The following is a 57,079-nucleotide window of genomic DNA, read 5'->3' as shown; positions in this document are numbered from 1 at the left end:
GGGGCGATCCTGCTCGGCGCCGGCGCGCTCGCCTACGTGGTCTACGACGTGTCGTCAAAGACCGGCACCCACAAGGTGGTCATGCCGGAGACCTTCAAGGGCATGAAGCGCAACACCACCAACCCGCTGGCCGAGCAGATGCAGAGCAGCCTCCAGCAGGAGTTCGGCAAGGGCAAGGACGCCTGGACGCCGACCGCGGTCAGCGCGCTCTACACCGACGAGGCCTCGGACCAGGGCAAGGTCATCATCACCTTCGGTGGTTACGGCAACGTGCTCGCTCCGAACACCCAGGTCAGCGAGTTCTTCGACAGCTTCGAGAAGGGCGCGTCCGGCCAGGGCACCACCTTCAACGGCCGCAGCGACTTCGACCCGGGCCCGCTCGGCGGCAAGCTCACCTGCGAGGTGATGGCGGCCGAGTCGGAGACCGACAGCCTCTGCGTCTGGGCCGACGGCAGCTCGGTGGTCGGCATTCTGACCGGCCAGGCCGACTCCACCGCCAAGCCCGACCTGGCGGCGGCCGCCGCGGACGCCCGTGAGCTGCGCCAGGTGGCCGAGGTCCCGAAGTAGCACCCGGCCCAACGGCGAAGCGGCCCCGCACCGTCCGGTGCGGGGCCGCTGTCGTGCCGGGGCGGGAGGTCAGGCGCTCTTCTCGCGCCGCTCCCGCTTGATCATGTCGCGCGGGACCAGGGTCGGGATGGCGTGCTTGGAGACCACGTCCCCGGTCACGACCACGCGGGCGACGTCCTGACGCGAGGGCACCTCGTACATCACGGACATCAGCACCTCCTCCATGATCGCGCGCAGACCGCGGGCGCCGGTGCCCCGCAGGATCGCCTGGTCGGCGATGGCCTCCAGCGCGTCCCGGGTGAACTCCAGCTCCACGCCGTCGAGTTCGAAGAGCTTGCGGTACTGCTTGACCAGCGCGTTCTTCGGCTCGGTGAGGATCTGCAGCAGCGCCTCACGGTCCAGGTTGTGCACGCTGGTGATGACCGGGAGGCGGCCGATGAACTCGGGGATCATGCCGAACTTGACCAGGTCCTCCGGCATCACCTGACGGAAGTGGTCGCTCGCGTCCTGCTCGCGCTTGGAGCGGATGTTGGCGCCGAAGCCGATGCCCTTGGCGCCCGCGCGGCCCTCGATGATCCGCTCCAGGCCCGCGAAGGCACCGCCCACGATGAACAGCACGTTGGTGGTGTCGATCTGGATGAACTCCTGGTGCGGGTGCTTGCGCCCGCCCTGCGGCGGCACCGAGGCGGTGGTGCCCTCCAGGATCTTCAGCAGCGCCTGCTGCACGCCCTCGCCCGAGACGTCACGGGTGATCGACGGGTTCTCGCTCTTGCGGGCGACCTTGTCGATCTCGTCGATGTAGATGATCCCGGTCTCGGCCTTCTTGACGTCGTAGTCCGCCGCCTGGATCAGCTTGAGCAGGATGTTCTCGACGTCCTCGCCGACGTAGCCGGCCTCGGTCAGCGCCGTGGCGTCCGCGATCGCGAACGGCACGTTCAGCATCCGGGCCAGGGTCTGCGCCAGCAGCGTCTTGCCCGAACCGGTCGGGCCCAGCAGCAGGATGTTGGACTTGGCCAGCTCGATCGCGTCCTCACGACCGGTGCCGCCGCTGCGGCCGCTCTCGCCGGCCTGGACGCGCTTGTAGTGGTTGTAGACCGCGACCGACAGGGCCTTCTTCGCCAGCTCCTGGCCGACCACGTACTGGTCCAGGAACTCGTAGATCTCGCGGGGCTTCGGCAGCTCCTCGAAGCGCACCTCGGAGCTCTCGGCGAGCTCCTCCTCGATGATCTCGTTGCACAGGTCGATGCACTCGTCGCAGATGTACACACCTGGCCCGGCGATCAGCTTCTTCACCTGCTTCTGCGATTTGCCGCAGAACGAGCACTTGAGCAGGTCGCCGCCGTCTCCGATGCGTGCCACGAGGTGCTTCCCCTTCGCCAGGGGCCCCGCGGGGGTTCCGGGGCCTGGTGCTGTGGACCGGCTGCGCCGAACGGCGGCCGGTCTCGCTATCCGACGGTACTCTGCCGCGCCGGAAATTCCGTCGTCTTCGGCAGCTCTGCCCTACGCCCTGGGCGAATTGATACCGAACAGATGCCGTCCTGCGGGCATGGACCCGCACGGCAATTGTGCCGGGTCCGCGGCCCGACCGGAACGGCTCGGGGCGGGGCGCAAGGTCACATCCCGTACGAAGGGATGCGCCCGCGACCCGCCCCGGAGCCGCCGGTGCGTCCGTCAGTCGGTCAGCGAGGTCTTGCGGGTCGAGATGATCTGGTCGATCAGCCCGTACTCCAGCGCCTCCTCGGCGGTGAGGATCTTGTCCCGCTCGATGTCGTCGCGGACCTGCTCGACCGGCTTCTTGGAGTGCTTGGCCAGCATCTCCTCCAGCTGCTCGCGCATCCGGAAGATCTCCTTGGCCTGGATCTCCAGGTCCGACACCTGGCCGCGGCCGGTCTCGGTGTAGGGCTGGTGGATCAGGATCCGGGCGTTCGGCAGCGCCATCCGCTTGCCCGGGGTGCCGGCCGCCAGCAGCACGGCGGCGGCCGAGGCGGCCTGGCCCATGCAGACGGTGGTGATGTCGGGCTTCACGTACTGCATCGTGTCGTAGATGGCCGTCAGGGCCGTGAACGAGCCGCCGGGCGAGTTGATGTACATCTGGATCTCGCGATCCGGGTCCATCGACTCCAGGCACAGCAGCTGGGCCATGATGTCGTTGGCCGAGACGTCGTCCACCTGGGAGCCGAGGAAGATGATGCGCTCCTCGAACAGCTTGGCGTACGGGTCGTACTCGCGGATGCCCTGCGAGGTGCGCTCGACGAAGCGCGGGACGATGTAACGGCCCTCGGCGCGGGCACCGTAGTACTCACCGCGCGGCATGTTGGGGGTGGTGTTCATGGGTTGGTCTGTCCTCCGACGAAGCGTGCGGTCTGGGTGTCCGATGACGGGCGGCGCTCAGGCGCCCGTGCCGCCGCCGCCGGGAACGTCCGCGGCGCTGTGCATGATCTGGTCGATCAGGCCGTACTCCTTGGCCTCCTCCGGCGTGAACCAGCGGTCCCGGTCGGAGTCCGCGGTGACCCGGTCGAAGGACTGGCCGCTGTGGTGCGCGATCAGCTCGGACATCCGCTTCTTGGTGCGCAGCAGCTGCTCCGCCTGGATCCGGATGTCGGTGGCGGAGCCGCCGAGGCCGGCCGAGGGCTGGTGCATCAGGATGTTGGCGTTGGGCAGCGAGAAGCGCTTGCCCTTGGCGCCGGCCGTCAGCAGGAACTGGCCCATCGAGGCCGCCATGCCCATCGCGATCGTGACCACGTCGTTCTTGATGTACTGCATGGTGTCGTAGATCGCCATGCCGGCCGTGATCGAGCCGCCCGGGGAGTTGATGTAGAGGTAGATGTCCTTCTCGGGGTCGGCCGCCAGCAGCAGAAGCTGGGCCGTGATCTTGTTGGCGATGTCGTCGTCGACCTGCTGGCCGAGGAAGATGATCCGCTCGTTGAGCAGCCGGTTGTAGACCTGGTCGCCCAGGCCGCCGAGCACGTCACCAGCGGCGGCGTGCGGCGCCATCAGGCCAGGCATCTGCATCTGCGGGAACGTCACTTAGCCACCTGCTCAGTCGATCTGCTTGTGTGTCGCTGTCTATGGACCCTAACGCCCGGGCGGGGCCGCAGAATCCCCCACGCAGAACTGTTCGCTGTGAGCGCAGGGTCCGGTGGTGCCAACGGACAGCGAACGGAAGCGGACGGCCCGGGGGCGCCGGCGGCCGGACGGCGGGCAGGCCGAGGTGCCGGACGGCAGTGGGCCCGGACACCGTGCGGTGTCCGGGCCCACTACCACCTGTCAATCAGGCGTCACGCTGAGGTCGGTCGGGGCTCAGGCCTCGGTCGACTCGGCGGCAGCCTCGGTCTCGGTGCCGGCCTCGGCCTGCTCCGCGGACTCCTCGGTCTCGTCGTCCTCGAAGGAGACGACCTCGCCGTTGGTGTCCTTGACCGCGGCGCCCTCGACCACCAGGGCCAGCGCCTTGCCGCGGGCGACCTCGCCGACCAGCAGCGGGACCTGGTTGCCCTGGACGACCTGCTGGGCGAACTGGTCCGGGGTGAGGCCCGAACCGGCGGCGCGGCGGATCAGGTGCTCGGTGAGCTCCTCCTGGTTGACCCCGAGCTCCTCCTTCGCCACGATCTCGTCCAGCACGAACTGGGTCTTGATGCCCTTCTTGGCCTGCTCCTCGGTCTCCGCCAGGAAGTCCTCGAGGGACTTGTCCTGGGTGGCGAGGTAGGTCTCCAGGTTCAGACCCATGGGCTCCAGCTGGTGGTGCTCCAGGTTGTGGCGACGGGTCTCGATCTCGTCCTTGAGGAGCTTCTCCGGGTAGTCCATCTCGACGAGCCCGAGCAGCTCGTCCAGGACCTTCTCCTGGGCCTGGGTGGCCTGGTCGAACTCCTTCATGCGCTCAAGGCGCTTGCGGGAGTCCGCACGCAGCTCCTCCAGGGTGTCGAACTCGCTCGCCAGCTGGGCGAACTCGTCGTCCAGCTCCGGGAGCTCCTTCTCCTGGACGGCGGTCACGGTGACGGTGACCTCCGAGTCCTTACCGGCCTGGGTGCCACCCTTGAGGGTGGTGGTGAAGGTCTTGGTCTCACCGGCGGACAGGCCGATGACGGCCTCGTCGATGCCGTCCAGCAGGCGGCCGGAGCCGATCTCGTAGCTCACGCCGGTCGCGGTGCCGTCCTCCGGCACCTCGCCGTCGACCTTGGCCTCGAGGTCCACGACCACGACGTCCTCGGCGCCCGCGGCGCGCTCGACGTCCTTGACCGAGGAGAAGCGCTCACGCAGCTGCTCCAGCGACTTCTCGATGTCCTCGTCGGAGACGACGACCGGGTCGACGACCACGCTGATCGAGGAGAAGTCCGGGAGAGCGATCTCCGGGCGGACGTCGACCTCGGCGGTGAACTTGAGGCCACCCCCGTCGGCGAGCTTCTCGACACCCTCGATGTCGGTGATGTCGGGCTGACCGAGAACCTCGATCTTGCCCTCGTCCACGGCCTGCGTGTAGAAGCGCGGCAGCGCGTCGTTCACGGCCTCCTCGAGCACCGCGGCACGGCCGAAGCGCTGGTCGATCACCTTGTTCGGGATCTTGCCCTTACGGAAGCCCGGGACGGTGACCTGCTGGTTGATCTTCTTGTACGCCGCGTCGAGGCTGGGCTTGAGCTCCTCGAAGGGCACCTCGACGGTGAGTCGAACCCGGGTCGGGTTCAGAGTCTCGACGGCGCTCTTCACGGTTAGGTCTCCTAGGGGCTTGCGGTCTGGTTGTCTCCGCCGACCCGGTACGGCCGGGAACGGCCGAGCGAGCTGGCGAGACGGGCGATGGGCGGTTGGAGCTGCATCTCCCGTATTGGGGTGGACGGTGAGCGTGACTCCTCGCCCTCGGGCGGCTGACCTGCGAGCATGCCACAGGTACTACCGCCAGCAGCCCATCCTACCGGTACCGCGAAAGCCCGACGCCAGGGCGCTGCCGCGGGCCCCCGCCGGAGCACCGGGCGGGCCGGTCCGCGCACGGCCGGCCGGACGACGAAACAGGGCCCCGTCCACCGGACGAGACCCTGCCGCACACGATGTCGGGGTGACCGGATTCGAACCGACGGCCTTCCGCTCCCAAAGCGGACGCGCTACCAAACTGCGCCACACCCCGTAGTGCCGAGAGGAAGAGTACACGGCGGCCTCCCTCGGCCCGGCGCATTATCAACCCCCCGCCGGAGCGAAAGCGACGTGCGCTCCACCGCCCCGACCAGGTACGCTAGCCCCGTCCTCCCGGCCGCACCCCGGCCGAGGGGTCGCGTACAGTCGGACGTACCGTCAACTGCACGCAGGCGGGTGTAGCTCAATGGTAGAGCCCCAGTCTTCCAAACTGGTCACGCGAGTTCGATTCTCGTCACCCGCTCCACCACCTCGGCCCCTGGTCGGCGATCAACTCGCCGGGCAGGGGCCGCAGTCGTTTTCGGGGGCCGGTGGGCCGGCCTCGGCCGGGGGCCCGTGCGGGCGTCTTGAGGTGACAGCCGGTGTCTGCGGGCATGCCGCAGGCCCGGCCCGGGACTTGGGGTCCTGGGTCGGGCCTGCGGCAGGTGTGGCGGTGGGCGTCGATCCCGAGGATCAGACCTTGACGCCGTGGGCGGCCAGGTAGGCCACCGGGTCGATGTCGGAGCCGTACGCCGGGCCGGTGCGGACCTCGAAGTGCAGGTGCGGGCCGGTGACGTTGCCGGTGGCACCGGAGAGGCCGATCTGCTGGCCGGCGGTGACGGTCTGGCCGACCGACACGCCGATCGAGGACAGGTGGGCGTACTCCGAGTACTTGCCGTCGGCGTGCTTGATGACGACCTCGTTGCCGTAGGCGCCGCCGTTGCCGGCCGAGACCACGGTGCCGGCCGCGATGGACTTCACCGAGGTGCCGGTGCCCACCACGAAGTCGACACCGGTGTGGTAGCCGGAGGACCAGTTGGAGCCGGCCTGGTGGTACGGGGTACCGAGCGGGCCGTTGACCGGGGCGACGTAACCCGAGGTGGCGGGGGCCACGGCCGGGGCGGACGCGGCGGGCGCCTCGGTCTTGGGGGCGGCCGGCTTCGGGGCAGCCGGCTTGGGGGCGGCCGGCTTCGGGGTCTCGGCCTTGGGGGCCTGGGTGACCGGGGCACGGTGCTCGGAGCGCGAGGCCTTCGCGGCCGGGGCCTCGGACTTCGGGGCGGCGGCCGGGGCGGCCTGCTGGCCACCGACGGTCAGCTTCTGGCCCGGGAAGATCAGGTTCGGGTTGCCCCCGACGACCTGGCGGTTGTCCTGGTACAGCTTCTGCCAGCCACCGTCGACGTGCTCGGCGGCGGCGATCTTGGACAGGGTGTCGCCGTGGACCACCTGGTAGGTGTGGTCGGCAGGAGCCTGCGCGGCAGCCGGGGCGGCCGGGGCGGCGGCCTGCTCGGCCGAGGCGGAGACGGTGCCCTGGGCGTCGGCGGAGGTGCCGTGGGCCGAGGCGGCGGTGGCCGGAAGCGCGACGGCAGCGGTGACCACACCGGTGGCGACGGCAATTCGGGTCAGACGGGACAGACGGGGACGACGGTGCTTGCCCTTACCGGACATTGAGCGGTTCCTCTCCGACGCCTACGAGGTGAGCTGTCGGGTTCGGACGGGAGATCGCCCGGCCGTGAAAAAGACACGGCTTCACCCCAAGCCGCACCGGAATTCCGGAAACGGCACTTACCTTGGGTCCCCCGCTCCTGCCGTGCACGGATGGTGTGCGTCGACCCCGGGCAGCGGCAGGACTCGGCGTTCCACCCGGTGGCCCCACCCGGCGTTTGCCGGGCAGGTCACGAAGCAAAACCCATGAGGCGTGTACGGAGCAAGTGACGGTGCGTAAGGAACTAAAGGGACATAAGATCAACAGGGACGAAGGTCACGCTCCGCTGTGGCCACAGGGCCCACCGCAGCCGAATTCCTCACCCCTGGTGAATGCACGGCCGCAGGTCGTCACCGATATCGCATTCCGTGGCCGAGAATTCACCCACGGGCACGAAAACCCCCGCCTTCCGTGACTCCGGTCACCCCCGCGGGGGCCGCGCCGACCGCCGAGGCCGGCCGGAACGCCCCACCGGACGGGTGCGAGACCCGGCGCCGACGGCCGCGCGCGGGTTTCCCGGGAGCGGGCGGCGGCCGATAGCCTCAGCCCTGTTCGATTCCACCCCACCGCTTCGAGCTAGGAGCCGGCCTGTGGGCCCGCAGCACCGACTGGACGTCATACAGCGCAGCGTGATCCGCGAAATGGCGCGTTTCGGGCAGGGGTTCACCGTCGACGGCGAGCTGCTGCGGGGGCCGGGCAGCACCGCCGTCGCGGTCCGCGAGCACCCGGGTGACGGCGGTGCCGGCCATGTCGACCTCGGCTATGTGCTGCAACTGGGCCGCGCCGACGGGCCGGTGGTCTGGGACTGCGCGGCCGGGCTCGGGCGGACCGAGGAGGAGCAGCTCGACAACGCCGTCCGGATGTGGGCGACCACCACTGCCACCGCCGTGGTCGAACTGCTCGACCGCCGGGGCGAGCACGGCGACCACTACCGGTCGGTGGAGCTGCCTGGCTGGCACGCGGTGCAGGGGCCGGCCGCCGTGTTCGGCTTCGGTTCAGGGGAGTTGGCCAACTGGCTGGCAGCCCATCAGCCGCTCGCGGCGCTCGCCGAGCCACTGCGCCCGGAGCTGACCGGGCCGCAGGTGAACGGGGTCAAGCTGTTCCTGGGCGGCCGGGCGGGCGAGGACGTCGCGGAGGTCCGGGTGAACGGTGTGGTCTGCGACCGCGCCTCGGCCGCGCTCCGCGCGCTGGACTGGCCCCGCGGCGAACGGCTGTGCTGGGCAAGGCTGTTCATCCTGCTGGTGGCCGAGGTCGCCGAGCAGCCGGCCGAGCCGCCGAAGCCCGCCGGGGTGCCCGCGCCGACCGTCACGGCCCGGCGGCCGGGGCTGCTGGCCCGGCTGCGCCGGCCGAAGCCGCAGCGCCGCTAGCCCCCGCGGCATCGCCGGCTCCCGCAACACCACCGGCCCCACGAGCATCCGCAGTACCGATACCACAGGCAATACCGCCACCACCCGCAGCACCAGCAGCACCCGCTGCCCGCCCGAGGACGGGCCGCGGTCGGCCGCACGCGGGCAGGGCGAAGCGCCGGGCGGCACCGGCGCCGACCGGCTCGACAGCGGACCCGGGAGGACTCAGCCCGCGACGGAGGAGATCGTCGAGGCCAGCTGGGTGAGGAAGTCCTGGATCGGTTTGGCCGCCGTGGACTGGCTCACCATGAAGCCGAACAGCGCCGCGATGATCGCGTGGCTGGTCTTCAGCTGCTTGTTACGGATGAAGATGACGACGATGATGCCGAACAGCACCAGCGCGGACACGGAGAAGGCCACCCGGACTCACTTCCTCATTTCATGGCGGGTTCAAGACGGAACCGGACGGTCCCTGGCGGACAGGCCGTCCCGCCGCGACCGGAGCGCCACAGGGGCACCCGAGGTCGCCAGACGACAGCCGCGTGGCGCACGATTCGCCCCCCATCCCCCGAGTCTCGACCAGCCCACCCGGACTCAGTGTGGTCGCTCGTGCGGACTCCGTAAAGGACTTGTCGGAAGCCTAGGAGCAAGATCCCGCGATGTGGGACGAATTTCCGCCGTCCGAGACCATAGCGGAGGCCTTCTGACGGTGCGTCGACGGGCTCCCCGCCACCCGCGCGGGGCAGGGCCCCGGGGCGGCAAACCGGCAGGCCGCCCGCACTGTGATCCACTGCGGCGGCGCGGATGCCGGGAATGGCCGAAGATCACCACTCGCGGTTGACAGCGCGGGGCCGCCGCCCACCGGGCGGACGGGCGTCAGCGCCGCCAGAGCAGCAGCACGGCCCGGTCGTCGTTGACGTCCTTGGCGACCGACTCGATCAGCCGGCCGGCCACTCCCCGGCTGCCGCTGCCGAACTGGGCACCGGCCACCAGCCGGTCGGCCTCGCCCATCAGCCGGTCCATCCCCTCGGTCAGGTCGCGGCCCGGCACCTCGACCATGCCATCGGTGCACAGCAGCAGCACGTCGCCGTGGGCGAGCCGGCCCCGCACGCCGTCGAACTTGGCCCCGTCGTAGACGCCGAGCAGCGGACCCTCCGCCTCCTGGACCTCCCAGCGGCCGGCGCCCGCCAGCCGCTGCATGCCCGGCAGGTGGCCGGCCGAGAGCAGCTCGTACTCGCCGGTGTCCAGGTCCAGCACCAGGTGGACGGCGGTGGCGAAGCCCTCCTCCCAGTCCTGGCGGAGCAGGTAGCCGTTGGCGGCGGGCAGGAACTCGTGTGCCGGCAGCGAGCCCAGCAGGCCGCCGAAGGCGCCGGAGAGCAGCAGGGCCCGCGAGCCGGCGTCCATCCCCTTGCCGGAGACGTCGGCCAGGACGGCCTCCAGGACCCGGCGCCCGGGGCCGGTGCGGGCCGCCACCACGAAGTCCCCGGAGAAGGACTGGCCGCCGGCCGGGCGCAGCGCCATGTCGGCGTGCCAGCCCTCGGGCAGGGCCGGGATCCGGCCCTGGACCCGGATCCGCTCGCGCAGGTCGAAGAGCATCGAGCCGCCGCCGCGCCAGGGCACCCCGACCCGGCTGCGGAACTGGGCGACCAGCAGCCCGGCCACCCCGACCGCGCCGACCACCAGGGCCGCACCGGGGGTGACCCCGTAGACGTACTCCTCGGGGTGGTCGCTGGCGACCCGCTCGCCGGTGTGGATCAGTGACTCGGTGGAGAGGCCGAGGGCGGCGGCGCCGTACAGCAGGACCAGGGTGCCGGGCCGCAGCAGCATGGCACCGGCCAGGATCGGCAGCACCAGTGCGGTCGGCGGGACCCAGGCGGGGATCCAGACGTTGAGCAGCACCAGCAGGGGGATGGCGAGCAGGAAGGCGGTGAAGGCGAGCCAGTCGGCGCCGTCCCCGCGGAAGTAGTCGACACCGGCCCGGCGGATGCGGCGGCGGGTGCGGTAGAGCTTGGCGCGCAGCAGCGCCGCGGCGGGCTCCGCGGCCGTAGCGGCCGGGCCCGTCGCAGTCGTCTGGGGCGGTGCGCCCGGCTCTCTGCCAGCCATGGGGTCCGACCTTATCCACCGGTCGTGCCCGGCGTCGACGGGGTGGGGCGGCTCGGCCGTCGTGTTCCGCCGCGGGCCGGGTGGGTTTCGGCCGCACGGCGGGGCCGGTCCGCGGGCCTGGGCGCCGTTTCCGGGAGCGTGCGGGAGGCCGGTACGCGCCGCCCGCCGCGCGAGCGGTTTCGACCGGACATGTCGCAAAAGTCGGTCGCGCTCGCACGGACGAGCTGATAGCTGTGGCGTATGACTGCCGACCCGTCCGCACCGCGGACCCCGGATTCACCGCAGCCCCTGACCGTCCGGCCGCTGGCCGCCGCGGAGTGGGACACCTGGTACCGCGGGCTGGAGATCGCCTTCGGCGGGGAACAGGAGCAGCCGGAGGAGCGCGCGCTCTGGCACGAACTGACCGAGATCGACCGTTCACTGGCGATCTGCGACGGCGAACAGATCGTCGGCGGCGGCAGTGCGTTCAGTTTCCGGATGGCGGTCCCAGGTGGGGCGGTGCTGCCGGCCGCGGGCGTCACCATGGTCGGCGTGCTGCCGACGCACCGCCGGCGCGGGGCACTGACCGCGCTGATGCGCCGCCAGCTCCACGAGGTCCGGGCCCGGGGCGAGGCGTTGGCCGTGCTCACCGCCTCGGAGCCGGCCATCTACGGGCGGTTCGGCTACGGGCTGGGCAGCTGGCGGATGGCGGTCACGGTGCCGAGCGCCAGGATCAGCCTCCCCGCGCTGCCCGGCCCGGCGCTCCGGCTGCGGCTCGCCGACCCGGCGGCGGCCGGGCCGGACTGCGAGCGGCTGTACGCGGCCCTGGTGCCGGGGCGGCCCGGGATGCTGGAGCGCCGGCCGGGCTGGGAGAAGCTCCCGCTGCTCGACGCCCTCGGTGCCCGCGAGGGCGCGTCACCGCTGCAGTGCGTGCTGGCCGAGGAGCGCGACAGCGGCCGGCTGGTGGGCTACGCGCGCTACGCGGTCAAGGGCGAGTGGGTCCGCGACATCGCGGCCGGTACCGTCCGGGTGCGCGACATCGAGGCGCTCTCCCCTCAGGCGTACGCGGCGCTCTGGTCGTACCTGCTGGAGCTGGACCTCACGGAGCAGGTCCACGCGGGCAACCGGCCGGTCGACGACCCGCTGCTGTTCCTGGTCTCGGATCCGCGCCGGCTGGAGCCGCGGGTGGGTGACTCGCTCTTCGTCCGGCTGGTCGACGTGGCCGCGGCGCTCGCCGGGCGCGGCTACCCGGGCCCGGTGGACCTGGTGCTGGAGCTGACCGACGGCTTCTGCCCGTGGAACGCGGGGCGCTGGCGGCTGCGCAGCGACGGCCCGGGCAAGGGGGCGAGCTGTGATCGGACCGAGCGGCCGGCCGAACTGGCGCTGGACGTCCGGGCGCTGGGCTCGGCCTATCTCGGTGGGGTGACGCTGGCCGCGCTCGGGGCGGCCGGGCAGGTCCGCGAGGTGCGCGACGGCGCGCTGGCCGAGGCTTCGCGGGCGTTCGCCTCGGACCTGGCCCCCTGGCTGCCGCACGGGTTCTGACGGCCCGTGCGGCAGGGGTCGAGGGTGGGGTGGTGCCGGGGGTGGAGCGGATCAGCCCTGGGGGTGGTGGGCCGGGATCGGCGGGAGCTCGCCGGTGGTCTCGTACTCGCTCAGCATCTCGATCCGGCGGGTGTGCCGGGCCTCGCCGCTGTACGGGGTGTTGAGGAAGATCTCGACGAACTTGGTGGCCTCGTCGACGGTGTGCATCCGGCCGCCGACGCTGATCACGTTGGCGTTGTTGTGCTCCCGGCCCAGGGCGGCGGTCTGCTCGCTCCAGGCCAGCGCCGCACGGACGCCCTTGACCTTGTTGGCCGCGATCGCCTCGCCGTTGCCGGAGCCGCCGATCACGACGCCCAGGGCCTCGGGGTCGGCGGCGGTGCGCTCGGCGGCGCGCAGGCAGAACGGCGGGTAGTCGTCCTCCGCGTCGTAGATGTGCGGCCCGCAGTCGACCGGCTCATGGCCGGCCTCCTTGAGCCACTCGACAAGGTGGTTCTTGAGTTCGTATCCGGCATGGTCGGAGCCCAGGTACACGCGCATGGGTATGAGTGTGGCATGCAGGTGCGGCTGGTCCCGGCAGCGGGCCCGGCAGCGGGCCCGAAGCCTGCGGCCTGGCGACCGGTGCCGGGTGCCGGAGATCAGCGCCGGCCGAGCAGCTTCCAGGTGAGCGGGAGCGCGCCCATCGCCAGCGCGGCCTTCAGCGCGTCGCCCACCAGGTAGGGGTAGAGGCCGAGTTCGGCGGCGCGGGAGAGCGGCAGGTGCAGCGCGGCGGCGAGGTAGGGGACGCCGACGGCGTAGATCGCCAGGTTGCCCAGGACCATCGCGGCGGCGGTGCGCAGCGGGCTGCGGTCGGCGCCCCGGCGGGCGAGCGCGCCGGTCAGGCCGGCCGCGAGCACGAAGCCGAGCACGTAGCCCAGGCTGGGCATGGCCCAGCCGGAGGTGCCGTCGGCGAACCAGGGCAGGCCGGCCAGGCCGGCGAGCAGGTAGAGGCCGAGCGAGGCGATCCCGCGGCGGGCACCGAGCGCGGTGCCGACCAGCAGGGCGGCGAAGGTCTGGCCGGTGACCGGGACCGGCGAGCCGGGCACGTTGACCGAGAGCTGCGCGGCCAGGCCGGTGAACGCGGCGCCGCCGGCCACCAGGGCGAGTTCGCGGGCCTGGGCTCCCAGGCGGGTGGCCGCGCGCGGCAGCAGGTCGGCGAGGACGACGGCGGACGGGGCGGAGGTGGCGGTGGCGGTGGCCATGGGCTGGTTCTTCCGTTCGGACACGTCGGGGCGGGTGAACAGTTGTGAACCTATGCTCCGGACGGCCGGTGCGGGGGCGTCGGCATCCGACAAACCGTCAGGGCCGCACTTGTCGGATCCGACCTGATTCGGACACATCTGCGCAGTCGGGCGCGCACTTTCGGTCACAACACCGTCCGGATGGCGACCGTTTCGCCGCGCTCCTTGGCCGGTCCGCCGGTCATACCGAATAGTGGCCCGAAGTCTCCGCTATCCGAACAGTCTGGATCCGACCCGATGTCGACCCCCTCCCGACCGCCCGTCCTGGACCGGTCCGACCATCCCGTCGCCTCCCCCGCCGAGGGCCGGCTCTCGCACGGCCTCAAGCAGCGGCACCTGTCGATGATCGCGCTCGGCGGCGTGATCGGCGCCGGCCTCTTCGTCGGCTCGGGCGCGGGCATCGCCGCCGCCGGGCCGTCCATCGTGCTGGCCTTCGCGCTCTCCGGCCTGCTGGTGATGCTGGTGATGCGGATGCTCGGCGAGATGTCGGCGGCCCACCCGGCCAGCGGCTCGTTCTCGGTGCACGCGGAGCGGGAGATCGGCCCCTGGGCCGGGCTCACCGTGGGCTGGCTGTTCTGGACCCTGCTGTGCGTGGGCGTCGGCGCGGAGGCGATCGGCGCGGCCGGGATCATGGGCAGCTGGCTGCCCGGGGTGCCGTCCTGGGTCTGGGTCGCGATCTTCATGAGCTTCTTCTGCGCGACCAACCTGGCCGCGGTGAAGAACTTCGGCGAGTTCGAGTTCTGGTTCGCCGCCGTGAAGGTGACCGCGATCGCGGCCTTCCTGGTGGTCGGGGTGCTGGCCGTCACCGGTGTGCTGCCCGGCACCTCCTCGCCCGGCACGGCCAACCTGACCGGCTCCGGCGGCTTCTTCCCGCACGGCACCACCGGGCTGATCACCGGGCTGCTCGCCTCGGTCTTCGCCTACGGCGGCCTGGAGACCGTGACCATCGCCGCGGCCGAGTCCGAGGACCCCCGGCGCAGCGTGGCCTCCGCCGTGCGCACCGCGATGTGGCGGATCGCCCTGTTCTACGTCGGCTCGATGGCCGTGATCGTCACTCTGGTGCCGTGGAACGACCCGTCGGTGATCAAGCCCGGCCCGTACGTCGCGGTGCTGGACCGGATCGGGATCTCCGGCGCCGGGCAGCTGATGAACGTGGTGGTGCTGATCGCGCTGCTCTCCGCGATGAACGCCAATATCTACGGCTCCTCGCGGATGGCGTACTCGCTGGTCAGCCGGGGCCAGGGGCCGAAGGCGCTGGGCCGGGTGTCCGGCGGGGTGCCGCGGCCGGCGGTGCTGGCCTCCTCGGCGTTCGGCTTCCTCGCCGTGCTGCTCAGCTACTGGTGGCCGACCACCGTGTTCAGCTGGCTGCTCAACATGGTCGGCGCGGCCGTCCTGGTGGTCTGGGCCTTCATCGCCGTCGCCCAGCTGCGGATGCGCCGGCGGCTGGAGCGCGAGGCCCCCGAGCAGCTGACCGTGCGGATGTGGGCCTTCCCGTACCTGACCTGGATCGCGCTGGCCGGCATCGTGACCGTGCTGGCCCTGATGACCCTGGACGCCGGCAACCGGGTCCAGCTCTGGTTCACCCTCGGCCTGACCGCCGCGCTGGCCCTGGCCGGCCGGCTGCGGAGCAGGCGCTCCGCCTGACGATGACGAAGCGGACGGGCCCGGTACGCAGCGCGCGTACCGGGCCCGTCCGTCTGCCGTCGGGCACCGTCACTCGAAGGACGGGCCGGCGGTGCGGGTGCGCTTGATCTCGTAGAAGCCGGGGGTGGAGGCGACCAGCACGGTGCCGTCCCACAGCCGGGCGGCGTGCTCGCCGCGCGGGGTGGGGGTGACCACCGGGCCGAAGAAGGCGACCCGGTCGCCGTCCGGGCCGTCGACCGCGATCACCGGGGTGCCGACGTCCTCGCCGACCAGCGAGATGCCCTCCTGGTGGGAGGCGCGCAGCGCCTCGTCGTAGGCGTCGGTGTCGGCGGCGTCGGCCAGCTCGACCGGCAGCCCGGCGGCGGTCAGCGCGGCCTCGATGGTCTCCCGGTCGTTCGGCAGGCCCTGGTTGTGGAACCGGGTGCCGAGCTCGGTGTACAGGCGCCCGAGCACCTTGTCACCGTGCTGCTGGGCGGCGGCGATCAGGACCCGGACCGGGCCCCAGCCCTTGCCCAGCAGCTCCTTGTACCTGTCCGGCAGGTCGTCGCGGTTCTCGTTCAGCACGGACAGGCTCATCACGTGCCAGCGGGTGTCCACCGGGCGCAGCTGCTCGACCTCCAGCATCCAGCGGGAGGTCATCCAGGCCCAGGGGCAGATCGGGTCGAACCAGAAGTCGGCGATCTTGCGGGAGTCGGCAGTCGTCACGGACAGTGCCCTTCGGTCAACGGGTGCGAGTGGGTCTGACGTAGGGCCTCAACACCGGGAATCAGCGGCTGATTCCGCCAGGGCTGTGCAATGGTACGTGGCGCCGAGCATGAAAGGATGCGCCCGGCACCCCAGCCCCACAAGGCTTGATACGGACAGGAGTACCACCGTGCCGGGCAAGAACCTGAGCCGCGAGGAAGCCCAGCAGCGGGCCGGTCTGATCGAGGTGGAGAGCTACCGCGTCCACCTGGATCTGACCTCCGCTCCGGACCCCGCAGCCCCCACCTTCCTCTCCACCACCACCATCACCTTCCGTGCCGCCACCCCGGGCGCCGCCAGCTTCGCCGACCTGCTCGCTCCCGGCGTCCGCTCGGTCACCCTGAACGGCCGTGAGCTGGACCCGGCCCAGGTCTTCGACGGCACCAGGGTGGCGCTCGACCGGCTGGAGGGCCACAACGTCCTCGTGGTGGCGGCGGACTGCGCGTACAGCCGCACCGGCGAGGGCCTGCACCGCTTCGTCGACCCGGTGGACGGCGAGACCTACCTCTACACGCACTTCGAGCCGGCCGACGCCCGCCGGGTGTTCGCCAACTTCGAGCAGCCCGACCTCAAGGCCCCGTTCACCGTCTCGGTGACCGCGCCGGCCGGCTGGGACGTGTACGCCAACGCGGTGCACGAGTCGGTCGAGGAGCAGGGCGACGCGCGGACCTGGCGGTTCGCCCCGACCCGGCCGATCTCCACCTACCTGACCGCCGTGGTGGCCGGCCCGTACCACGTGGTGCGCGACCACTACAGCCGCGAGCTGCCGGACGGCACCCGGCTGGAGATCCCGCTCGCCGCGACCTGCCGGAAGTCGCTCGCCGAGCACTTCGACGCGGCGGAGATCCTCACCGTCACCAAGCAGGGGCTGGACTTCTTCCACCAGGAGTTCGACTACCCCTACCCGTTCGGCAAGTACGACCAGTGCTTCGTCCCCGAGTACAACATCGGCGCGATGGAGAACCCGGGCTGCGTGACCTTCCGCGAGGAGTTCGTCTTCCGCTCCAAGGTCACCGAGGCCGCCTACGAGGGCCGGGCCAACGTGGTGCTGCACGAGATGGCGCACATGTGGTTCGGCGACCTGGTCACCATGAAGTGGTGGGACGACCTGTGGCTCAAGGAGTCCTTCGCGGACTTCATGGGCTCCTACGGCCTGATCGGGGCCGGCACCCGCTACCGGAGCGCGTGGATCACCTTCGCCAACCGCCGCAAGGCCTGGGCGTACCAGCAGGACCAGTACCCGACCACGCACCCGATCACCGCCGACATCCGGGACCTCGAGGACGCCAAGCTCAACTTCGACGGCATCACCTACGCCAAGGGCGCCTCGGTGCTCAAGCAGCTGGTGGCCTACGTCGGCCGGGAGGCCTTCTTCGAGGGCGCCCGCCGCTACTTCCGGCGGCACGCCTTCGGCAACACCGTGCTGGGCGACCTGCTGAGCGTGCTGGAGGAGACCAGCGGGCGCGACCTGAAGGCCTGGAGCTCCGCCTGGCTGCAGACCTCGGGGGTCAACTCGCTGACCCCACAGGTGACCTGCGACGCCGAGGGCCGGATCACCGAGCTGGCGGTGCTCCAGGACGGCGGGACGCCGCGCCCGCACCGGGTGGCGATCGGCCTCTACGACCGCGACGAGACCGGCGCGCTGGTGCGCACCGAGCTGGTCGAGCTGGACGTGGCCGGAGCCCGGACCGCCGCACCGGAGCTGGCCGGACGGCCGCGGCCCGCGCTGGTGCTGGTCAACGACGAGGACCTGACCTACTGCAAGATCCGCTTCGACGAGGTCTCGCTGGAGACCCTGCGCACCGGCCTCGGGGACCTCAGCTCGCCGCTGACCCGCGCGCTGGCCTGGTCGGCGGTGTGGAACCTGACCAGGGACGCCCTGATGCCGGCCCGGGACTACCTCGACCTGGTGCTGCGCTTCGCCGGGCAGGAGTCGGACATCGGCGTGCTGCAGTCGCTGCACCAGCAGGCCAGGACCGCCCTGGACCTGTACGCCGACCCGACCTGGCGCGCCGAGGGCGCCCGGCTGCTGGCCGAGTGCGCGCTGCGCGAGCTGCGGGCCGCCGCCCCCGGCAGTGACCACCAGTTGGCCTGGGCCCGCTTCCTGGCCTCGGCCGCCGACGGCGCCGAGCACCTGCAGCTGGTGGCCGGGCTGCTGGACGGCACCGCCCGGATCGACGGCCTGGCCGTCGACCAGGAGCTGCGCTGGGAGTTCTGGCTCACCCTGGCCGCGGCCGGCCGGGCCACCACCGAGGCGATCGAGGGCGAGCTGCGGCGGGACAACACCGCCAGCGGCAAGCAGCGGGCGGTCAAGTGCCTGGCGGCGCTGCCGACCCCGGGCGCCAAGGCGGCGGCCTGGTCGGCGGTGGTGGACTCGGACGAGCTGCCCAACGCGCTGGTCGAGGCGCAGATCGCCGGCTTCGCCCAGCCCGACCAGCGGGAGCTGACGGCCGGCTACACCGACGCCTACTTCGAGCTGCTGGAGCCGGTCTGGGCCCAGCGCAGCATCGAGATCGCGATGCGGATCGTCGGCGGCTTCTTCCCCCGGCTGCAGACCGAGCAGTCGACCCTGGACGCCACCGACGCCTGGCTGGCCGCGCACCCGCAGGCCGCGCCGGCGCTGCGCCGGCTGGTGCTGGAGTGCCGGGACAACCTGGCCCGGGCGCTGCGCGCGCAGGTCTGCGACCGCGGCTGACCCGGGCGCACGGCAGCGGCCGCCCGGGGCTTCCCGGGCGGCCGCTGCCGTGTCTGTCGCTGTCGTGCCTGCTGCGGCCGTGGCGGTCGCTGCCGTGGCTACGGGGCCGGCTACTTGAGGGTGGCCGAGGTCAGGCCGGACTGCACCTGGCGCTGGAAGGAGAGGTACACCACCAGCACCGGGAGCATGGCGATGGTCATACCGGCGAACAGCGCCGGGGCGTCGCTCTTGTACCCGGACTGCAGGGCCAGGTTGACCAGGCCCTGGGCGAGCATCGAGTGGTCCGCCTCGCCGGCCGTGGTCGGCTGCATCAGGGTGACCGGCAGGATGTACTGGTTCCACTGGCCGAGCACGTTGAAGATGCCCACGCTGATCAGGCCCGGCTTGGCCATCGGCACCATGATCTGGAAGAACGCCCGGGAGTGCGAGCAGCCGTCCAGCATCGCCGCCTCGTGCACGGCGGTCGGCAGGGTGCGGAAGAACGAGTACAGGAAGAACACGGTGAACGGCAGCGAGTACGCCACGTACACCAGGATCAGGCCGAGGTAGCTGTTCAGGCCGAGGAACGGCGAGATCTCACCGAGGTTGCGGACCATGAAGAACAGCGGGACCAGGGCGAGGTAGACCGGGAACATCGAGCCGGCCACGAACAGGTAGTAGATCGCCTTGCTGCCCTTGAACTCGTACCGGGCCAGCACGTACGCCGCCATGCCGCCGAGCAGCATGGTCAGCGTGAGCGAGCCGGCCAGCACGATCAGGGTGTTGAGGAAGAAGCCGCCGATGCCCTTGGACCAGGCGCGGGTGAAGGCGTCGAAGGCGAAGGTGGCCGGCCAGCTCCAGGCGCTGCCGTTGATCTGCGCGTCGGTCTTGAACGAACCGAGGACCACCCAGACCAGCGGGAAGACGATCAGCAGCGCCCACACGGCCAGGAAGCCGTGGGAGAAGACGTTGAGGACTCCCCCGCCCTCGGCGAAGCGCGTGGTCCGGTCGGCCTTCGGGCGCTTGGCCGCGCGCGGGGCCGCAAGGGTCGAGGTCTCGTCGATGCTAGTGCTCATGTCCATGGCCCCGCTCAGTACTCGATCCGGTCGCGCTTGGTGGCCCAGAGCGAGACGACGGACAGGATCAGCGTGAAGAAGAAGATCACCACACCCATGGCGCAGGCGTAGCCGGCCTCGCCGTTGCGCAGGAAGCTGCGCATCAGGTACGTGGAGATCAACTCGCTGTGGTGGTCAGGACCGCCGCCGAAGTAGGCACCGGGGGTGATGCTGGAGACCAGGGCGAAGGCGTCCATCGCGACGATCGCCAGGTACACCCAGGCGGTCTGGACGGTCTCCCAGAGCAGCGGCAGGGTGATCCGCAGGAAGGTCTGGCCGCGCTTGGCGCCGTCCAGCAGGGCGGCCTCGTAGATGTCCTTCGGGATGCCCTGCATGGCCGCCGAGAACAGCACCAGGTAGAAGCCCACGCCGGACCAGATCAGCACCGCCAGCACGCACCACATGACCATGTCCGGGTCGGACAGCCACTGGACCGGGTGGGCGGCGTCGGCCAGCCCGAGCTTGATCAGCACCCCGTTGGCCAGGCCCGCGCCGTCGGTGCGGTAGACCGCGCCCCACAGCACCGCGAGGATCGCGATCGACAGGACCTGCGGGAAGAAGAAGACCACCTTGTAGAAGGAGGCCCCGCGCACGCCCTGGACCCCGCCGGTGCCGCTGCGGCCGCCGACGTTGAGCATGAAGGCGAAGAACAGCGCGATCAGTATGGTGAACACCGGCAGCAGGATGAGCAGCAGCAGGTTGTGCCAGATCGCGCCGAGGAAGACCTCGTCATCGAGGAGTTTCGCGTAGTTGTCCAGGCCGACGAAGTTCATCTCCTGGCTCTGCCCCGACCAGTCGGTCAGGGAGTATCCGAAGGTCTGCGCGTACGGCCAGAGCACCAGGCTCACGTACAGCAGGATCGGAAGAAAGAGGAACCCCACGATGAAGGGGTACTTGCCGTGACGCATCGCCACTTCTCCTGTCCTCAGGCAAGAGGCACCGGGGGCGGTTCGGGGCCCCCGGTGCGCTCTCCTACTCCGCTGGTCAGGCGGTCTTGTTCTTGGCGGCCGATTCCTTGGCGCGCTTGATCCACTCGGCGGGATCGATGCGCGCGGCCATCAGCTCGCCGGAGGCGTTCTGCAGGTCCTCGTCGAACTTGCTCGCGGTGTTCGGGTACTGGAAGTTGAAGGTGTTGGCACCGGCGGCCTTGAGCGCCACCACGGTGGACGCGGTGCCCGGCTTCAGCTTGACCTCGGGGCCGACGCCGTCCTTGAGACAGGTGAGGCTGTTGGCGGTCTGGGCGAACTTGCCCGAGGCTTCCTTGGTCAGCATCATCCGCAGGAACTCGATGCCGCCGGCCACGTTCTTGGCCTTGGCCGGAACGATGAAGGGCTCACCGGCGCCGGCGCGGATCGCCTCGAAGGGCAGCTTGTCACCGGTCAGCGACGGCATCGGCAGGAACGCCATGTCGAAGTCGGCCGGGGTGGTGGCGAGCTGCTCGTTCTCCAGCCAGGAGCCGGAGGGGATGAAGGCGGCCTTGTACTGGTTCCACGCGGTCTGCGACTCGGTGTGGGTCATGCCGTTGGTGCCGGGGAGCAGGAAGTCCTTGGAGACGATCTGGTAGAACGCCTCGACCGCGGTCTTCACGGCCGGGTCGTCCCAGGCGGTGGCGTCCAGGCTGTCGATCCGCTTCATGAGGTCCAGGCCGCCCTGCTTGGCGATCATGTCCATCATGACGACGTTGATGTAGTACGGGTACTTGCCCTGGTGGGCGACCGGCGCGATGCCCGCGGCCTTGATCTTGCCGCAGAGGTCGATGAACTCGGCCCAGGTCTTGGGGGCGGTCCAGCCGTGGTCCTTGAACAGCTTGTTGGAGTACCAGAAGCCGAACACGGTGTAGACGTAGGACAGGTTGTAGACCTTGCCCTTGATGGTGCCGGACTCGACCGTGCCGGGCATCAGCACGTCGCGGACCTTCTTCGACGGGTCGTCGAGGTAGGGCGCGTCCAGCAGCGGGGTCAGCTCGGTCAGCTGGTTGGAGTCGGCCAGCACGTCCAGCTTGATCTGCTTGGCGCCGGAGTCGTCGATGACATCCGGCGGGCTGCCGGCGTTGAAGCGCGGCTGAAGCTTGCCGGTGACGTCCTTGTCGGCCTGGTGGTTGATCTTGGCGCCCGGGTAGCTCTTCGCGTAGATCGCCTCGAAGGCCTTGGCGTACTCGTTGCCGTAGCCGCCGTCGAAGATGAAGACCTCCAGGCCCTCACCGTCCTTCACCCCGAACGGGTTCTTGGCGTCGCTCAGGTTGAAGCCGCCCGCCCCCTTGGAGCCCTTGTCACTGCTGCCGGTGCCACCGGCGCAGGCGGCGAGCAGCGAGCCGCCGCCGGCGGCGAGCACGGCGATGCCGGCGGCCCGCTTGAAGATGTCACGACGGTTGTACTCGGTTGCAGAGCCCATGAGTGCCCTAACCCCTCGGTGTCCAGAGAAGATGCAAGACAGGTCTGACGGACGGTCAATTCCTGTTGGATCAGGCGCGCCTAGCGGCAAAGGTGCCGGTCAGAGGCGGTTTTCTTCGATGCGCAAAGGTATAGTCCACTGTTCATCTGGCGGCAATAGCCCGACCGTCGGATGCACGTTGTGACGGTCAAAGCGTTGTCGGCGGTGCAGCATGTGCAATGTGCAGGGAGCCTGCATATTGCGCTTGCGGCCCGGCGATGACCGAAAATGTAGCGCGATCATGCGCGTTTGAACATAGAAACGCGCAGCTTCGCGCATCACGAGCCAGAAACGTGATGTGCGAAGCCGCGCGCGAGGTACTGCCGGAGGATCAGCCTCCGGTCCGGCCGAGCCCCTTGTCCAGGGCCGTGACCAGGGATCCCTGGGCGTCGTCGTTGTCCAGCGACCAGGCCATCACACCACCCAGCCCGTTCCAGCGGGAGTACCGGGCCTTGCGGGTCAGCAGCTCCGGCGTGTCGTACGACCAGAACTCGGTGCCGTCGTACTTCCAGGTGGCACCGTGCAGCCGGTCCTGATGGACGGTACCGGGCAGGTCCTTGATCCGGTTGTACGGCAGGCTCCCGCCCTGCGCCGGGCCGGTGGCCGGCTGGTACAGGCCCGCCCGGCCGCCTGCCGGGACGCCCGTCCAGCCGTAGCCGTAGAACGGCACCCCGAGGACGGTCTTGGCGGCCGGCAGCCCGGCGTCCAGGTAGTGCCGCACCACCCGGTCCGCGCTGTAGCCACGGTTGTCGGTGGCCGGGTCGTCGCGGTCGGAGTAGAGGTTGGCGTTGTGGTCGGTCGGCCCCTGGGCCTCCCAGGTGCCGTGCAGGTCGTAGGTCATCAGGTTCAGCCAGTCGACCGAGCGGGCGACCTTGCGGACCTCCAGCTGGTCCGCCCGGGCCTCGTTGGCCGGCACCGCGGCGGTGAGCAGGTAGTGGGTGCGCGACCTGGCGCCCAGCGCGTCCAGCTGGCGGCGGAACTCCTGCATCAGCAGGGTGTAGTTGCGGCCGTCCTCGGGGCGCACCACGTTGCCCGGGTCCCCGCCGCCGCCCGGGTACTCCCAGTCGATGTCGATGCCGTCGAAGACCCCGGTGGCCGCGCCCGCGCCGCCCTCCACCGAGCCGAGCTGCGGCAGGTTGCCCCGCAGGTAGAGGTCCAGGCAGGAGGAGACGAACTTCCGGCGCGAGGCGTCGGTGAGGGCGGCGTCGGAGAAGTTCTTCGACCAGGACCAGCCGCCGAGCGAGATCACGGCCTTCAGCTGCGGATTGGCGGCCTTGAGCTTGCGCAGCTGGTTGAAGTTGCCCTTCAGCGACTGCTCGGCGGTGTCGGCCACGCCGTCCACCGACTCCTCGGCCCCGACCGGCCGCTGGTAGTCGGCCCAGGCGTCGCCGAGGCCGGCGCCGGTGGCCTCGAAGCAGGTGCCCTCGGCGGAGACGTTGCCGAAAGCGTAGTTGATCACGGTGAGCTTGCCGGCCTGCCCCGAGGTCTGCACCTTCTTGGCGGAGAACCCGCCGTAGATGCCCCACTGGGTGAAGTAGCCGACCCGCTGCCCCTCCAGGCGCGGGGTGCGGTCGTGGGCCTGGGCGGCGGGGGCCGAGAGGGCTGCGGCCACCGTGACGGCGGCGAGAGCGGCTGCGGTACGACTGAGCATGCGCATACGAGAAGACCCGTGGCTTTCTCTGAATCAGCGTCAAATGGTCTGGACCAAGCTGAGAAAGAGGTTTAGTCCACCCGGGGCACCGCGCACAAGGGGGTGCGCGCGACACGGACCGGGCCGCACCCCTGGGGAGGGGTGCGGCCCGGTCGCCGTGCGGGGTGCGGGTCAGCCGTTGATCAGGCTGCGCAGCACGTACTGCAGGATGCCGCCGTTGCGGTAGTAGTCCGCCTCGCCGGGGGTGTCGATGCGCACCACGGCGTCGAACTCGACCTCGCCGGCCTTGACCTTGACGGTCTTCGGGGTGCGGCCCTCGTTCAGCTCGGTGACACCGGTGAAGGAGAAGGTCTCCTCGCCGGTCAGGCCGAGGGTCTCGGCGGTCTGGCCGGCCGGGAACTGCAGCGGCAGCACGCCCATGCCGATCAGGTTGGAGCGGTGGATGCGCTCGTAGGACTCGGCGATGACGGCCTTGACGCCGAGCAGCGCGGTGCCCTTGGCCGCCCAGTCGCGGGACGAGCCGGAGCCGTACTCCTTGCCGGCCAGGACGACCAGCGGGACGCCGGCGGCCTGGTAGTTCTGCGAGGCGTCGTAGATGAACGACACCGGCGCGTCGGCCTGGGTGAAGTCGCGGGTGTAGCCGCCCTCGGTGCCCGGCGCGATCTGGTTGCGCAGGCGGATGTTGGCGAAGGTGCCGCGGATCATCACCTCGTGGTTGCCACGGCGCGAGCCGTACGAGTTGAAGTCGCGCTTCTCCACGCCGTGCTCGGTGAGGTACTGCGCCGCCGGGGTGCCCGGCTTGATGTTGCCGGCCGGGGAGATGTGGTCGGTGGTGACCGAGTCGCCCAGCTTGGCGAGCACGCGGGCGCCGGCGATGTCGCTGACCGGGCTCGGGGTCGGCGCCATGCCCTCGAAGTACGGGGGCTTGCGGACGTAGGTGGACTCGGCGTCCCACTCGAAGGTGTTGCCGGTCGGGATCGGGAGCGACTGCCAGCGGTGGTCACCGGCGAAGACGTCCTGGTAGCCCTTGTCGAACATGGCCTCGTCGATGGAGCCGGCGACGGTGTCGGCGACCTCCTTCTCGGTGGGCCAGATGTCGGCGAGGAAGACGTCGTTGCCGTCCGCGTCCTGACCGAGCGCGTCCCGGGTGATGTCGACGTTCATGTTGCCGGCGAGGGCGTAGGCGACCACCAGCGGCGGGGAGGCCAGGTAGTTCATCTTGACGTCCGGGTTGATCCGGCCCTCGAAGTTGCGGTTGCCGGAGAGCACCGAGACGACCGCGAGGTCCGCCTCGTTGACGGCGGCCGAGACCTCCTCGGGCAGCGGGCCCGAGTTGCCGATGCAGGTGACGCAGCCGTAGCCGACCAGGTTGAAGCCCAGCTTCTCCATGTACGGGAGCAGGCCGGCCTTCTCGTAGTAGTCCATGACGACCTTGGACCCGGGGGCCAGGGTGGTCTTGACCCAGGGCTTGACGGTCAGGCCCTTCTCCACGGCCTTCTTCGCCAGCAGGGCGGCGCCCAGCATGACGGAGGGGTTGGAGGTGTTGGTGCAGGAGGTGATCGAGGCGATCACGACCGCGCCGTTGTCGATCTCGTAGGACGAGCCGTCAGGCGCGGTGACGGCGGTCGGCTTGGAGGCCTCGGCCGCGTAGGTCGGCAGCGCCTCGGCGAACTTCTGCGCGGCCTCGGCCAGGATCACCCGGTCCTGCGGACGCTTCGGGCCGGAGATCGACGGCACGACGGTGGAGACGTCCAGCTCCAGGTACTCGGAGAAGACCGGCTCGACCGACGGGTCGTGCCACAGGCCCTGCTCCTTGGCGTACGCCTCGACCAGGGCGAGCTGCTGCTCGCTGCGGCCGGTGAGCTTGAGGTAGTTGATGGTCTCGGCGTCGATCGGGAAGATCGCACAGGTCGAGCCGAACTCCGGCGACATGTTGCCGATGGTGGCGCGGTTCGCCAGCGGGATCGCGGTGACGCCCTCGCCGTAGAACTCGACGAACTTGCCGACCACACCGTGCTTGCGCAGCATCTCGGTGATGGTGAGCACCAGGTCGGTGGCGGTGGTGCCGGCCGGGAGCTGGCCGTTCAGCTTGAAGCCGACCACGCGCGGGATCAGCATGGAGACCGGCTGGCCGAGCATCGCGGCCTCGGCCTCGATGCCGCCGACGCCCCAGCCCAGCACGCCCAGGCCGTTGACCATGGTGGTGTGCGAGTCGGTGCCGACACAGGTGTCCGGGTAGGCCTGGCCGCCGCGGACCATGATCGTGCGGGCCAGGTGCTCGATGTTGACCTGGTGCACGATGCCGGTGCCGGGCGGGACGACCTTGAACTCGTCGAACGCGGTCTGGCCCCAGCGCAGGAACTGGTAGCGCTCCTTGTTGCGGCCGTACTCGATCTCGACGTTCTGGACGAAGGAGTCCGGGGTGCCGAACTTGTCGGCGATGACCGAGTGGTCGATGACCAGCTCGGCCGGCGCCAGCGGGTTGATCTTGGAGGGGTCGCCGCCCAGCTCCTTGACCGCCTCGCGCATGGTGGCCAGGTCGACGACGCAGGGCACACCGGTGAAGTCCTGCATGATCACGCGGGCCGGCGTGAACTGGATCTCCTCGCTCGGCTCGGCGGTCGGGTCCCACCCGCCGAGGGCGCGGATGTGGTCGGCGGTGATGTTCGCGCCGTCCTCGGTGCGGAGCAGGTTCTCCAGCAGGACCTTGAGGCTGTACGGCAGCCGCTCGGAACCCTCGACGGCGGAGAGCTTGAAGATCTCGTACGACTCGTCGCCCACCTGCAGCGAGCTGCGGGCGTCGAAGCTGTTCGCGGACACGACTGACTCCTTCTAGGTCCACCCAGTGGTAAGGTAAGCCTTACTTAGACTCCGCCTCGCCACGATGGAAGGCGTGCGCCTCTCGGCAAGTATCTTGATGTCAAGATAAATCATAGCGCGGAGTTATCTCGACGTCGAGATAAACCATAGTGCATGCCCGTTCACCGGACGACGCCAGGCGTGCCCGGGCATCCTCTCCAAACTTCACCTGCTGACCGCCAACCGCAACCGCAACCGCGGCCCCGACCGCGCTACGGTAGCCGCGTCCGCAGAACCCGCAGGCAGGGGGCCCGTCCGGTGATAGTCGTCGATGCGTCAGCGCTGGTCCTGGCACTGGCCGACGAAGGTGGGCGCGGCGCGGCGGCCCGGGCCGAACTGGCCGCCGACGGCGACTGGGCGGCGCCCGAGCACGTGGTGATCGAGGTGATGCAGTCCCTGCGCGGGCTGTACCTGGCCCGGCAGCTCACCGCCGAGCGGGTCGCCGAGCTGGCGGCGGAGCTGCCCGGGCTGGCCATCCGCAAGGTCGAGGTGGCCCCGCTGCTCGGGCGGATCTGGGAGCTCAAGGACAACCTGACGCCGGACGACGCCGCCTACGTGGCCGTCGCCGAGCAGCTGGGCGCGGCCCTGGTCACCGCGGACCTCCGGCTGATGCGGGCCAGCGGGCCGCGCTGCGAGATCCGGGGCATCCCGGCCGCCTAGCGCTCCGCCGGCAGGCTCGGGCCGACGCGCCCGGGTCCGGGCGGGGCGGGGCGGGGCGAGGTCCGGAGCGAGGTCCGGGGCGAGGTCCGGGGCGAGGTCCGGCGCAGGAGCAGGGGCAGGGGCGGCGCGGGCTCCCCGTCCGGGTGACCCGGCGGCACGGCGAGGTGCGGCGGCGCCGGTCGGGCGGCCACGGTGGGCGGTGTCCGACCCCGACCCCCGGAAGGCCCGGCCCCGATGCCCGTCCCGTTCTCCAGCCTGACCACCGCCCTGGTGCCACTGGCGCTCCTGCCCTCGGCCGCGGCGCCGACCGTGGTGGCCGCCGACTTCGACCCGGCCTCCGCCTTCGTGCCGCCGGCCGCGGTCAGCTACGCCCAGGACCTGGTGCCGTACGGCTCGCAGGTGCGGGTCACCGTGGTGCGCAGCGCCGGGCGAACCACGGTGGCCGTGGCCCTGGCCGGGGTGGCGCCCGAGCACCTCTTCCCCGCCCATGTGCACACCGGCCGCTGCGGAGCCGATCCCGCCGCCTCCGGCCCCCACTACCAGCACCTGGCCGATCCGGTGCAGCCCTCCACCGATCCCGCCTTCGCCAACGGGCGCAACGAGCTGCGGACCGAGGTGCGCACCGACTCCACCGGGGCCGGCCGGGCGCGGACCACGGTGGACTGGGAGTTCCGCCCGGGCTCGGCCCACTCGGTGGTGCTGCACGCCGGCGAGGCGGCGGCGGGCCGTGCGGCGGGCGACCGGGTGGCCTGCGTCAACGTCGACTTCTGAGGCGTCGCCCTTGAGGCAGGGGCTCGGCGGCCGGCGTCCGGTGGCCGGGCGCTGCTCAGCCGAGGGTCGCCACCAGGACGGCCTTGATGGTGTGCAGGCGGTTCTCGGCCTGGTCGAACACCAGCGAGTGGTGCGACTCGAAGAGCTCGTCGGTCACCTCCAGCTCGGTCATCCCGGTGGCCTCGTACAGCTGGCGGCCGACCTCGGTGCCCAGGTCGTGGAAGGCCGGCAGGCAGTGCAGGAAGCGCACCGCCGGGTTGCCGGTGGCGCGGACGGTGTCCATCGAGACCTGGTACGGCCGGAGCATCCCGACCCGCTCCGCCCAGACCTCCTTGGGCTCGCCCATCGACACCCAGACGTCGGTGTAGAGGAAGTCGGCGCCGGCCACCCCGGCCGCGACGTCCTCGGTGAGGGTGATCCGGGCACCGGTGCGGCCGGCCAGCTCCTCGGCGGCCTTGCGCACCTCCTCGGCCGGCCAGAGCTGCTGCGGGGCGACGATCCGGATGTCCATGCCCAGCAGCGCACCGGTCACCAGCAGCGAGTTGCCGGTGTTGAAGCGGGCGTCGCCGAGGTAGACCAGGGTGGTGTCCGCCAGCGGCTTGGTGGAGTGCTCCTGGATGGTGAGCACATCGGCCAGCATCTGGGTGGGGTGCCACTCGTCCGTGAGGCCGTTCCACACCGGCACGCCCGCGTGGGCGGCCAGCTCCTCGACGATCTCCTGACCGTAGCCCCGGTACTCGATGCCGTCGAACATCCGGCCCAGCACCCGGGCCGAGTCCTTGATCGACTCCTTGTGGCCGAGCTGCGATCCGGCCGGGTCGAGATAGGTGGTGGCGGCGCCCTGGTCGTGCGCGGCCACCTCGAAGGCGCAGCGGGTGCGGGTGGAGGTCTTCTCGAAGATCAACGCGATGTTCTTGCCGCGCAGCCGGGGCCGCTCGGTGCCCGCGTACTTGGCGGCCTTGAGCTGGGCCGCCAGGGCCACCAGGTGCCGGAACTCCTGGGGCGTGAGGTCTAGCTCCTTGAGCAAGTGCCGGTTCCGGAGGTTGAAGGCCATGCCGGGCTCCTGGGTCGTCTGGCGGATCGGGGCACGTGGACATCGGTCACGTGGTGCTCGGCGAACCGAGAGACGGGAAGTGTATACGACTCGCGGAATTTATATGCAGAGCAGGGGTGACGGCGGCCCCACGGCGCGCGGGACATCCCGGGAACACCGTGGGGCCGCGGGCCACCGGTGGGCCGCCGGTGGATTGCTACGGCTGCCGCCGGCGGTCCGCTACAGCCGCGGGTCCACCGGCTCCGACTCCAGCGCCAGCACCGCGAACACCGGCTCGTGCACCCGCCAGAGCGGCTCGCCGGCCGCCAGCCGGTCCAGTGCCTCCAGGCCCAGGGCGTACTCGCGCAGGGCGAGCGAGCGCTTGTGCCCCAGGAAGCGCTGGCGCAGCTGGTCCAGGTACCGGGTGTAGTCCGGTCCGTAGATGATCCGCAGGTACTCGCGGCCGCGGACCTTCACGCCCGGCTGCACCAGCCGGCCGTCCGCCCCGCCCCGGACCAGCGAGGCCAGTGGCTTGACCACCATGCCCTCGCCGCCCGCCGCGGTGAGCTTCTCCCACCAGGCGACGCCCGCGGCGACCGAGGCCTCGTCCGAGGTGTCGACCACCAGGCGGCCGGTGCGCTGGAGGATCGGCGCGGCCGGCTCGTCGGCCTCGACCAGCCGGTCGATCCAGCCGAGGTGCTGGTCGTGCGGGCGCACCGCGAGGTTGGCGCCCTCGGCGGCCAGCACCTGGAAGGGCGCCAGCCGGATGCCGGACAGGCCCTCGGTCGGCCAGCAGTAGCGGCGGTAGGAGGCGGTGAAGGCCTCCGCGTCCGCCGCCCGCCGGCGCTGCCGGGCGGTCAGCTCCGCCACGTCCAGGCCGCGGCCCGCGGCCTGGGTCAGCGCGGCCAGCACCCGCGGCAGCGCGGCGCCGGCCGCGGCGCCCACCGCCGCGTACTGACGGCGCAGCAGCTCGGCGGCCTTCAGCGACCAGGGCATCAGCTCGGCGTCCAGCAGCAGCCAGCCGGTGCCGAGCTCCTCGAACAGTCCGGCCCGCTCGGCGGCGGCCCGGACCCGGTCGAGGACGGCTCCGGTCAGCTCCTCGTCCCCGAGGAACGCCCGGCCGGTCCTGGTCCAGATCGCCCCCGGGCCGGTCAGGCCGAACCGCTTCTCCAGCGCGGCCTCGTCCCGGGCGACCAGCACCACGGCGCGCGAGCCCATGTGCTTCTCCTCGCACACGACCTGCTGGACACCGTCGTGCGCGTAGCCGGCGAAGGCCTCCTCGGGGTGCTCCAGGTAGCCCTCCCGGCGCGAGGTCGCGCAGGGTGCCACGGTCGGCGGGAGGTAGCTGAGCAGCCGCGGGTCGAGCGCGAACCGGCTCATCACCTCCAGTGCCGCCGCCGCGTTCTCCTCCCGGATCGAGACCCGCCCGTGGTGGCCGGTCTCGACGATCCGACGGCCCGCCACATCGCCGAGGTCGAGCGGACGGCCCTCCCGGGCGCCCGGCGCGTCGGTGTGCATCGGGCGGACCGGGGCGTACCACTCCTGTTCGGCGGGCACGCTCACCAGCTCCCGCTCGGGGTAGCGCAGCGCGGTGAGGCTGCCGCCGAAGACGCAGCCGGTGTCCAGGCAGATGGTGTTGTTGACGAAGCTCGCGGTCGGCACGGGCGTGTGGCCGTATACCACCAGCGCCTTGCCCCGGTACTCCTCGGCCCAGGGGTAGCGGACCGGCAGGCCGTACTCGTCGGTCTCCCCGGTGGTGTCGCCGTACAGCGCGTGCGAGCGCACCCGGCCGGAGGCCCGGCCGTGGTACTTCTCCGGCAGACCGGCGTGGCAGACCACCAGGTCGCCGCCGTCCAGCAGGTAGTGGCTGACCAGGTCGCGCATGAAGGCGCGGACCTGGGCGCGGAACTCCTCCGGCTCGGCGGCCAGCTGGTCCAGCGACTCCTGCAGGCCGTGCGAGACGGTGACCTTGCGGCCGGCCATGTGCCGGCCGAGCTTGTTCTCGTGGTTGCCGGGCACGCAGATCGCGTGGCCGGCCCCGACCATGCCCATCACCAGCCGGAGCACGCCCGGGGTGTCCGGGCCGCGGTCGACCAGGTCACCGACGAAGACCGCGGTACGGCCCTCGGGATGCACGGCGTCGACCGGGCGGCCCCGGTCGTCCCGGGCGAGGGTGTAGCCGAGGCGGGTGAGGAGGGTCTCCAGCTCGGAGCGGCAGCCGTGGATGTCACCGACGATGTCGAACGGGCCGGTGAGGTGGCGGAGGTCGTTGAAGCGCTTCTCGGGCACGATCTCGGCGGCCTGCACCTCGGCCTCGCCGCGCAGGATGTGCACCTTGCGGAAGCCCTCGCGCTCCAGGCCCCGCAGCGAGCGGCGCAGCTCGCGCTGCTGGCGCGGGATCACGTGCGGCGGCAGCTGGCGGTCCGGCCGGTGCCGGTTGCGCTCGGCGCAGACGGCCGGCGGGACGTCCAGCACGATGGCGATCGGCAGCACGTCGTGCTCGCGGGCGAGCGCGACGAGCTGGCGGCGGGCCTCCTGCTGGACGTTGGTCGCGTCGACCACGGTGAGCCGGCCGGCGGCCAGGCGCTTGCCGACGATGTAGTGGAGCACCTCGAAGGCCTGGGTGGAGGCCGACTGGTCGTTCTCGTCGTCGGCCACCAGGCCGCGGCAGAAGTCGGAGGAGACCACCTGGGTGGGCAGGAAGTGCTTGCGGGCGAAGCTGGACTTGCCCGCGCCGGTGGTGCCGATCAGCACCACCAGGGAGACGTCGGTGACGGGCAGCCGACGGGCCGCCGGAGCGGCCTCGGCGGTCGCGGCGGCCTCGGGCTGGGCGGCGGCCTCGGGCTGCGCGGCCTCGGCGGGCTGTGCGTCGGTGGTCATCGGGTCGCGCTCCCTTCCTGAACGGTGGTGTCTGCGGAGTCGGTGGTGCCGGTGGTGTCTGCGGTGGTGTCTGCGGCGGTGTCGGTGGCGGTGGGGCCGCCGATCCGGAACAGGGCGAGCTGGGTCGGCGAGCCGACCTCCTCGTCCGCCGGACCGACCGGGCGGAGGCTGTACGTGTACCCGTACTTCCGGGCCACCTCACCGGCCCACCCGGCGAACTCGGCGCGGGTCCACTCGAAACGGTGGTCCGAGTGCCGGACGTGGCCGGCCGGGAGGCTCTCCCAGCGGACGTTGTACTCGACATTGGGTGTGGTGACGACGACGGCGGCCGGACGGGCCGCGCCGAACACCGCGTACTCCAGGGCGGGCAGCCGGGGCAGGTCGAGGTGCTCGATGACCTCGGAGAGCACGGCCGCGTCATAGCCCTTGAGCCGGGCGTCGGTGTAGGTCAGGGCGCCCTGGACCAGCTTGACCCGCGCCGACTGACGCTCGGTCATCCGGTCCAGGCGCAGCTTACGGGCGGCGGCGGCCAGCGCCCGGGAGGACACGTCCACCCCGAGCACCTCGGTGAAGCGCACGTCCTTGAGCAGCGCGCCGACCAGCTCACCCTGTCCGCAGCCCAGGTCGAGCACGCGCGCGGCGCCGGTCTCGCGCAGCGCGTCGACGATCGCCTCGCGGCGCTGGACGGCGAGCGGGACGCTCTTGCGGGCGGCCTCCTCGTGCGGCTCGGTGCCCTCCTCCTCGGGGGAGTCGTCGACGGCGTTGTCCACCTCCTCGGCCTCCTGGTCGTCGGCCTCGGCCAACCGGGCCAGCGCCAGCCGCTCCAGCGCAAGGCGGGTCAGCGACCAGCGACGGGCCAGGTACCGACGGGTGATCAGCCCCAGTTCGGGGTGGTCGCCCAGCCAGCCCTCGCCGGCCGCGAGCAGCTTGTCGACCTCGTCCGGGGCCACCCAGTAGTGCTTGGCACCGTCCAGCACCGGCAGCAGGACGTACAGCTGCTGGAGGGCGTCGGACAGCCGCAGGGTGCCGGTGAGTTCGACCCGGACGTAGCGGGAGGCGCCCCACTCGGGGAACGTCGCGTCCAACGGGATCTCGGTGGCGTCCACCTGCCAGCCGAGCGGCTCGAACAGCTTGGTCACCATGGCCGCGCCGCCACCGGCCTCGCCGGCCCCGTTGGCGGGCACCGCGGGCAGCTCGATCCGCAGCGCCAGCGGCAGCTCGGCCAACCCGGGCCGCAGCTCGCAGACACCCTTCATCGCGGACCGGAAGACCGTCCGCAGCGCCACCGCGAGGAGCGAGGACGCGGCGTAGGGCCGGTCGTTGACGTACTGGGCGAGCGCGAAGTCGGGCGAGCCGCCTCGGCCCTTGCCCCGGCTCTGGCGGACCAGCGCGATGGGGTCGATGTCGAGCAGCAGCACCGCGGTGCAGAGCGCCTCGGTGGCTTCCGGGTAGAGGACATGGGCCACACCGTGGGAGGTCGAGAACCGCTGCACCTTGTCGGGGTGCTTGTGGAGCAGAAATCCCAGGTCGGTGGCGGGCCGCTCGGCCGTGCCTGTGGTGGAGATCGAGATGAACACCTGTCCGAGTATCGTCCACCGCCGACCCGGCGGTCACCGGGTTTTGCCTGGCCGGGGCCGTCCGCGCCCCGGCGCGCCGTCCGGACGGTGGGCGTGTTCGGCAAGCCGGACGGGGATTGGCTAACGTGCACATGTGACTGCTGATACCTCCTCCCTCGCACGCGGTGCCGTCGCCGCCGGTCTGGCCACCATCACCGCAGACGGCACCATCCTCGACACCTGGTACCCCGCGCCGGAGCTGGCCGATGCGCCCGGCCCGGCCGGCACCGTCCGGCTGACCGCCGAGCAGGCCGAGGCCGCGCTGGGCCTCGGCGCCTCCGAGGCGCTGCGCGCCGACGCGCGCCGGGGCGTCGAGGTCGTCGCGGTGCGCACCACGATCTCCTCGCTGGACGAGAAGCCGCTCGACGCGCACGACGCCTACCTCCGCCTGCACCTGCTCAGCCACCGCCTGGTGAAGCCGCACGGCCAGAACCTGGACGGCATCTTCGGGCTGCTGGCCAACGTCGCCTGGACCAGCATCGGCCCGGTGCCGGTGGACCTGGTCGAGCAGGCCCGGCTCGCCGTCCGCGCGCAGGGCGGCCAGCTCGCCGTGTACGGCATCGACAAGTTCCCTCGGCTGACGGACTACGTCGCGCCGAGCGGCGTGCGGATCGCCCACGCGGACCGGGTGCGCCTGGGCGCCCACCTGGCCGAGGGCACCACCGTGATGCACGAGGGCTTCGTCAACTTCAACGCCGGCACCCTCGGCACCTCGATGGTGGAGGGCCGGATCAGCGCGGGTGTCGTGGTCGGCGACCACAGCGACATCGGCGGCGGCGCCTCGATCATGGGCACCCTCTCCGGCGGCGGCAAGCAGGTCGTCTCGGTGGGCGAGCGCTGCCTGCTCGGGGCCAACGCCGGGATCGGGATCTCGCTCGGCAGCGACTGCGTGGTCGAGGCCGGTCTGTACGTCACCGCCGGGACCCGGGTCACCACCCCCGACGGCACGATCGCCAAGGCGGTCGAGCTGTCCGGCCAGGACAACCTGCTGTTCCGCCGCAACTCGCAGAGCGGCGCGGTCGAGGTCATCGCCCGGTCCGGCTCCTGGGGCGGGCTCAACGCGGAGCTGCACGCGCACAACTGATCTCCTCTCTCCTCGCCGGGCCCCCGGCGCCGCCGTCCTCGCGACGGCGGCGCCGGGGGCCCGTTGCCGTCCGGCCCGGCGGCCTCCCGCCGGCCCCCTGACGCCGGCGGCCTAGCCGAGCGGGGCGGCGGGCCGCAACCCCGGCTCACCCCTGGGGCTGACCCACCGGGCGGCATTGGACCTCAACGAGTGGTCTGCGGTGACCGGCCGAGCCCGGGACTCGTTGGACCGGCGGCCGACATCCGTCGCATCACACCGCACTACCGAGCTGGAGGGGCCCCCTCATGTCCGAGCCCTGGTCCGAGGCGCCCGCCGCGCCGCAGCCGCCTTCCGCCCCCGCCGTACCCGCAGCGCCGAAGAGCCTGCTGGAGCAGATGCAGGAGCTGCTCGCATCCATCAGCACCGATCTGGCCGGGCTCGACGCCGACCTGCAGTCCTCCGGGGCGCGGGCGGCCAGCGAGGCCCGGGCCATCGAGGGTTCGGCCGAGGCCGGCTCCGGCCGGTAGTCCCTGCCCCCGGGAGGCCCCAGCGGGACGACCAGTATCGGCGCCGTCCGCTGCGCCCGCCGGTCGGCGGTACGGCCGGGCGTCGAGCCACCGCCCGGCCGAACGGCCCCGGCCTCCCCCGATGCCTCGGCCGGGTCGAGGTCGTCCTCGTCCGGTACGGCGTCGACGCTCTCCGGGATCTCGGCGGCCTCCGGCACCGGCGTGCCGGCCTCCCGCCGGACCGTCCGCAACAGCTCGACCACCAAGTCCTTGCACTCGGCCCCGGCGTCCACCCCGTCGATGCACCGCCAGTAGACGCTCTCGGCCTCGGCCCCGCAGGCGAGCACCACCAAGGTCTCGGCCACCTCGTGGAGCAGCGTGCCGAGCCCCAGCAGCACGGGCTCCAGCTCACCGAGCTCGCTCAGCCGCCCGGCCCGGCCGCCGCCGGACCAGCCCGCGGACCAGCCCGCCGACCAGTCATCGGCCGCCTCGCGGGCGTCACCGGCACAGGCCTCGCCGTCGTCGCCCGCGCAGCCATCGCCCGCACAGGCACCGTCGGCGCAGGCCGGGTCGCCGGCCCACCGCGGATCGGTCTCCGGCGGTGGTTCCAGGCAGGCGGCGGCATGGCCGCCCGCATCGCACAGCAGCTGCCCCAGCGCGGCCCGCTCACCGCCCTCGCCCTCGGCGATCCGCGCCCCGACGGCCTCGGTCAGCAGGCCGGCCTGCCACGCCTCCAGCAGCGCGTCCGGCACCGTCCTCGCCTCGGCCAGGGCGTGCCGGGCGGTCTTGATCAGTCGCAGCGCGTCCATCCCCGCCGCTCCCTTCCCTCGCGTCGACCGCCACCGTCGCAGCGGCGGATCACGACGCAAGCCTGCGGTCCGGACGGGCCACCCGGCAGCCCCCACCCGATTCCTGTGGACAAACCCGGCCTGTGGACAACTCAGGTCACCCACAGGGGTGAAGGGCCGCAGATCCCTCAGGCCCCGCCCGACTCACCCGGCTCACCCGTCCCGTCCGGCCCGCCCGCCCCGCCCGGCACCGGGAACCGCAGCTCGTTGCGCTCGATCTTCGCCGCCAGCGCGTCCAGCGGGTCCACCCCCACCGCCGAGCAGAACTGGAGCAGATACGCCAGCACGTCCGCCACCTCGTCCCGGACCCGGTGGGCGGCCGCCGGATCGGCCATCACGGCCCCGGCCTGCTCCGGGGTCAGCCACTGGAAGATCTCCAGCAGCTCACCCGCCTCCACGCTCAGCGCGGCGGCGAGGTTCTTCGGCGTGTGGAAGGGCTGCCAGCTGCGGGCCGCCGCGAACGCCACCAGCCGCTGCTGGAGGTCGGTCAGGGAGAGCGGGGCGTCGGCCGGCCCGGGCGTCTGTCGATCGGTCACCCGGCCAGGTCTACCGCATCCGACCGCCGCCCCGCCCGGAGGCCCCGTGACCCCGGGCCTCAGTCGCAGGCCCCCCACGCCGCACCCACCGGTCACAGCTGCCGGTCACGGCTGCCGCAGGTCCGCGGCCCCCTGCGGCGGCACCCGCGCCTCCTCCGGCCGCAGCAGCACGCTGTGCCCGGTCGCCGGATCCCGCCGGCACTCCACCAGCTCGACCCCGCCCACCTCCCGGGCCGCGGTCGGCTCCTGCAGCGCCCCCAGCAGACGGACGTCCTCCTTCGCGCACACCTCGGAGGCCAGGCGCAGCAGCGAGGCCGTCTGCTCGACCGCGAGCCCGGCGCCCAGGTCCTCCGCCAGCACGGTGAGCTGACGGTGCGCCGAGGGCACTTCCTCCGCCGGGTCGACGTCCAGCACCCCCGCCCCGGTGAGCAGCACCGCGGCGAACGCGAGCAGTCGCAGCATGCCGTCCGAGGCCTGGTCGGCGCCGGTCCGTCCGAGCACGCCCTCGTCGAAGACGGCGAGCAGCCGCTCGGTCGCCGCGCTCCCGCGGAAGGCCACGTCCAGGCCGAGCAGCGGGTGCGGGGCGGCCGCCTGGACGGCCTTGAGCAGCCGCCCGTACCGCCGGGTGCAGTCCTGCTTGAGCCGGGCCAGCACGGCGGAGATGTTGGCGGCCGTGCCCAGCAGCCGGGCCTGCGGATCGGGCCTGGCCCAGCCGCGCATCGCGGCCGGCACGGGGTGCAGCGGGAAGACCTCGCGCAGGGCGGTCAGCAGTTGCTCCGACGCGGTCACCACCTTCTGCTCGCCGGGCGAGGAGCCGGCCACCCGGAGCGGGATCTGAGCCGTGATCAGGCTGCTGCTCGGGAACGGCGCCCTGATGTCCCCCTGACGGGTGTCGTTGTGCCAGGTGACGTTGATCCGGCCGTGCGGGACATCCTGCTCGCCGGTCTCCACCAGCGTCTCGCCGCCCAGGGTCAGCCACTCCCGGGCGATCCTGACCTGGCCGTCGGTGCGGACCACGACCTCCAGCCGGATCGGCCCGGCGTGGGAGCGGACCGTGCAGCCGAGGATGATCGCGTTCCGCCCGTGCGGGACGCAGCCGAGCAGCCCGCCGCGGACGGGCACCGCCAGCGGGCCGCTCGTGGCGCCGTTGCCGTCCAGCGAGGGGCGGATCTCCTCGCCCTGCGCGAGCCGGGAGAGCACCGCGAGGGCGTCCAGCGCGTTGGACTTCCCCACCCCGGACGGCCCGTGCAGCACGGTGAACGGAGAGAGCGCGAGCGTGGCCCGTCGGTAGGACTTGAAGGACGTGAGCCGGAGCTCCTCGACGGTCGGACGGAGCGTGGGACGGGGTGCACACTGGACGGCTTCGCTGGTCACCCCGAGGACCCTAGCCCCCGCCTGATCAGCAGAAACGTGACTCCGGCGGCCATTCACCCCAATGAGTCAGCCGGGCCCCGAAGCCGTGCCGCGGATCGCTCGACACCGCACCCGACCCGCGGGGCGATTCAGCGATAGGTCGACACCAGCACCGAGCCGGTCACCTCGACCGGCTCGGGCAGCCCGGCGAGCGAATCGGCCAGCCGCTCCCGGTCGGTGTGCCAGGCGCTCGGCCCCATCGCGACCACCGCCGCCGCGTCCGCGTGCGAGAGCCGCAGCCGGAACTCGACCTCCGAGCGCTCGGCCCGGTCGAACCACGGCCCGAGCTTCTCGTCGATCCGGCGCTCCTTGTCCTCGTCCACCGAGAGCAGGCCGAGCGCGGCCACCAGCTCACGCAGGTGCCGGGAGGTCGGCGAGACCACCAGCAGCCGCCCGCCCGGGCGCAGCACCCGGCGCAGCTCGGGTCCGTTGCGCGGGGCGAAGACGTTCAGCACCAGGTCCGCGCAGCCGTCCAGCAGCGGCAGCGGCCGCCAGGCGTCGCAGACCACCGCGCCGATCCGCGGGTGCGCCTTGGCGGCGCGGCGCAGCGCGTACTTGGAGATGTCCAGCGCGGCACCCGCCCACCGCTCACCGCCGAGCGGGCCGCCCGGGCCGCCCGGGTCGAGTCGGTCGAGCGCTTCGAGCCGGTCGAGCACGTGCGCCAGGTAGTAGCCGGTGCCGGCGCCCAGGTCGGCCACCAGGCCGGGGCCGGTGCCCCGGGCGGCGTCGGCGAGCGCGTCCGCCACCGGCCGGTAGTGCCCGGCCGCGAGGAAGTCCGCGCGGGCGGCGACCATCTCCGCGGTGTCACCGGTGCCGGTGTGCGCATCGCCCGGCAGCAGGCTGACATAGCCCTGCCGGGCCTGGTCGAAGCTGTGGCCGGCCGCGCAGCGCAAGGTCCGGCCGTGCAGCACGAGGTGGTGCGCGCAGTGCGGGCAGGCCAGAGAGTGCTCGATGTCCTGCAGCAAGGTGGATCGTTCCTCGTGGTCCGGGGCGGGGCCGCCCCAGCCTAGTCGTCCTCCTCGTCCTCCCCGCCGACCTCCTCGCCCTCGGCCTCGTCCACCACCCAGGCCGACAGCCGCTCGGACACACCGGTGACGCCGAGCTTGCCCTCCCGGATGGCCCTGGCCAGGCTGCGCACCTCACGCGCGGTGGTCGCCACGCTGCAGCCGCTGGCCACCAGGTAGGAGTACGCGACGGCGGTGGCGAACAGCTCGTTGCTGCGCTCCAGCGCGGGCACCCGGATGAGCTGGTGCATCAGCGCCGCGGCGCGGTCCTGCGGCTCGGGGTAGACCGCGATGTCGAAGATCTCGGCCTGGTGGCGGGCGACCGCGGCCAGCAGTGATCCGTAGTCGATGACCTGCGGATCGCCGGGGGTGTACTGCTCAGCGGTCATGAGCAGCCACGAGAGGTCCACCTCGAGGTTCAACGGCGCCCGCCCTGGGTCTCGCCGGCCCCGTGCTCGCCGAACTCGGCCAGGAAGGCCGTCTCGTACTCCTTCATGAACTGCGCGGCGGTGTCCACGAAGAGCCGCCCGGCCTCGCCCATGTCCTGCTGGACGAGCTTCTCGATGTACTGATTCATGCTGATCCCCTGCTGCTCCGCCCGCTCCCGGGCCATCTCGGCGGTGGTCGCGTCCACCCTGACGTTCAGCTGCTTCTTGGCCATAGTTCAAGCTAGCGCCGAGGTGCTAGCACAGCAAGGGCGCATTCCGGCCGCCGCACTCCCCCTTCGTCCGAGGCCACTCGAGCCCCGCGAAACCCCCCGTCCGCGCTGGTCCTCCGCCGCACCGGGCTCCGGCCGGCGCGGCGGGCCCGCTAAGCATCGCTAGGTATCTGCCCCCGCCACCCGTCCGAAAACTAACGGCGCGCCAGCAGCCGCCGAGGCGCGAAAAGCCGGACGGCGGGTGCCGGAGTCGCCTCCCGCACCCGCCGCCGTCATCGGCCGGGGACTAGCCCTGGACCGGCTCCAGGATGGCCACGCACTCGAAGTGGTGGGTCATCGGGAACAGGTCGAACGCCCGCAGCGAGACCGGCCGGTAGCCGCCCTCGCGGAAGTAGGCCAGGTCACGGGCGAGCGCCGCCGGGTCGCAGGCCACGTACGCGATCCGGCGGGCCGCCAGGCCGGCCAGGTGGGCGACGGTCTCGCGACCGGCCCCCGCGCGCGGCGGGTCGAGGACGATCAGGTCGGTCTCGGTGATGCCGGTGCGCGGCAGCAGCGTCTCCACCTTGTCGCACTCGACCTGGACGTTCTCCAGCGCGGCCAGGTTGTGCCGGGCGTCCAGGACGGCCTGCTTGCTGGACTCGATGCCGAGCACCGCGCCCTCGTCGCCGACCCGCTCGGCCAGCGCGCCCGCGAACAGCCCGACCCCGCAGTAGAGGTCCAGCGCGCTCTCGCCCCACTGCGGGTCGAGACCGTCCAGCACCGCGCCGACCAGGGTGTCCGGCGCCTGCGGGTGGATCTGCCAGAAGCCGCCGTTGGAGACCCGCCAGGTGCGGTCGGCGGCCACCTCGCGGACGAAGGTGCGGCCGTGCACCCGGTGGAAGTTGTCGTGCTCGTCGATCCGGGAGATGGAGACCGGCCGGTCCAGCTCGACCAGCGGCAGCTGCGCCCCCGGCGCCGGGACCAGGATCACCTGGCGGTCCGAGGACCCGGTCGCGGCCACCACGTCCACCGAGGCCACCCCCGGCCAGCTGCGCGACTCGATGCCGAGCTCGGTGACGCCCTCGGCGGCGATCAGGCAGCGGTCGACCGGCTGGATGTCGTGCGAGCGGTGCTTGCGCAGACCGACCGCGCCGGTGGCCGGGTCGACCGCGTACTGGACCCGGGTGCGCCAGGCCGGCACCGCGCCGGGCGGGAGCTTGCCGCCGACCGGCTCGACGCTGCCGTCCCAGCCGGCCTCCGCCGGGGTCAGCCCGGCCAGCTTGGCGAGCTGCTCGGTGAGCACCTGACCCTTGAGCTTGCGCTGGCCGCCCGGGGTGACGTGCTGCCAGTCGCAGCCCCCGCACTTCCCGGGCCCAGCGAACGGGCACGGCGGGGCGATCCGCTCCTTGGCGGGCTCCAGGATCTCCACCGCGTCGGCGCGCAGGAAGCGCGACTTGGTGGTGCCGTCGGTGATCTCGGCGATCACCCGCTCGCCGGGCAGCGCGTGCCGGACGAACAGCACCCGGCCGTCGTGCCGGGCGACGCAGTGCCCGCCACCGTGGGCCACCGCGCCGACCTCGACCTCGTAGCGCTCGCCGACCAGCGGGTCACCGGACGGCGTCCGGACGACCGGCTCGGCCGAGCGCGGCGCCCGGGGCGGACGGGCCGGCTGCTTGCGCGGCTGACGCTGGGCCGGGCGCTCCCCGCCCCTGCCACCGGCAGCACCGGCGCCGGCCGGCGCGCCCTTGCCCGACGCGCCGGCGCCCTTGCCCGACGCGCCGGCGCCCTTGCCCGAGGCAGCGCCCTTCCCGGCGCCGGCACCGGCGCCCTTGCCCGCCTCGCCCTTCGCCTTGGAGGCGGACTTCGGGCCGCCCTTGATCGCGGCCTTGGGCACGACGTTGGGACGGGACTCGGACGGGTCCGTCTCCCCGGGCGCCAGCGGCGCGGTCTGGGCCGTGAAGCCGTCGCGGTCGGTGGCGGCGGGCCGGGCGGGCCGGCTGCCCCAACGCGGGTGGGCCACCTGCCCCGGCTTGGCGCCGGACTTGGCGCCGGGCCGGCTCGGCCGACCGGAGGAGCGGGGCGGGGTGTTGCGGGTCACTGGCATGCGTCCTTACGCGAGCGGAGCGGAGTCGTTGCGCGGGCCGGAACCCGGGCGCTGCTGGTCTTCGGAGCTCTGCGCGGGCCGGTGCCGGGGCTCGCCGCGGCGGACGGCTCCCGGAGCGGACCATGCCTTCTGCGGCTTGCGCCGCTCGGAGGACTCCAACTGCCAGGGTACGGAAGTCACCATCACCCCGGGCTTGAACAGCAGCCGGCCCTTGAGCCGCAGCGCGCTCTGGTTGTGCAGCAGGTGCTCGTACCAGTGGCCCACCACGTACTCCGGGATGTACACCGAGACCACGTCGCGCGGGCTGGCGCGGCGCAGGTTCTTGACGTACTCCAGCACCGGCCCGGTGATCTCGCGGTACGGCGAGTCGAGCACCTTGAGCGGCACCTCGATGCCGCGCTCGTCCCACTCGCCGCGCAGCGCCGCCGTGTCGACCGGGTCGACGTTGACGGTGACGGCCTCCAGCGTGTGGGCCCGGGCGAGCCGGGCGTAGGCGAGGGCGCGCAGGGCCGGCTTGTGCAGCTTGGAGACCAGCACGATGGCGTGCACCCGGGTGGGCAGCACCACGTCGTCCGGCTCCTCCGCGGCGACCAGCTCGGCCGAGACCCGCTCGTAGTGGCGACGGATCGCCTTCATCATCACGAACAGCACCACCATGGTGGCGATCGCGATCCAGGCGTGGCTGATCTTGGTGGCGAGCACCACGATCAGCACCGCCATGGTCATCACCAGGCCGAAGGTGTTGATCGCCCGGCTGCGCTGCATGTGGGCGCGCTTCTTCGGGTCGGTCTCGGTCCGCAGCAGCCTGGTCCAGTGCCGGATCATGCCGGACTGGCTCATGTTGAAGGACACGAAGACACCGACGATGTACAGCTGGATCAGCCGGGTCGGGTCCGCGTTGAACGCCACGATGAAGAGGATCGCCGCGCCCGCCAGCAGGATGATGCCGTTGGAGAAGGCCAACCGGTCACCGCGGGTGTGCAGCTGGCGCGGCAGGTAGCGGTCCTGGGCGAGGATCGAGCCGAGCACCGGGAAGCCGTTGAAGGCGGTGTTGGCGGCCAGCACCAGGATCAGCCCGGTGACGGCGGCGACGAAGTAGAAGCCCGGGGTGAAGTTGGAGAAGACCGACTCGGAGATCTGCGCCAGGGCGGTCTTCTGGTGGTAGTCGCCGGGGGCGCCGATCAGCTGCTCGGCGGGCTGCTCGGCCATCTGCACGCCGGTCAGCCGGGCCAGCCAGATGATGCCCATGAACATCACCACGGCGATGGAGGCCATCAGCAGCAGGGTGGTCGCGGCGTTCTTGCTCTTGGGCTTGCGGAAGGCCGGCACGCCGTTGGAGATCGCCTCGACACCGGTCAGCGCGGCACAGCCCGAGGAGAACGCCTTGAGCAGCAGGAAGACCATCGCGAAGCCGGCCAGCGACTCGTTGCCCGGGGTGGGCTCCAGGTGGAAGCCGGCACTCTCGGCGTGCATGTTCTGGCCGAGGCCGAAGTGGCGGAACGCGCCGTAGACCACCATGCCGATCACGCCGACCATGAAGGCGTAGGTGGGCACGGCGAAGGCGCTGCCGGACTCCCGGACGCCCCGCAGGTTCATGCCCATCAGCACGATCACCACGATCACCGAGAGGCTCAGCTCGTGGCCGCGCAGCGAAGGCACCGCGGAGACCACGTTGGCCACACCGGAGGTGGTGGAGACCGCCACCGTGAGGATGTAGTCGACCAGCAGGGCACTGGCCACCACCAACCCGGAGTTCGGGCCGTGATTGACGGTGGCGACCTCGTAGTCGCCGCCACCGCTGGGGTAGGCATGCACGTTCTGCCGGTACGAGGCGACCACCGCGAGCATCACGATCGCGACGACGACGCCGATCTGCCAGGAGAAATGGATGGCCGAGGCCCCGGCGAGGGACAGGGTCAGCAGGATCTCCTCGGGGGCATAGGCGACCGAGGAGAGGGCGTCCGACGCGAACACGGGCAGCGCGATGCGCTTGGACAGCAGGGTCTCCCCCAGCTTGTCACTGCGCAGCGCGCGTCCGATCAGGATGCGTTTCGGTAGGTCAGCAGGCATAGGCACATCAAGGAATCGTAGGGGCTCTTGACTTCGGCTCCGACGACCGGTGCCCCCCTTGGTCGAGCCTGCGTTCGGCCGACCGGCTAGCGTGTCGGATGATGAGGTTGCGGGCAGCACTCCAGTTGCCCCGGCAGTGGCCCGGTACGTGCAAGATCAAGGCGCGGCCGACAGATCGCCCCCGAAAGCAGGGCGTGGAAGGATGATGAGCGGTGTTTGCGCAGGTCAAGAACCCAACGGACAGGGTGAGGTAGCGTCCCGTGCACATCGTCATCATGGGTTGCGGCCGCGTGGGCTCGGCCCTCGCCAGAGCCCTTGAGAAACAGGGTCACTCGGTCGCCGTGGTCGACCAGGACCCGACCGCCTTCCGCCGGCTCGGCTCCGGGTTCAACGGCCGCCGGGTGACCGGCGTCGGATTCGACCAGGACACCCTGCGCGAGGCCGGCATCGAGGAGGCGGGCGCCTTCGCCGCCGTCTCCAGCGGTGACAACTCCAACATCATCGCCGCCCGGGTGGCCCGGGAGAACTTCGGCGTCGAGCACGTCGCCGCCCGGATCTACGACCCGCGCCGGGCCGAGGTCTACCAGCGCCTGGGCATCCCGACCGTCGCCACCGTGCGCTGGACGGCCGACCAGATGCTGCGCCGGCTGCTGCCGAGCGGCGCCGAGCCGCTCTGGCAGGACCCGAGCGGCAGCGTCCAGATGGCCGAGGTGGCCTACTCCGCGGCCTGGGTCGGGCAGAAGCTGAGCGAGCTGGAGGAGGCCGCCGGCGTCCGGGTGGCGTTCGTCACCCGGCTCGGCGAGGGCACGCTGCCCACGCCGACCACGGTGGTCCAGGAGGGCGACCTCATCCACGTCATGCTGCGCCGCTCGGAGCTGGCGTCGGTCGAGGCCGCGTTCGCGCAGGGCCCCGAGGAGGAGGGTCACTGATGCGAGTCGCCATTGCCGGAGCCGGCGCCGTCGGCCGCTCGATCGCGGGCGAGCTGCTGGAGAACGGCCACGAGATCCTGCTGATCGACAAGAACCCGAACTCCATCTCGGTGGAGCGGGTGCCGATGGCCGAGTGGCTGCTGGCGGACGCCTGCGAGATCACCTCGCTCGACGAGGCCGCCCTGCAGCGCTGCCACGTGGTGATCGCCGCCACCGGCGACGACAAGGTCAACCTGGTCGTCTCGCTGCTGGCCAAGACCGAGTACGGCGTGCCGCGGGTGGTCGCCCGGGTGAACAACCCGAAGAACGAGTGGCTGTTCAACGAGTCCTGGGGCGTGGACGTCGCGGTCTCCACCCCGCGCCTGATGTCGGCGCTGGTCGAGGAGGCCGTGAGCGTCGGCGACCTGGTCCGGCTGATGCGCTTCAGCCAGGGCAACGCCAACCTGGTGGAGCTGACCCTGGCGGGCGACGCCGAGCTGGTCGGCACCCGGGTCGGGGACGTCGAGTGGCCGGTGGACACCGCGCTGGTGAGCATCATCCGCGAGGGCCGGGTGCTGGTGCCCGGCAAGGACGACACCCTGGAGGGCGGCGACGAGCTGCTCTTCGTGGCCGCCCAGGAGCGCGAGGAGGAGCTGGAGAACCTACTGTCCGCCGAGGCCGGCGCGCAGTAGTCCCGGCGTGCGTACGCCGAGGGGCGGTACCCGGTCGGGTACCGCCCCTCGGCCGTGCGGTCGGCTCCGGCCGGACGGTCAGTCCTCGACCTCGGCCTTGATCGGCGCCGGGGCCTTCAGCAGGATCCGCCAGGTGACGTACATGGCCAGCACCAGCGCGGGGATGCCCAGTGCGGTCTTGAGCCAGCCGAGCAGGCTGGTGTTGTGGGTGAAGTACAGCGGGAAGAGGATCACCGGCTTGATGCCCATGATCGCCACCCAGGCCCAGGTCGCCTTGGTGTACGCGGCCAGCCGGCCGGGGTTCTGGGTCCGCCAGGTGAACATCTCGCCGGTGACCGGGCCGAGCATCAGGCCGACCAGCGGCCAGCGGACCAGTGCCGAGACGGCCAGCGCCAGGCAGTAGCCGACGTTGTAGAGCAGGCCGGGCAGGTAGAAGTCCTCCGCCTTGCCGGTCTTCATCGCGATCCAGGCACCGATCGCCACCCCGAAGACACCGCTGAAGGCGTGCTGGATGGTCTCCCGGCGCACCAGGCGGACCACCACGAAGACCGCGCTCAGCCCGAGCGCCGCCCAGGCCGCGGCGGTCACCTGGTGGGTGATGTTGAAGGTGAGGATGAAGACCAGACCCGGGAGGGTCATGTCGATCATGCCCCGGACCCCGCCGAAGGCCTTCAGCACGGTGTCGGCCGCCTCCTTGGAGGCGGCGGCCTCCTGGGCGGCCTTGCGATCGGCCTCCGCTGCGCGATCGGCCTCGGAGGTCTCCCACTGCTCGGCCGACGAGGTCACCACCGCCTCGGTCAGGGTGTGGTCGAGATACCCGTCGATGTCGCCGTCGCGGGCGGCCGTGCGGGCGGCGGGATCGCCGCCGGGCAGGTTGGTCACGCTGATTCGCTCCCGTGTCCGACCGGACGCAGCTCGTACCGAGGGTTGAAGAGCACGCGACGGCCGCGTGCATGGCTGATCCGTCCGCTGGCGATGAGCCGGCGGCCCGGCTCTATGCCGACGATGGAGCGACGGCCGAGCCAGACCACGTCCAGCGCGTCGCTGCCGTCGAAGAGCTCCGCCTCCAGCGCGGGCACGCCGGCCCGGGGCCGGAGCGTCACGGTGCGCAGGGTGCCCGCCACGGTGACCACCTCGCGGTCGCCGCAGCTCGCTATCGGGGTGCACCCGGACTCCGCGGTGTCCTGCCGCAGCTCCTCGGCCTCGAGCTCCTCCGGGGAGGAGGTCAGGCGGCTGAGCATCCGCCGGAACCGGCCTCGCGGCTGCACGCTGCTGTTGTCACCACTCATGCCGGAAGGGTACCGGTTTCGGCGCCCCCGGCGGCAGGGCTCCTGGTCAGGGCGGTCGCCCCGGAGGCCCTCGCGGTCACGGCTCGAAGCGGTACCCCATGCCCGGTTCGGTGATGAAGTGCCGCGGGTGCGAGGGGTCCACCTCCAGCTTGCGGCGCAGCTGGGCGAGGTAGACCCGCAGGTAGTTGGTCTCCTTGTGGTAGGCCGGGCCCCAGACCTCCTGGAGCAGCTGGGTCTGGCTGACCAGCCGGCCCGAGTGGCGGACCAGCACCTCCACCAGGTGCCACTCGGTCGGGGTGAGGCGGATGTCGACGCCGTCCCGGTTGACCTTCTTGGCGGCCAGGTCGACGGTGAAGGTGTCGGTGGTCACCACCGAGTCGTCCTCGCCCGCCACCGGCTCGGCCCGGCGCACCGCGGCCCGCATCCGGGCCAGCAGCTCGTCCATGCCGAACGGCTTGGTCACGTAGTCGTCGGCGCCGGCGTCCAGCGCCTCGACCTTCTCGTCGGAGGCGTGCCGGGCGGAGAGCACGATGATCGGCACCCTGGTCCAGCCGCGCAGACCGCGGATCACCTCGACCCCGTCCATGTCGGGCAGGCCGAGGTCCAGCACCACCACGTCCGGGTGGCGGGCGGCCGCCAGCTCCAGTGCCCCGGCGCCGTCGTAGGCGGCGTCCACCTCGTACTTGCGGGCCTTCAGGTTGATCACCAGGGCGCGGACGATCTGCGGTTCGTCGTCCACGACGAGGACCCGGGTCATACCGGCTCCGCCTTTCGGGTTGTCGGCTTCGAACGGTGGTCGGGCAGGTCGACGGCGGGCAGGGTGACCACCATGGTGAGCCCGCCCCCGGGGGTGTCCTCGGCGGCCACGCTGCCGCCCATCGCCTCGATGAAGCCGCGGGCGACCGCGAGGCCGAGGCCGACGCCCGCACCCCGCGGGGCGTCGCCGTAACGCTGGAACGGCGCGAAGATCCGCTCCCGGGCCTCCTCCGGCACCCCCGGGCCGCGGTCCACGATCCGCAGCTCGACCCGGGCCGGGGCGCCGGCCGGGTGCAGGGCGTCGGCCTTCACCAGCACCCGGCGGCCGTCGGGGCTGTACTTGACGGCGTTCTCGATCAGGTTGGCCAGCGCCCGCTCCAGCAGCCCGGCGTCGGCGTGGATCATCGGCAGGCTCTCCGGCACGTCGAGTCGCACCTGCTCCAGCGGCACGCCGCCGAGCGCGTACGGCACCACCTCGTCCAGATCGGTGGGCTGGATCAGCGGGGTCACCGTGCCGGTCTGCAGCCGGCTCATGTCCAGCAGGTTGTTGATCAGGTGGTCGAGCCGGTCCGCGCCGGACTCGATGCCGGCCAGCAGCTCGGCCTCGTCCGCCTCGTCCCACTCGACGTCCGCGGAGCGCAGCGAGCTGACCGCGGCCTTGATCCCCGCCAGCGGGGTGCGCAGGTCGTGCGAGACGGCGGCGAGCAGCGCGGTGCGGATCCGGTTGCCCTCCGCCTCCCGGCGGGCCGCGGCGGCCTCCCCGGCGAGCCGGCGCCGGTCCAGCAGCACGGCGGCCTGGGCGGCGAAGGCACCGAGCAGCCGGCGGTCCTCGGCGGGCAGCACCCGGCCGCGCAGCACCAGGGCCAGCCGCTCGCCGACCGGCACGTCGACGTCGGCCCGCTCGGGCCGCTCCGGCGGGTCGACCCCGCTGACGGCCGTGACCTGCCACGACGCGTGCTCGTCCGGGCGCTCCAGCAGCGCGGCGGACTCCTGCTGGAAGGTCTCCCGCACCTGGTCGAGCAGCGCCGTCAGCACCCCCTCCCCGGTCGGTGCCCCGCGCAGCACGGTGCCCGCCAGCGCGCTCAGGGTCTGCGCCTCGGCCTGGCTCCGGGCGGCCTGATGGGTCCGCCGGGCGGCCAGGTCGACCACCGAGGCGACCGCGATGCCGACCGCGGTGAAGATCGCCACGGCGAGGATGTTCTGCGGCTCGGAGATGCTGAAGGTGTGCAGCGGCGGGGTGAAGTAGTAGTTCAGCGCGCTGGAGCCGATCAGCGCCGAGGCCACCGCCGGGAACAGCCCGCCCACCAGCGCGGCGCAGACCGTCAGCGAGAGGAACAGCAGCATGTCGGTGGGCAGCCCGAAGGCGTGCACCTGGGTGAGCAGCAGCGCCAGCAGCGGCGGCCCGGCCACGCCGATCAGCCAGCCGGCCACCGTCCGCGACCGGCCGAGGTCGGTGACCCGGCGAATCGGGATCCGGCCGCGCCCGGCCGCCGCGTGCTCATGGGTGACCATGTGGACGTCGATGTCGCCGGAGTCTCGGGTCACCGTCGATCCGACCCCCGGACCGTAGATGTACTGCCAGGGCCGACGGCGGCTGATGCCGAGCACGATCTGGGTGGCGTTGACCCCGCGGGCGAAGTCCAGCAGGCCGGCCGCTGGCTCGTCGCCCAGGACGGTGTGGAAGCTGCCGCCCAGGCTCTCCACCAGGGCCCGCTGCTCGATCAGCGCCTGCGGCGAGCCGCTGCCGGCCAGCCCGTCCGAACGGGAGATGTGCACGGCCAGCACCTCGCCACCGGCGCCCCGGTCGGCGATCCGGGCGGCCCGGCGGATCAGCGTGGCGCCCTCCGGCCCGCCGGTCAGGCCGACCACGATCCGCTCGCGGGCCTGCCAGGTGCCCTCGATGCCCTGCTCGGCACGGTAGCGCTGGAGGTACTCGTCGACCCGGTCGGCCGTCCAGAGCAGCGCCAGCTCGCGCAGCGCCGTCAGGTTGCCGGGGCGGAAGTAGTTGGCGAGCGCCGCGTCGATCTTCTCCGGGGCGTACACGTTGCCGTGCGCCAGCCGGCGGCGCAGCGCCTGCGGCGACATGTCGACCAGCTCGATCTGGTCCGCCCGGCGGACCACCTCGTCCGGGACGGTCTCCCGCTGGCGGACCCCGGTGATGCCCTCCACCACGTCGCCCAGCGACTCCAGGTGCTGGATGTTGACGGTCGAGATGACGTCGATGCCGGCGGCCAGCAGCTCCTCGACGTCCTGCCAGCGCTTGGCGTTGCGGCAGCCCGGGATGTTGGTGTGGGCGAGCTCGTCCACCAGCGCGACCTGCGGCCGGCGGGCCAGCAGGGCGTCCAGGTCCAGCTCGGTGAAGTCCACGCCCCGGTGGCTCAGCGTGCGGCGCGGGACGCTCTCCAGGCCCTCGATCAGCGCGACGGTCAGCGGACGGTCGTGGTGCTCGACCAGCCCGACCACCAGGTCGGTGCCGCGGGCCAGCCGGCGGTGCGCCTCGGCGAGCATGGCGTACGTCTTGCCGACCCCGGGGGCCGCCCCGAGGTAGATCCGCAGCCTGCCGCGTGCCATGTGCACCATTCTTGGTCCGGTCCGGGGGACCCGCCTGCCCCCGGACACCAGTTCGCCACCTTCGACCCTACGGCCTTCCGGGTGAATCTCCCCTGATCAGGCCGGTCCAGCAGGGGATTTAGCGCGATATTGACGGTGTCGGGCCACTTCACGCCGCCGCCACCGTGGTGCAACACCCCGCCGGGACAATCGACCGCATGCTCTCCCTGGTCGCTCCTCCCACGCTCGGCCGCGCCCCGCTGCCCGCCGAGGGCGGCGGGGCCGGTGCCGTGCTGCGCACGGTCCTGACGGGCGGTCCGCTGCCCCGGGCCGCGATCGGCCGCACCGCCGGGCTCAGCCCGGCCGCGGTGTCCCGGCACACCGCCGACCTCAGCGCACTCGGCCTGCTGCGCGAGCTCCCGCCCGAGGACGGCCCGCCCCGGGCCGGCCGTCCCCAGCTGCCGCTGGACATCGACACCCGGCACCACCTGGCCGCCGGCGTGCACATCGGGGTCCCCTGGCTGACCTTCGGCCTGCTGGACCTGCGCGGCCGGGTGGTCGCCCAGGAGCGGATCCCCCGTCGGGGCGACGCGGCCGCGGTGCTCCGCACCGTCCGCGCCCACCTGCCCGGCTTCGTCCGCCGCCGGGCCACCGGCCGCTCGCTGCTCGGCCTCGGCGTGGTCACCGGCGGCTGGGTCGACCCCGAGCGCGGCACCGTGGTCGAGCACGGCCCGCTGGGCTGGCGCGACGTACCGGTCCGCGAGCAGCTGCTCGGCGTGACCCGGCTGCCGGTGCACGTGGACAGCCACGCCCGTGCCCTGGCCCGGGCCGAGCTGCTGTTCGGCGCCGGCACCGGGGCCACCGAACTGGTCCACCTGTTCGTCGGCAACGTGGTGGACGCCGCCATCGCCACCGGCGGCACGGTGCTGCGCGGGCGCCGCTCCCGCGCCGGGGACATCGGCCACCTACCGGTGCCCGGCTCCACCGAACCCTGCAGCTGCGGCCGCACCGGCTGCCTGGAGGCCACCGTCGCCCAGGACACCGTGGCCCGCCGGGCGCACGCCCGGGGACTGATCCCGGCCCCCGACTTCGACCGGCTGCTCGCCCTGGCCGCCCGCGGGGACGCCGTCGCGCTGCAGCTTTTCCGGGAGCGGCTCGACCTGGTCGCCCCGGCCGCGGCCCTGCTGATCGACGTGCTCAACCCCGAGGTGCTGGTGGTCAGCGAGGCCGGCCTGACCACCGTGCCGGCACTCGGCGACCACCTCGGGCAGCAGGTGCTGCGGCACACCAGGACCGCGCCGGCGCCGCTGGTCACCGGCGCCTCCTTCGGCCGGGACCTGCTCGCCGTCGCCGCCTGCGCCGGGGTCCTGGACAGCACCTACCAGCGGCCGATGGAGCTGCGGACGGCCCGGGCCGGCTGATGCTGCCGGACGGTCAACGGCGCATTAATTCCGCGGCCCGGCGAATCGTTGTCCGTCCGCGGACCGGCCGGGACGATGGCGGGAACCCCCTTCCCTCCTCCGTACCCGGAGCTGCCCACCATGCCCAGCACACCCGGACCCCGGCCCCGCCGACTGCACTTCAACCTGTTCCTGATGGGGGTCGGCCACCACGAGGCGGCCTGGCGCCACCCCCGGACCGACCCCACCCGCACGGCCGACATCGCCCACTTCCAGCAACTCGCCCAGGCCGCCGAGGCCGCGGCCTTCGACTCGGTCTTCCTGGCCGACGGCGTGGAGGCCCGCTCGGACGGCGGCTGGGGTCTGATCAGCCACTTCGAGCCGTTCACGCTGCTCACCGCGCTGGCCGTGGTGACCGAGCGGGTCGGCCTGATCGGCACCGTCTCCACCGGTTTCTCCGAGCCCTACAACCTGGCCCGCCAGTTCGCCTCCCTCGACCACATCAGCCACGGCCGGGCCGGCTGGAACATCGTCACCTCGGCCGGCGACCGAGCGGCCCAGAACTTCGGCCGGGACGCCAACCAGGAGCACGCGGTGCGCTACCGGCGGGCCGACGAGTTCCTCCGGGTGGTCACCGCGCTGTGGGACAGCTGGGAGGACGACGCGCTGCTGCTGGACCGTGCGAGCGGTGCCTTCGCCGATCCGGCCAAGGTGCACGAGATCGACCACGTCGGCGAGCACTTCAGGGTGCGCGGCCCGCTGAACATCCCGCGCAGCCCGCAGGGCCACCCGCTGCTGGTCCAGGCCGGCTCCTCGGACAACGGCCGTGCCTTCGCGGCGCGTTGGGCCGAGGCGGTGTTCACCGCCCAGCAGACCCTGGCCGAGGGCCAGGCCTTCTACACCGCGCTCAAGCGGCAGGCCGCCGACGCCGGCCGCGACCCGGCCGGGCTGAAGGTCCTGCCGGGCGTGGTCCCGGTGCTCGGCTCCACCGAGGCCGAGGCCAAGGCGCTGGACCAGGAGCTGGACGACCTGATCAACCCCGAGCGGGCGATCGGCGTGCTGTCCACCGTGCTCGGCGTCGACCTGTCCGACCACCCGCTGGACGCCCCGCTCCCCCCGCTCCCCCCGGTCGCCGAGATCAACGGCGCGAAGAGCCGGTTCGAGCTGATCCGCGACCTCGCCGAACGGGACGGGCTGACCCTGCGCCAACTGGTCGGCCGGCTCGGCGGCGGGCGCGGTCACCAGGTGGTGGTCGGCACGCCCGAGCAGCTCGCCGACCACATCGAGCAGTGGTTCACCCGGGGCGCCGCCGACGGCTTCAACATCATGCCGCCGATCCTGCCCGACGGACTGACCGACTTCGTGGAGCAGGTACTGCCGATCCTGCGCGGCCGCGGCCTGTTCCGCGAGGAGTACACCGGGCACACCCTGCGCGAGCACTACGGGCTGCCCCGACCGGTCGGCCGGCACGGCCGCTGACCGCACAGGCGTGCGCCGCGAGGTCGGGAGGGACCTCGCGGCGCACTTTCGGCTGCTCGCGGCGGGACGGGCGGGTCAGGAGGTGTAGTGCGCCGCCTCGTCGCCCTCGATCAGGTAACTGGCCTCACCGCTGACCGCCACCGGCACGTCGCCCGCCACCGTCACCCGGTGCAGCCGGCGCGGCAGCTCGTCGTAGTCGTCCGGCGCGTAGTGCTGGGTGGCCCGGTTGTCGAAGAGCACCACGTCGCCCACCGCCCAGCGCCAGCGCACCACGTTCTCCGGCCGGGTCACGTACGCCTGCAGGGTGCGCAGCAGATCGCGCGAGGCATCGCCGGGCAGGCCGACGATCCGGTCCGCGAAACCACCGATGAACAGGCCCCGTTCGCCCGTCTCCGGGTGCACCCGGACCACCGGGTGCGCGGTGCGGTACCGCCGGGCGGTGAAGACCCGGCGGCGCTCGGCGGCGGCCTCGTCCAGCGGCTTGCCCTCGGCGTAGTCGTAGTCGTTGGTGTGCTCGGCCCAGAGCCGGTCGGCGAACTCCCGCAGCGCCTCGGGCAGGTCCTGGTAGGCGCTCTGGGCGTTGGCGATCAGGGTGTTGCCGCCGTACGGGGGCACCACCAGGCTGCGCAGCGTGCTGGCCTTCGGCGGGGTGCGGACGAAGGTGACATCGGTGTGCCAGCGGTTGGCCCGGCCCTCCTCGCCGTCCACCGGCAGCACGTTGGGGTTGCCCACCAGCGACGGCACCGTCGGGTGCGCGGTGGTGAGCGCACCGAACCGGCCCGCGAACCGGACCTGCCCCTGGTCGTCCAACTCCTGGCCGCGGAAGAACAGCGCCTTGTGGGCGAGCAGCGCGTCGTTCAGCGCCCCGACGGTGGCGTCGTCCAGCGGCCCGGCGAGGTCGAGCCCGGTGATCTCGGCGCCGATCCGGCCGCCGACCTTGTGGATCTCGAAACTGGTCATGGTGTGCGGTGTCCCTTCACTGCGGTGTCCTTCACTGCGGTGTCCTTCACTGCTACGGGTCAGGAGGTGATGACCGCGGGCCGGCGGCGAGCGCTGCCGGCCGCCGCCGCGACGGGTGGCCACCCGGAGCTCCTCAGCCACCGAGCGGGGCGCGCCAGGCGGTGAACCGGCGCTCCAGCGCGACCAGCAGTTGGTTGAAGGCCACCCCGATGACGGAGATGGTGACGATGCCCGCGTACATCTGCGGGATGGCGAAGTTGTACTGGGAGGCGTTGATCAGATAGCCGAGCCCCGCCTTGGCGCCGACCATCTCGGCGGCCACCAGCACCAGGATCGACACCGCCCCCGCCAGCCGGATGCCGGTGAACACCGTCGGCACCGAGGCGGGCAGGATCACCTTCTGGAACAGCCGGGGTGCGGAGAGGTCGAGCGAGCGGGCCAGCCTGAGCAAGGTCGGGTCGACGTTGCGCACGGCGCTGATGGTGTTCAGCAGGATCGGCCAGACGCAGGCGTACAGCACGATGGAGATCTTCGAGGTCTCGCCGATGCCCAGGATCAGCACGAAGACCGGCAGCAGCGCCAACGCGGCCGTGTTGCGGAAGAGTTCGAGCAGCGGGCCGAGCAGCCGGGCCACCGGCCGGTACCAGCCGATCAGCAGGCCCAGCGGCACGCCGATGACGACGGCGAGCGCGAAACCGGCAAGCGAACGGGTCAGGCTGGCCTGGGTGTTCGAGGCCAGCTGCCCGTTCTCCAGCAGGCCCAGCCAGGCGTCCAGCACCTCGCTGAACGGCGGCAGGAAGGTCCGGTCGACCAGGTCGAAGCGCGGGGCGAGCTCCCAGCCCGCGAGCAGGACGGCGATCGCCAGGGTCTTGCTCAGGACGCCGAGCAACAGCCCGACGGCCGCGGAGCGCAGGCGGCGCGCCGGCGCCGGGCCGGTCCGGAGGCCGGGCTGTTGCTCGGCGGGTCGGGCACCGATCCGGGGCGGGGTCTCCACGACGGTGCCGATGTCGGTGCTCATACCGGGCTGACCTCCCTCTCCAACTGCTGGGCGCGGCTTACCTCGTCGTGCAGCAGGTGCCAGATCTCGTGCCGATACCGGGCGAACTCCGGGCTGGAGCGCAGGTCCTGCTCCTGCTGGCGGTCGCCGAGATCGATCGGCACCACCTGCTTGATCCGCCCGGGGCGCGAGGTCATCACCGCGACCCGCCCGCCCAGGTAGACCGCCTCCTCGATGCCGTGCGTGATGAACAGCACGGTCTTGCCGGTGCGCTCCCAGATCCGCAACAGCTCGTCCTGCAGCGACTCCCTGGTCTGCGCGTCCAGCGCGGCGAACGGCTCGTCCATCAGCAGCACCTCGGGGTCGTACGCCAGGCTGCGGGCGATCGCCACCCGCTGCTTCATCCCGCCGGACAGCTCGTGCGGATGGCGGTCCTCGAAGCCGGCCAGGCCGACCAGCTCCAGGTACTCCCGGGCCCGGGCGGCCCGGCGCCGGCGCGGCACGCCGATCGCCTCCAGGCCGAACTCGACGTTCCCCTGGGCCGTGCGCCAGGGCAGCAGCGCGTACTGCTGGAAGACCGTGCTGCGGTCCGGACCGGGGCCGGTGACCGGCTTCCCGTCGAGCAGGATCTCGCCGGAGCTCGGCACGGTGAGCCCGCCCAGCAGGTCGAGCAGGGTCGACTTGCCGCAGCCGCTCGGTCCGACCAAGGCGGTGAACTCCCCTGCGGCGATGTCCAGATCGACCCGGTCGACGGCGAGGAACCCGGCCTGGCCGCGGGCGCCGGCCCGGCCGCGGACCGGGAAGGACTTGCTGACGGCTCGGAAGGAGATCTGTGCGCTCATCGCTCAACTCCTGCTGGCGGAGGGGGAGGCGGCGGGCGAGGAAGCCCCGCCGAAGCCGTTGAAGGCGTTGGAGTAGAGGTCACCGGCCTTGACCTGGCCGGCCTTGATGTCGCCGTGCGAGACCAGCCAGTCGATCCACAGCTGGAAGTCCTGGTCGGAGACCCGGCCGCCGGGCGCCGCCACACCGAACGACTTCCAGTACTGCAGGGCGGCCGGATCCTCGTTGCGGCCGCGCCGCTTGACGATCTCCACGCTGCGGGCGATCACCTCGGCCTTCGGGGTGCTCCGGCTCCACTCGATCGCCTTGGCCACACCGGTGACGAAGGCCCGGGAGGTGTTCGGATTCTGCTTGAGGAAGCGGTCGGTCATCACGAAGGTGCCGGCGTTGAACGCTCCGAGCAGGTCGAAGTCGCTGAACAGCGGCCGGATGCCGCCGGCGGCCAGCGCCTTGTCGCGGAGCACCCCGCCGAGGACGGCCACCTCGATCTGCTTCTGCCGCAGCGCCTGCTCGGTGTTGACCGGCGGCAGGACGGTCGGTTCCACCTTCGCGATCTCGGCAGCGGACAGGCCCCCGCGCTGGAGGTAGATGTCGAGCAGGGCTTCGGCGTGCGCGCCCAGGGTGTTCATCGCGACCTTCTTCCCGATCAGGTCGCGGGGGCCCCGGATCGGACTGTCCGCCAGGACGTAGTAGCCGCTGTAGGCGTCCTGGTCGACGCCGTAGTAGCTGATCACCGACTTCACCGGAGCACCGGCGCCGATCAGCTTGATCACCGCGCCGTTGAAAGCGCCGCCGACGTCGGTCTGGCCGGTCGCGGCCGACTGGATGTCCTGCGGCCCACTGATCGTGTTGCCGACCCACTCCAGCTTCACATCGCCCAAGTAGCCCAGATCCTCGGCGAGTTCGGGCAGCGTCACCTGACCCGCCGAACCCTGGTACCTGATTCTTCCGGTCTCCTTCCCGCCCCCTCCCCCGGAGGCCGAGGCGCGCCCGCAGGCCGCGGCGAAGGCCCCCAGGGCGGCGAGGGAGAGGAACTGACGGCGGGAGGAGGAGGCGGCAGGCATGGCGGAATCCTTCGCAGGCGGGGGTGCGCGCCGTGCCGACCGGCCGCTCGGGCACCGGGTCGGACGCGCGGGAAGGGGAAGCAGACGCTCCGGCCACCCGGCTCGGCGCAACGAGCGGGTGGTCGAGCGGGAAAGCCGATGGGCGGGGCCCGATCAGCAGGAGGGGTCAGCGGCCGGACGCAGAGCGGTCCTACCCGGCCACGGCCGGGTCAGCGGCAGACGGCACAGAGGGCGCTCGCGTGCCGTCGAAGATCGACGTGCAGGCGGCCCACAAGGCTCACGGCTTGACTCACGCTCACCAGCGTTCCAGCACAGCCCGAACCGGGTCAACGAAACTTCCCCCGCCGGAAGAAACCCTGCCGGCCGGCACCGGGCGGCAGGGACGCTGTGCGGTCAGGAATGTGGCCGGGAATGCGAAAAGCCCCTCCGGGTGACCCGGAGGGGCTTCTCTGAAAGATTGTTCGGCGGCGTCCTACTCTCCCACAGGGTCCCCCC

The 57,079-nt window shown here is 72.1% G+C and carries 47 protein-coding genes, 2 tRNA genes and 1 riboswitch (1 of these 50 cut by a window edge); of the genes, 13 read left to right on the top strand and 36 right to left on the bottom strand.

Going from position 1 to position 57,079, the window contains the following annotated elements; translation table 11 throughout:
- Positions 1–567 carry the 3' portion of a hypothetical protein gene (locus AB0K43_RS18290; RefSeq protein ID WP_363640854.1) on the top strand. The gene continues 243 nt to the left of window position 1, outside the view, so the window shows 567 of its 810 coding nt (coding positions 244–810); its start codon lies off the left edge, out of view; the stop codon is at positions 565–567.
- A gap of 69 nt (positions 568–636) precedes the next feature.
- Here AB0K43_RS18290 and clpX read toward each other — a convergent pair whose 3' ends face one another.
- The 5 genes from clpX to AB0K43_RS18265 all read right to left on the bottom strand — a co-directional run bounded on the left by clpX (position 637) and on the right by AB0K43_RS18265 (position 5,677).
- Complete coding sequence (gene clpX, locus AB0K43_RS18285; RefSeq protein WP_350640740.1) at positions 637–1,926, bottom strand: ATP-dependent Clp protease ATP-binding subunit ClpX; 1,290 nt, start codon at positions 1,924–1,926, stop codon at positions 637–639.
- 312 nt (positions 1,927–2,238) lie between these two features.
- On the bottom strand, positions 2,239–2,898 hold the full coding sequence (locus tag AB0K43_RS18280; RefSeq protein ID WP_363640852.1) for an ATP-dependent Clp protease proteolytic subunit: 660 nt from the start codon (positions 2,896–2,898) through the stop codon (positions 2,239–2,241).
- 57 nt (positions 2,899–2,955) lie between these two features.
- Positions 2,956–3,561 carry an ATP-dependent Clp protease proteolytic subunit gene (locus tag AB0K43_RS18275; protein ID WP_363640976.1) on the bottom strand — a complete coding sequence of 202 codons (606 nt, stop codon included), beginning with the start codon at positions 3,559–3,561 and terminating at the stop codon, positions 2,956–2,958.
- Between the two features lie 306 nt (positions 3,562–3,867).
- On the bottom strand, positions 3,868–5,265 hold the full coding sequence (gene tig / locus AB0K43_RS18270) for a trigger factor (RefSeq protein WP_363640850.1): 1,398 nt from the start codon (positions 5,263–5,265) through the stop codon (positions 3,868–3,870).
- A 338-nt stretch (positions 5,266–5,603) separates the two neighbouring features.
- Positions 5,604–5,677 (bottom strand) — tRNA-Pro (locus AB0K43_RS18265).
- Between the two features lie 178 nt (positions 5,678–5,855).
- Here AB0K43_RS18265 and AB0K43_RS18260 point away from each other — a divergent pair.
- A tRNA-Gly gene (locus AB0K43_RS18260) sits at positions 5,856–5,929 on the top strand.
- Between the two features lie 206 nt (positions 5,930–6,135).
- Here AB0K43_RS18260 and AB0K43_RS18255 read toward each other — a convergent pair.
- On the bottom strand, positions 6,136–7,107 hold the full coding sequence (locus tag AB0K43_RS18255) for a LysM peptidoglycan-binding domain-containing M23 family metallopeptidase (RefSeq protein WP_363640848.1): 972 nt from the start codon (positions 7,105–7,107) through the stop codon (positions 6,136–6,138).
- 5 nt (positions 7,108–7,112) lie between these two features.
- A riboswitch (cyclic di-AMP (ydaO/yuaA leader) is annotated at positions 7,113–7,306 on the bottom strand.
- Between the two features lie 479 nt (positions 7,307–7,785).
- Between AB0K43_RS18255 and AB0K43_RS18250 the strand changes: the two genes are divergently transcribed.
- Positions 7,786–8,511, top strand: a complete 726-nt coding sequence (locus tag AB0K43_RS18250; protein ID WP_363640846.1) for a DUF6348 family protein — start codon at positions 7,786–7,788, stop codon at positions 8,509–8,511.
- A 204-nt stretch (positions 8,512–8,715) separates the two neighbouring features.
- Here the strand turns inward: AB0K43_RS18250 and AB0K43_RS18245 are convergent, their stop codons facing one another.
- A complete protein-coding gene (locus AB0K43_RS18245; RefSeq protein ID WP_350640734.1) occupies positions 8,716–8,910 on the bottom strand; it encodes a hypothetical protein in 195 nt (64 codons plus the stop codon).
- 456 nt (positions 8,911–9,366) lie between these two features.
- Positions 9,367–10,509 carry a PP2C family protein-serine/threonine phosphatase gene (locus AB0K43_RS18240; RefSeq protein ID WP_363640974.1) on the bottom strand — a complete coding sequence of 381 codons (1,143 nt, stop codon included), beginning with the start codon at positions 10,507–10,509 and terminating at the stop codon, positions 9,367–9,369.
- A gap of 324 nt (positions 10,510–10,833) precedes the next feature.
- On the opposite strand from AB0K43_RS18240, the gene AB0K43_RS18235 reads away from it, so the two are divergent.
- Positions 10,834–12,114 (top strand): GNAT family N-acetyltransferase, encoded by a 1,281-nt coding sequence (locus tag AB0K43_RS18235; RefSeq protein ID WP_363640844.1) that lies wholly within the window; start codon positions 10,834–10,836, stop codon positions 12,112–12,114.
- Positions 12,115–12,165: 51 nt separating this feature from the next.
- Here AB0K43_RS18235 and AB0K43_RS18230 read toward each other — a convergent pair whose 3' ends face one another.
- Both AB0K43_RS18230 and AB0K43_RS18225 read right to left on the bottom strand, forming a co-directional pair.
- The gene (locus AB0K43_RS18230; RefSeq protein WP_363640842.1) at positions 12,166–12,651 is read right to left on the bottom strand and encodes a ribose-5-phosphate isomerase; all 486 of its coding nucleotides are present in this window, start codon (positions 12,649–12,651) and stop codon (positions 12,166–12,168) included.
- Between the two features lie 98 nt (positions 12,652–12,749).
- A complete protein-coding gene (locus AB0K43_RS18225) occupies positions 12,750–13,352 on the bottom strand; it encodes a biotin transporter BioY (RefSeq protein WP_363640840.1) in 603 nt (200 codons plus the stop codon).
- Between the two features lie 381 nt (positions 13,353–13,733).
- On the opposite strand from AB0K43_RS18225, the gene AB0K43_RS18220 reads away from it, so the two are divergent.
- Positions 13,734–15,035, top strand: coding sequence for an amino acid permease (locus AB0K43_RS18220; protein ID WP_363640972.1), 1,302 nt, complete (start codon positions 13,734–13,736; stop codon positions 15,033–15,035).
- A 69-nt stretch (positions 15,036–15,104) separates the two neighbouring features.
- On the opposite strand, the gene AB0K43_RS18215 is transcribed toward AB0K43_RS18220, so the two are convergent.
- Positions 15,105–15,674 carry a disulfide bond formation protein DsbA gene (locus AB0K43_RS18215; protein WP_363640970.1) on the bottom strand — a complete coding sequence of 190 codons (570 nt, stop codon included), beginning with the start codon at positions 15,672–15,674 and terminating at the stop codon, positions 15,105–15,107.
- A 235-nt stretch (positions 15,675–15,909) separates the two neighbouring features.
- Here AB0K43_RS18215 and pepN point away from each other — a divergent pair, with 235 nt between their 5' ends.
- Positions 15,910–18,474 carry an aminopeptidase N gene (gene pepN / locus AB0K43_RS18210; protein WP_363640838.1) on the top strand — a complete coding sequence of 855 codons (2,565 nt, stop codon included), beginning with the start codon at positions 15,910–15,912 and terminating at the stop codon, positions 18,472–18,474.
- Between the two features lie 110 nt (positions 18,475–18,584).
- On the opposite strand, the gene AB0K43_RS18205 is transcribed toward pepN, so the two are convergent.
- The 5 genes from AB0K43_RS18205 to acnA form a co-directional block, all read right to left on the bottom strand.
- Positions 18,585–19,529, bottom strand: coding sequence for a carbohydrate ABC transporter permease (locus AB0K43_RS18205; protein ID WP_363640836.1), 945 nt, complete (start codon positions 19,527–19,529; stop codon positions 18,585–18,587).
- A 14-nt stretch (positions 19,530–19,543) separates the two neighbouring features.
- On the bottom strand, positions 19,544–20,476 hold the full coding sequence (locus tag AB0K43_RS18200; RefSeq protein WP_363640834.1) for a sugar ABC transporter permease: 933 nt from the start codon (positions 20,474–20,476) through the stop codon (positions 19,544–19,546).
- Between the two features lie 76 nt (positions 20,477–20,552).
- Positions 20,553–21,959 (bottom strand): N-acetylglucosamine/diacetylchitobiose ABC transporter substrate-binding protein, encoded by a 1,407-nt coding sequence (gene ngcE, locus AB0K43_RS18195; protein WP_363640832.1) that lies wholly within the window; start codon positions 21,957–21,959, stop codon positions 20,553–20,555.
- A 370-nt stretch (positions 21,960–22,329) separates the two neighbouring features.
- Positions 22,330–23,649: a glycoside hydrolase family 18 protein gene (locus tag AB0K43_RS18190; protein ID WP_363640830.1), complete on the bottom strand. Its 1,320-nt coding sequence runs from the start codon at positions 23,647–23,649 to the stop codon at positions 22,330–22,332.
- 171 nt (positions 23,650–23,820) lie between these two features.
- Positions 23,821–26,469, bottom strand: a complete 2,649-nt coding sequence (gene acnA / locus AB0K43_RS18185) for an aconitate hydratase AcnA (RefSeq protein ID WP_363640828.1) — start codon at positions 26,467–26,469, stop codon at positions 23,821–23,823.
- Positions 26,470–26,766: 297 nt separating this feature from the next.
- Here acnA and AB0K43_RS18180 point away from each other — a divergent pair, with 297 nt between their 5' ends.
- Together AB0K43_RS18180 and AB0K43_RS18175 are read left to right on the top strand one after the other, a co-directional pair.
- Positions 26,767–27,168: a type II toxin-antitoxin system VapC family toxin gene (locus AB0K43_RS18180; RefSeq protein ID WP_363640826.1), complete on the top strand. Its 402-nt coding sequence runs from the start codon at positions 26,767–26,769 to the stop codon at positions 27,166–27,168.
- Between the two features lie 234 nt (positions 27,169–27,402).
- Positions 27,403–27,939 (top strand): superoxide dismutase family protein, encoded by a 537-nt coding sequence (locus AB0K43_RS18175; RefSeq protein ID WP_363640824.1) that lies wholly within the window; start codon positions 27,403–27,405, stop codon positions 27,937–27,939.
- Between the two features lie 55 nt (positions 27,940–27,994).
- Here AB0K43_RS18175 and argF read toward each other — a convergent pair whose 3' ends face one another.
- The 3 genes from argF to AB0K43_RS18160 form a co-directional block, all read right to left on the bottom strand.
- Positions 27,995–28,993, bottom strand: a complete 999-nt coding sequence (argF, locus tag AB0K43_RS18170; protein WP_363640822.1) for an ornithine carbamoyltransferase — start codon at positions 28,991–28,993, stop codon at positions 27,995–27,997.
- Positions 28,994–29,212: 219 nt separating this feature from the next.
- On the bottom strand, positions 29,213–31,852 hold the full coding sequence (locus tag AB0K43_RS18165) for a polynucleotide kinase-phosphatase (RefSeq protein WP_363640820.1): 2,640 nt from the start codon (positions 31,850–31,852) through the stop codon (positions 29,213–29,215).
- On the bottom strand, positions 31,849–33,429 hold the full coding sequence (locus AB0K43_RS18160; RefSeq protein WP_363640818.1) for a 3' terminal RNA ribose 2'-O-methyltransferase Hen1: 1,581 nt from the start codon (positions 33,427–33,429) through the stop codon (positions 31,849–31,851). The genes AB0K43_RS18165 and AB0K43_RS18160 overlap by 4 nt, the downstream gene beginning before the upstream one ends.
- Before the next feature lie 133 nt (positions 33,430–33,562).
- On the opposite strand from AB0K43_RS18160, the gene dapD reads away from it, so the two are divergent.
- Positions 33,563–34,552 (top strand): 2,3,4,5-tetrahydropyridine-2,6-dicarboxylate N-succinyltransferase, encoded by a 990-nt coding sequence (dapD, locus tag AB0K43_RS18155; RefSeq protein ID WP_363640816.1) that lies wholly within the window; start codon positions 33,563–33,565, stop codon positions 34,550–34,552.
- A gap of 250 nt (positions 34,553–34,802) precedes the next feature.
- Here the strand turns inward: dapD and AB0K43_RS18150 are convergent, their stop codons facing one another.
- The 8 genes from AB0K43_RS18150 to AB0K43_RS18115 all read right to left on the bottom strand — a co-directional run bounded on the left by AB0K43_RS18150 (position 34,803) and on the right by AB0K43_RS18115 (position 43,649).
- Entirely contained in the window at positions 34,803–35,846 is a 1,044-nt protein-coding gene (locus AB0K43_RS18150) for a DUF6099 family protein (protein WP_363640814.1), read from the bottom strand.
- Positions 35,847–36,013: 167 nt separating this feature from the next.
- Entirely contained in the window at positions 36,014–36,421 is a 408-nt protein-coding gene (locus AB0K43_RS18145; RefSeq protein WP_363640812.1) for a nucleotide pyrophosphohydrolase, read from the bottom strand.
- A 105-nt stretch (positions 36,422–36,526) separates the two neighbouring features.
- Positions 36,527–37,795, bottom strand: coding sequence for an ATP-binding protein (locus AB0K43_RS18140; protein WP_363640810.1), 1,269 nt, complete (start codon positions 37,793–37,795; stop codon positions 36,527–36,529).
- 128 nt (positions 37,796–37,923) lie between these two features.
- Positions 37,924–38,799: a putative RNA methyltransferase gene (locus AB0K43_RS18135; RefSeq protein ID WP_363640807.1), complete on the bottom strand. Its 876-nt coding sequence runs from the start codon at positions 38,797–38,799 to the stop codon at positions 37,924–37,926.
- A 41-nt stretch (positions 38,800–38,840) separates the two neighbouring features.
- Positions 38,841–39,260, bottom strand: a complete 420-nt coding sequence (locus AB0K43_RS18130) for a fic family toxin-antitoxin system, toxin component (RefSeq protein WP_363640805.1) — start codon at positions 39,258–39,260, stop codon at positions 38,841–38,843.
- Positions 39,257–39,499, bottom strand: coding sequence for a toxin-antitoxin system HicB family antitoxin (locus AB0K43_RS18125; RefSeq protein ID WP_363640803.1), 243 nt, complete (start codon positions 39,497–39,499; stop codon positions 39,257–39,259). The genes AB0K43_RS18130 and AB0K43_RS18125 overlap by 4 nt, the downstream gene beginning before the upstream one ends.
- A gap of 283 nt (positions 39,500–39,782) precedes the next feature.
- On the bottom strand, positions 39,783–41,078 hold the full coding sequence (locus AB0K43_RS18120) for a class I SAM-dependent RNA methyltransferase (protein WP_363640968.1): 1,296 nt from the start codon (positions 41,076–41,078) through the stop codon (positions 39,783–39,785).
- Positions 41,079–41,585: 507 nt separating this feature from the next.
- Entirely contained in the window at positions 41,586–43,649 is a 2,064-nt protein-coding gene (locus tag AB0K43_RS18115) for an APC family permease (protein WP_363640801.1), read from the bottom strand.
- 260 nt (positions 43,650–43,909) lie between these two features.
- Between AB0K43_RS18115 and AB0K43_RS18110 the strand changes: the two genes are divergently transcribed.
- On the top strand, positions 43,910–44,578 hold the full coding sequence (locus AB0K43_RS18110; protein ID WP_363640799.1) for a TrkA family potassium uptake protein: 669 nt from the start codon (positions 43,910–43,912) through the stop codon (positions 44,576–44,578).
- Positions 44,578–45,249 (top strand): TrkA family potassium uptake protein, encoded by a 672-nt coding sequence (locus AB0K43_RS18105; RefSeq protein ID WP_363640797.1) that lies wholly within the window; start codon positions 44,578–44,580, stop codon positions 45,247–45,249. The genes AB0K43_RS18110 and AB0K43_RS18105 overlap by 1 nt, the downstream gene beginning before the upstream one ends.
- 78 nt (positions 45,250–45,327) lie before the next feature.
- On the opposite strand, the gene AB0K43_RS18100 is transcribed toward AB0K43_RS18105, so the two are convergent.
- From AB0K43_RS18100 to AB0K43_RS18085, 4 genes are all read right to left on the bottom strand, one after another.
- A complete protein-coding gene (locus tag AB0K43_RS18100; RefSeq protein ID WP_363640794.1) occupies positions 45,328–46,131 on the bottom strand; it encodes a DUF3159 domain-containing protein in 804 nt (267 codons plus the stop codon).
- The gene (locus AB0K43_RS18095; protein ID WP_363640792.1) at positions 46,128–46,538 is read right to left on the bottom strand and encodes an OB-fold nucleic acid binding domain-containing protein; all 411 of its coding nucleotides are present in this window, start codon (positions 46,536–46,538) and stop codon (positions 46,128–46,130) included. The genes AB0K43_RS18100 and AB0K43_RS18095 overlap by 4 nt, the downstream gene beginning before the upstream one ends.
- Positions 46,539–46,614: 76 nt before the next feature.
- Complete coding sequence (locus AB0K43_RS18090; RefSeq protein ID WP_363640790.1) at positions 46,615–47,295, bottom strand: response regulator; 681 nt, start codon at positions 47,293–47,295, stop codon at positions 46,615–46,617.
- The gene (locus tag AB0K43_RS18085; protein WP_363640788.1) at positions 47,292–49,865 is read right to left on the bottom strand and encodes a sensor histidine kinase KdpD; all 2,574 of its coding nucleotides are present in this window, start codon (positions 49,863–49,865) and stop codon (positions 47,292–47,294) included. The genes AB0K43_RS18090 and AB0K43_RS18085 overlap by 4 nt, the downstream gene beginning before the upstream one ends.
- 197 nt (positions 49,866–50,062) lie before the next feature.
- On the opposite strand from AB0K43_RS18085, the gene AB0K43_RS18080 reads away from it, so the two are divergent.
- Both AB0K43_RS18080 and AB0K43_RS18075 read left to right on the top strand, forming a co-directional pair.
- Positions 50,063–51,265 (top strand): ROK family protein, encoded by a 1,203-nt coding sequence (locus AB0K43_RS18080; protein WP_363640786.1) that lies wholly within the window; start codon positions 50,063–50,065, stop codon positions 51,263–51,265.
- 120 nt (positions 51,266–51,385) lie between these two features.
- Positions 51,386–52,723: an LLM class flavin-dependent oxidoreductase gene (locus AB0K43_RS18075; protein ID WP_363640784.1), complete on the top strand. Its 1,338-nt coding sequence runs from the start codon at positions 51,386–51,388 to the stop codon at positions 52,721–52,723.
- Positions 52,724–52,798: 75 nt separating this feature from the next.
- Here AB0K43_RS18075 and AB0K43_RS18070 read toward each other — a convergent pair whose 3' ends face one another.
- The 5 genes from AB0K43_RS18070 to AB0K43_RS18050 all read right to left on the bottom strand — a co-directional run bounded on the left by AB0K43_RS18070 (position 52,799) and on the right by AB0K43_RS18050 (position 56,865).
- A complete protein-coding gene (locus AB0K43_RS18070) occupies positions 52,799–53,683 on the bottom strand; it encodes a TauD/TfdA family dioxygenase (RefSeq protein ID WP_363640782.1) in 885 nt (294 codons plus the stop codon).
- Between the two features lie 133 nt (positions 53,684–53,816).
- Positions 53,817–54,701: an ABC transporter permease gene (locus AB0K43_RS18065; RefSeq protein ID WP_363640780.1), complete on the bottom strand. Its 885-nt coding sequence runs from the start codon at positions 54,699–54,701 to the stop codon at positions 53,817–53,819.
- On the bottom strand, positions 54,698–55,522 hold the full coding sequence (locus AB0K43_RS18060; protein WP_363640778.1) for an ABC transporter ATP-binding protein: 825 nt from the start codon (positions 55,520–55,522) through the stop codon (positions 54,698–54,700). The genes AB0K43_RS18065 and AB0K43_RS18060 overlap by 4 nt, the downstream gene beginning before the upstream one ends.
- 3 nt (positions 55,523–55,525) lie before the next feature.
- Positions 55,526–56,584 (bottom strand): ABC transporter substrate-binding protein, encoded by a 1,059-nt coding sequence (locus tag AB0K43_RS18055; RefSeq protein ID WP_363640776.1) that lies wholly within the window; start codon positions 56,582–56,584, stop codon positions 55,526–55,528.
- Positions 56,585–56,793: 209 nt separating this feature from the next.
- Entirely contained in the window at positions 56,794–56,865 is a 72-nt protein-coding gene (locus AB0K43_RS18050) for a putative leader peptide (protein WP_363640966.1), read from the bottom strand.
- Positions 56,866–57,079: the final 214 nt, after the last annotated feature.

Source organism: Kitasatospora sp. NPDC049258, from assembly GCF_040678895.1.
Taxonomy (GTDB): domain Bacteria; phylum Actinomycetota; class Actinomycetes; order Streptomycetales; family Streptomycetaceae; genus Kitasatospora.
Note: the sequence above shows the minus strand (reverse complement) of the source record. Positions and strands in the feature narration are given on the sequence as shown.

What these genes read in the sequence shown, in the direction of transcription:
- AB0K43_RS18280 (WP_363640852.1), bottom strand. Translation starts at nt 2,898, where the DNA reads ATGAACACCACCCCCAACATGCCGCGCGGTGAGTACTACGGTGCCCGC.
- AB0K43_RS18275 (WP_363640976.1), bottom strand. Translation starts at nt 3,561, where the DNA reads ATGGCGCCGCACGCCGCCGCTGGTGACGTGCTCGGCGGCCTGGGCGAC.
- AB0K43_RS18255 (WP_363640848.1), bottom strand. Translation starts at nt 7,107, where the DNA reads ATGTCCGGTAAGGGCAAGCACCGTCGTCCCCGTCTGTCCCGTCTGACC.
- AB0K43_RS18250 (WP_363640846.1), top strand. Translation starts at nt 7,786, where the DNA reads ATGGCGCGTTTCGGGCAGGGGTTCACCGTCGACGGCGAGCTGCTGCGG.
- AB0K43_RS18235 (WP_363640844.1), top strand. Translation starts at nt 10,834, where the DNA reads ATGACTGCCGACCCGTCCGCACCGCGGACCCCGGATTCACCGCAGCCC.
- AB0K43_RS18230 (WP_363640842.1), bottom strand. Translation starts at nt 12,651, where the DNA reads ATGCGCGTGTACCTGGGCTCCGACCATGCCGGATACGAACTCAAGAAC.
- AB0K43_RS18225 (WP_363640840.1), bottom strand. Translation starts at nt 13,352, where the DNA reads ATGGCCACCGCCACCGCCACCTCCGCCCCGTCCGCCGTCGTCCTCGCC.
- AB0K43_RS18220 (WP_363640972.1), top strand. Translation starts at nt 13,734, where the DNA reads ATGATCGCGCTCGGCGGCGTGATCGGCGCCGGCCTCTTCGTCGGCTCG.
- AB0K43_RS18215 (WP_363640970.1), bottom strand. Translation starts at nt 15,674, where the DNA reads ATGACCTCCCGCTGGATGCTGGAGGTCGAGCAGCTGCGCCCGGTGGAC.
- AB0K43_RS18205 (WP_363640836.1), bottom strand. Translation starts at nt 19,529, where the DNA reads ATGAGCACTAGCATCGACGAGACCTCGACCCTTGCGGCCCCGCGCGCG.
- AB0K43_RS18200 (WP_363640834.1), bottom strand. Translation starts at nt 20,476, where the DNA reads ATGCGTCACGGCAAGTACCCCTTCATCGTGGGGTTCCTCTTTCTTCCG.
- ngcE (WP_363640832.1), bottom strand. Translation starts at nt 21,959, where the DNA reads ATGGGCTCTGCAACCGAGTACAACCGTCGTGACATCTTCAAGCGGGCC.
- AB0K43_RS18190 (WP_363640830.1), bottom strand. Translation starts at nt 23,649, where the DNA reads ATGCTCAGTCGTACCGCAGCCGCTCTCGCCGCCGTCACGGTGGCCGCA.
- AB0K43_RS18175 (WP_363640824.1), top strand. Translation starts at nt 27,403, where the DNA reads ATGCCCGTCCCGTTCTCCAGCCTGACCACCGCCCTGGTGCCACTGGCG.
- argF (WP_363640822.1), bottom strand. Translation starts at nt 28,993, where the DNA reads ATGGCCTTCAACCTCCGGAACCGGCACTTGCTCAAGGAGCTAGACCTC.
- AB0K43_RS18165 (WP_363640820.1), bottom strand. Translation starts at nt 31,852, where the DNA reads ATGACCACCGACGCACAGCCCGCCGAGGCCGCGCAGCCCGAGGCCGCC.
- AB0K43_RS18150 (WP_363640814.1), bottom strand. Translation starts at nt 35,846, where the DNA reads ATGGACGCGCTGCGACTGATCAAGACCGCCCGGCACGCCCTGGCCGAG.
- AB0K43_RS18125 (WP_363640803.1), bottom strand. Translation starts at nt 39,499, where the DNA reads ATGGCCAAGAAGCAGCTGAACGTCAGGGTGGACGCGACCACCGCCGAG.
- AB0K43_RS18115 (WP_363640801.1), bottom strand. Translation starts at nt 43,649, where the DNA reads ATGCCTGCTGACCTACCGAAACGCATCCTGATCGGACGCGCGCTGCGC.
- AB0K43_RS18105 (WP_363640797.1), top strand. Translation starts at nt 44,578, where the DNA reads ATGCGAGTCGCCATTGCCGGAGCCGGCGCCGTCGGCCGCTCGATCGCG.
- AB0K43_RS18095 (WP_363640792.1), bottom strand. Translation starts at nt 46,538, where the DNA reads ATGAGTGGTGACAACAGCAGCGTGCAGCCGCGAGGCCGGTTCCGGCGG.
- AB0K43_RS18090 (WP_363640790.1), bottom strand. Translation starts at nt 47,295, where the DNA reads ATGACCCGGGTCCTCGTCGTGGACGACGAACCGCAGATCGTCCGCGCC.
- AB0K43_RS18085 (WP_363640788.1), bottom strand. Translation starts at nt 49,865, where the DNA reads ATGGCACGCGGCAGGCTGCGGATCTACCTCGGGGCGGCCCCCGGGGTC.
- AB0K43_RS18080 (WP_363640786.1), top strand. Translation starts at nt 50,063, where the DNA reads ATGCTCTCCCTGGTCGCTCCTCCCACGCTCGGCCGCGCCCCGCTGCCC.
- AB0K43_RS18075 (WP_363640784.1), top strand. Translation starts at nt 51,386, where the DNA reads ATGCCCAGCACACCCGGACCCCGGCCCCGCCGACTGCACTTCAACCTG.
- AB0K43_RS18070 (WP_363640782.1), bottom strand. Translation starts at nt 53,683, where the DNA reads ATGACCAGTTTCGAGATCCACAAGGTCGGCGGCCGGATCGGCGCCGAG.
- AB0K43_RS18065 (WP_363640780.1), bottom strand. Translation starts at nt 54,701, where the DNA reads ATGAGCACCGACATCGGCACCGTCGTGGAGACCCCGCCCCGGATCGGT.
- AB0K43_RS18060 (WP_363640778.1), bottom strand. Translation starts at nt 55,522, where the DNA reads ATGAGCGCACAGATCTCCTTCCGAGCCGTCAGCAAGTCCTTCCCGGTC.
- AB0K43_RS18055 (WP_363640776.1), bottom strand. Translation starts at nt 56,584, where the DNA reads ATGCCTGCCGCCTCCTCCTCCCGCCGTCAGTTCCTCTCCCTCGCCGCC.